Raw genomic sequence first — 57,671 nt, forward strand, 5'->3', positions numbered from 1 at the left:
CTGATCGGCGTCAAGCCAGACGCGCATGCTGTACTGGCCGATGCCGAAAACGTTCGTATCGCCGACGCCCGGGATACGGGACAACGTGTCCTTGAGGCTGATGGCTGCATAATTGCTGAGGAACAGGCTGTCGCGTGAGCCGTCGGGCGACGTCAGCGTGACGATCTGCAGGATCGCCGTGCTCTTCTTCTTGGTGACCACGCCCTGCGCCTGCACGGCCTGCGGCAGGGATGCAAGCGCGGCTGCCAGGCGATTCTGCACCTGCACCTGCGCCTGATCGAGATCCGAGCCGACCGCAAACGTGACGATCAGCGAATAGGTGCCGTCATTGGCTGACGTCGATTGCATGTAGAGCATGTTCTCGACGCCGTTCACCTGCTGCTCGATAGGCAGCGCCACCGTGTCGACGACTGTCTGCGCATTGGCGCCGGGATAACGAGCGGTGACCTGAACGGTAGGCGGCGTGATCGGTGGATATTGCGTGATAGGCAGAGCGAGAATGGCAACCGCGCCGATCAGGATCACCAAAAGCGCAATGACATTGGATAGGACCGGACGCTCGATGAAGTACTTCGCGAGCATCGGCCTCTCCGTTATGGCTCGGCAGGCGCCGCGGAGGCGACTTTGCCGGCGACCACCGTCACAGCCCGCCCGGGCGTGGCGTTCTGGAGACCGTCGATGATGACACGGTCCGAATTAGCCACTCCGGAGTTGATGGCTCGCAGCCCATTCTGCGATGGACCGAGGCTCACGCGACGCATCGCGACGTTGCTGCCCTCATCCACGACCATCACATAGGGGCCTACTTGGTCGGCACTGACGGCCGCCTCAGGCACCATTGGTGTCGGCTTGGGTGGGCCGAGCGGAATGCGCAGGCGGACGAAAAGACCGGGAATAAGCTGGTTCTTCGCGTTGTGGAACACGGCGCGCGCCTGGAGCGTCCCGGTCGTTGCGTCCATGACGGGATCGACGAAGTCGAAATGCCCCTGGATCGGCGTTCCCGTCTCGCTGGAAAGACCTGCAAAGACCGGCACGGTCTGAAGCGCCTCCCGTGTCAATCCGCGCTCGCGCATCGCCTGCTGAAGACGGGGAATATCCCGCTCGTTGATGGTGAAATAAGCATAGATCCGGTCGAGCTGCGAGATCGTCGCCAGCTTGGTGGGACCGCCGGCACCGACGAGGCTGCCCGGATCGACGAGACGGCGGCCGATGCGGCCGGAAAACGGCGCCTCGATCTTGGTGTAGCCGAGATTGATCTGAGCCGTCTTGAGGTTCGCCTGGGCCTCCGCCACCGCCGCGCGTTCCGAGTCCCGATCCGCCAGCGCCTTGTCGTAATTCGCCTGCGTCGAGACGAATTGTTTCTGCAGCGTCGTCTGACGCTCGAGCTCGGCCTCGGCGCTCTTGAGAAGAGCCTGATGCTGATCGATGGTAGCCTGGGCCAAATCGACCTGTGCCTGATATTGCTCCGGCTCGATCAGGAAGAGCACCTGCCCCTTCTGGACATCCGCTCCATCGGTAAAACTCGCTTCCTGCAGAAAACCGGAGACTCGGGCCATGAGATCGACGCTGAGAACGGCCGCGGTCTGCCCTGTGAAGATCGCCTCGTCCTGAATCTGCTCGACCAGCGGCGGCGCCACGGTCACTTTGGGTGGCGGCGGCGGTGTGAACGTTGCTTTTTGATTGCACGCCGCCAACGCGGTCAAAAGGGCAACAGCGAATATCCGCGCGACGGCAACGCCATGTGCAGACCGCTGCATTCACGCCTCCGAGGGACGGTCGCGACGGTGATGCCGGGAGCAGCGAGATTCGAGGATATGCCAAGCATTGTCAAGCTGCGCCCTAAGGGGTAAAATTGTACCAAGGGAGTGTCCGATGATCCGTTTTCTGGTTGGCGGTTCGGCCCTGTTCCTCGTCACAACCGCCATGGCTGCCGACGGACTTCCTCGCCTCTCGGCGGAAGCGTCCTGCCGCACTGTTCAGCGTCTCGAAGCACTGCCGCAGCCGGTCTTCGAAGCCTGTATCCAGGATGAGAAGAACGCCGAGAGTCAGCTCGCAGGCGGCATATGGCAACGGGCGAAGGCCTCCTCTCGGGAGACCTGCACGTCGAACCAGCAGGGCACCGCATCTCAAAGCTATGTCGAGCTTCTCACCTGCGTGCAGATGATGGAGAAAACGACATTGCAGCCAACCGCACCGAAGTAAGGAAATATGATTACACACATCCCAGAGCTGGGCGCTTTATGGGCTTTGGCGAATTCCGCGTTATCATCCCATCCATGACAGAGAAGCTGAAACGGCGGTTGACCACCGTCCTGTGTGCCGACGTCGAGGGCTATTCGCGCCTGATGGAGGTGGACGAGGCCGGCACGTTGACAACCCTGCGCCGGTACCGCGACGCGATGGCGGCCCTGGTCTCGCGCCACGATGGGCGGATCGTGAACACCTGGGGCGATGCGGTCATCGCTGAATTCCCCAGCGTAGTCGAGGCGGTGCAATGCGCGGTCGAGACCCAGCGGGAGCTTTCAGGCCAAGACCCGCATCTGCCTGAGGCGCAGCGCATGCGTTTTCGCATTGGGATCAACCTGGGCGACGTGATGGTCGACGGTGCGGACATCTATGGCGATGGCGTCAATGTCGCCGCAAGGCTCCAGGAAATGGCCGAGCCAGGCGGCATCCTGATATCAGGGCCCGTCTACGACCAGGTCCGCAACAAGCTCACCGTCGGTTTCGATTATCTCGGCGAACGGCAGGTGAAGAACGTCGCCTCTCCCGTCACGAGCTATCGGGTGACGCTCGGAAGCAGGCCAGTCGATCAGGTCGGCACCGAGAGGGACGGCGCACGCGCCCCATCCAGCATCGCTACCGTGCCATTGCGCGAAAAAGCCGATGCAAGAACATCGGCGCCAGGAATCTCCAACCTCCTGGCCGGCATGCCGCGCCCTCTTCGCGCAGCCATCCTGATCAGCGCGTTCCTGTTTCTGATCAATCTCTTCAGCGGATTCCATGAAATCTGGTTCCATTGGCCCGCTCTCTCCATCCTGTTCATCGCCCTCCTCTTGGTAGGATTGCGGCGCAAGCCGGAGGAGCGCGACCGGACTGGTCGTCGCTGAGGCCGTTCAGCCCGACAATCAGCAAAGCCGGTATGGACCCCTGTCCCATTGCCCGTTATCAGACATCACATTCCGCAGCATGCAGAAAACCCTTATGCGATCCGTTTCCGTATCGAAGATCGGCGTCTTCGCGGCCATTCCCCTGCTTCTCGTCACGAGCGCGCGTGCCGCAGAAGAGCGCGGACCGCGCCGGCTCGAGCGTGTCGTCGACGAGGTGATCGCACCGATCATGAAGGAGAACGGCGTGCCCGGAATGGCAGTCGCCGTCACGGTCCAGGGTAAGCAGTATTTCTTCAATTACGGTGTCGCGTCGAAGGAGACCAGGCTTCGGGTGACTCAAGACACGATTTTCGAGATCGGGTCGATCAGCAAGACCTTCACCGCCACGCTTGCCGCCTACGCGCAGCAACGTGGGGCTTTGTCTCTCGGCGACAGCGCGAGCAAACATCTGCCACAACTCTCCGGCAGCAGCCTCGACAGGATCAGCCTGCTCGATCTCGGGACCTACACGGCAGGCGGCCTGCCGCTGCAATTTCCCGCTGGCGTCACGCAGGATACGATGATCGCCTATTACCGGAATTGGCGCGCCACATACGATGCCGGAACCTACCGGCTCTACTCCAATCCGAGCATCGGCCTTTTCGGCCATCTCACGGCCAGGAGCCTGGGCCGGCCTTTCGACGACCTGATGGAGCAGACGCTGTTTCCGGCGTTCGGACTGACCCGCACCCATATCGATGTCCCCCCGGATCGGATGGGCAGCTATGCCTCCGGCTATTCGAAAGCCAACAAGCCCGTTCGCGTGACACCCGGCGCTCTGGCCTCGCAAGCCTATGGGGTCAAGACGACATCATCCGACCTGATCCGGTTCGTCGAGGCGAACATGAACGGCGCGGCGCTGGCAGAACCCTTTCGCCGTGCGATCGCCACGACCCATACCGGCTATTACAAGATCGGCGACATGATTCAGGGTCTGGGTTGGGAGATCTATGCCTCCCCGACCGATCTCGACAGACTGCTGGCCGGAAACTCCTCTCAGATGGCGACCAAGCCCCAAAGGGCGAGCAAGCTCGATCCGCCGCTGCCGCCACAGGAATGGGTGCTGATCAACAAAACCGGCTCGACGAACGGGTTCGGCGCCTATGCCGCCTTCATTCCTGCGAAGGACATCGGCGTCGTTATGCTGGCAAATAAGAATTATCCTGTTCCGGCACGGGTGAAGGCCGCCTACCGAATCCTGATGGCATTGGACAGCCTCTCCGGCGTAGTGGACGCCGAGTGAGAAAGTCGTCTTTTCTTAAGCCTCTCCACTTGCGCCGTCGCCGTTTCGTGTAAGCTGCTGCCATTCGCTAAAGAGGGTCCCTACCGCATGACCAACCAGCTGATCGCGGCCCGCGACCGCTTCACTGCCGCTCACCCCGAGCAGCGCATGACCGTGAGCGGCCGCGAATGGGGCTATGTCAGGGCCGGCGAGGTTGGCCCGGCCTTGCTGCTCATTCCCGGCACGCTCGGCCGCGGCGACATCTTCTGGCATCAGATCGAGGCGCTGCGGAACCGCGCGCGCATCGTCGCCCTCACCTATCCGAGGAGCGGCGGCATCGCAGAATGGGCAGCCGATCTCGCTGAGCTGTGCGGAGAGCTAGGTCTCGACCGGGTCACCGTGTTGGGCTCGTCCCTGGGCGGCTATCTGGCGCAATATTTCGCGGCAACCTATCCTGAGATCGCCGAGCGCCTGATCGCAGCCAACACCCTGCATTCCGCCAGCGACGTTGCAGCTCGCCCGCCCTATTCCTCCGATCTCGACAATGCTCCGATCGACGAGCTCCGCGCAGGCTTCGGACGCGGTCTCGGCCTGTGGCGCGAGAGCCATCCCGAACAAGCGGAACTGGTCGACCTGCTGATGGCGGAGGTCAACGGGCGGATTCCGGAGCCGGAGCTTCGGACACGGCTGAATGCATTGAAGCATGCGCCTGAGCTGCCACCGGTCGAGATGCCGCGAGAGCGGATTGCAACCATCGAAACCACCGACGATCCCCTGATCCCGGAGACGATGCGCCGGGCTGTCCGCGCTCGGCTCGAACCATCGATTGCCTATCGCTTCGAATGGGGCGGGCACTTTCCGTATGTCACGCGGCCGGGTCTCTACCTGTCGCTTCTGGAAGAACAACTCGGCCTGCCCGTCACAGGGGAAGACTGGGGCGAAGAGGAGTTGCGCACGCGATGATTGTCCTGTCCGATCGAGATGTGCTCTCGCTGCTGCCGATGACCGATGTGATCGAGGTTGTCGCCAACGCGATGGTCGCTGTTTCCGCAGGCGCGGCCAACCTGCCGCTGCGATCGGTGGTGAATGTGGGCGCACCCAATATGATGGGCGTGATGCCCGGCGCGCTCATGCCAGGCAACGGCCGGATCGATGCCTGCTTCGGCGTGAAGCTGGTGAGCCTCTTTCCCAACAATCCGGATGCCGGGTACTCGTCCCACCAGGGAGCCATCGTCCTGTTCGAGCCGCAGCATGGTTCGGCAATCGCCATAATGAATGCCGGGCTTCTGACGGCAATTCGCACGGCAGCCGCAAGTGCCGTGGCGACGCGGGCGCTCGCCCGGCCCGATTGCAGCACGTTTGCCATGGTCGGCGCTGGAGAGCAGGCCGAGCATCATCTCGAGGCCATGCTTTGCGTGCTGCCATCCCTGCGCGAACTGCGCGTGGCCGGACGCCGGCGCGAGAAGGCAGAGGCCTTCGCCTCGCACGCCGCTCAGTGTTATCCCGGCCTTGCTGTCGATGTCTTCGATGATGTGCGCCGCGCCGTCGACGGCGCGGACCTCATCTGCACGGTTACCTCATCGCCTGAACCGGTATTGATGGGTGACTGGGTGGCACCTGGCACACACCTGAATGTGGTCGGCGCCTCGATCCCTTCGAAGCGCGAGATCGACGAGGACATGGTCGCCATCTCACGTCTCTATGTCGATTATCGCCCTTCCACCTTCGCTCAGGCCGGCGAGGTTATTCGTGCCATCGAGAGCGGACGCATCGGTCGCGATCATGTGCTGGCCGAGATCGGCGAGGTGATTGCCGGAAAGGTCGCCGGTCGGACCTCGCCCGATGAGATCACACTCTACCGCTCTCTCGGCATCGCAGCCCAGGACCTCGCCTGCGCAAACCATTGCCTGCGCGAGGCAAAGGCCCGCGGCCTGGGCATCGAGGCGTCGCTCGATTGAAGGAGATGCCGCCACTCGGCGATCGCTGCACTTCCGTGGCTCCCAATCCCAGGCGCGCTGTTCTGCCCCTCCTTGTTTGACAATTTGAGACAGTAGATTGTCATTTAGAGACAGCAGAAAGCATAATTTTTCTCAAGCTTCGACGAGCATTGCATAAGTATCGATTGCTGCTCTACGGTGATCTGCTTAGCATCGCTAGCTCTCAGCCAGAACGCCAAGCGGCGCACACGGCCTGTGAGGTCGAAGGGGGTTTCATGAAGCGGATCGTGTTCATATTCACAGCAGCGGCTCTGTTGGCCGGCTGCATGTCGAGTTCGGAATCAGAAAGCCACATGCCGAACTACGTCACATCGCAAGCCTTCCAGGGCCCGGCGATCAGGAACGACACCTTTGGTGGCGCCGCAATGTCAATGCGGGGTCTTCCGCGATAATCGCGCGACCCGCTCGTGGCATTTGGCCACGAGTGGGCTGATGCATTTAGCGTCCCGCGCGCCGCCCATTTGAGGCGCTCGCGAATTCGCATCAAGGGACTTCGGCCAATGCGATGCCGTCGCGGGCGGTGATCTTTCCGCTCTTAAGCACCATTTTGCGCGGCCGACGGCTTACGACGGCTTCTGCCAGCGTCTCACCATCGAGAAGAACCAGGTCGGCCCGATCGCCCGGTTGCAGACCATAACCCTCAAGGCCCATCATCCGTGCACCGCCATAGGTGCAGGTGTCGAGCGCCAGCGCGACTTCATCGTCGCGCCGCAGGTTGTTGCGCAGGCCGACGAGGAATGCGCGCTCCAGCATGTCCGGATTATTGTACGGGCCCCAGGTATCGCGCACTCCATCGGAACCTGCCGCGACGACGATGCCGGCCTCTACGAGGCGCTTGACGGCAGGAGCAGGTCTTGACGCCGGTGCCGTCGTCAGAATGTGGATCTGCGCATCCGCCAAAGCCTCGATCAGCGCCGCCACATAATCCTGATCGCTCATGCCGAGGCAGAAGGCGTGGCTCACTGTGACCTTTCCCTGCAGGCCCAGAGCCTTCGTTCTTTCGATGATCAGCTCCATCGAAAACGCTCCCAGCTCCGCCGGTTCGTGGAGATGGATGTCGACCGGCACGCCATAGCGTTCGGCGAGGCCGAATACGACGTCGAGATGTCCCTTCGGATCGCGGTCGATGGCGGAGGGATCTAGTCCGCCGACAACCTGGGCGCCGAGTTGAAGCGCCCTTTCCATGAGTTCGACAGTGCCGGGCCGAATGAGCATGCCGCTTTGCGGAAAGGCGACGAGCTCGATATCGACGATGTCGCGATAGCGCTCCCGCGTTTCGAGAATGCCCTCGATGCCTGCGACGCCGACCTCAGTGTCCACATCCACATGGGTCCGAATATGCGTCACGCCGAGGGAGGCTGCGAGCACGGCCTGACGGGCCGATTGCCGGGCAGGCTCGATGTCGAGAATCCGCCGCTGCGCGCGCTCGTTCTCGATCTTGTCGATAAGCCTCGGACCGACTTCGTTGCGGTACCAGCCCATGCCGAGAAGCGTCTTGTCCATATGCGTATGGGCTTCGACGAGCCCGGGGATGAGGATGGCCCCACCGCCGTCCATGGTCTCCACGCGGTCCTCGATCGTTTGGCCGTATCCGGCGATCCGCCCGTCGCGGATCGTTACCGACGTTGTCTCGCCGCCCATCGGGCGGATGTTGCGGATCACCAGATTCTTCATCAGCGCCCTCGTTTTAGGGTCCATTCCGCCCAGCATTCCTGCAGGGGGTATTGCGGCGGGTGATAATTTGTATACATTTATGCATACAGAAAGCCAGCCATATCTGGCCTTCCTGAACCACGAGTTTTGTGGAACATAGTTCCTCCCTCAGGTTATTCAGCAAGCCTCGCCCTCGATGAACGCGCCCGTCAGAAAGCCCAAATCAGCCGCCGGCACCCGGAGCGACTCCGTCTATGCCGGTCTTCGCCGCGCGATCATCGAGCAGGCCCTGATGCCGGGCGACAAGCTGACCGAAGATGTCATCGGCGACCGGTTCGGCGTCAGCCGAACGATCGTCAGGACGGCTCTGGCGCGTCTTCATGCCGAGGGCCTCGTCGACATGCAGCCCAACAAGGGCGCGACCATTGCCCAGCCGAGCCTGTCGGAGGCGCAGGACGTCTTCGAGACACGGATGTGCCTTGAGCGCCAAGTCCTTGTCCGACTTGCAGAAAAGGTCACGAACGCGGATATCGAGCGCCTGCAGCAGCACGTCGATCTCGAGACGAAGGCCAATGCCCATGATGGGCCAGCCGCCATTCGCTTGGCGGGAGAGTTCCATATTCTTCTTGCATCTCTTTCAGGGAACGGCGTGCTGGCTCGATACGTGGACGAAGTCGTCTCTCGGTGCTCCCTGATCCTCGCACTCTACAGCCGTCCCCACTCCTCGGATTGCTCGATCAACGAGCACCAGCAGATCATCGATGCCCTTCGGGTCAGGAACAGCCAAGCTGCCATCGATGCCATGGATCACCACCTCAAGGCGGTGACGGACCGGGCGCTCCTGTCGTCCAATTCCGACAAGCACCGCGACATACGGTCCATCCTGGACCGCTACGCTTCCTGACAGCCGGGCGGCAGCGCCTTCCAAAACGATCTACAAAGGCGAAACGTCTCTGAGACGCATGGCGTGGCTTAGGGCTGCCGGCTTCCGTGCGCCCATTTGCCGAAAATTCCGCCAATCGCGGAATTGACGCTCGGCGCTTTGTATGCAAATTTTTCTTCCATTGTATCCAATAAAGAATCCAATCCAGAGGATCTGTGGAGGCCGATATGAGAGCCAGATTTGCTGTTAGCCTGACCGTCGCAGCCGGCGCCCTGATGGGGATGTCGGCAGAGGCCAAGACCCTGAGGTGGGCCTCGCCCACGGACATCACGACGCTCGACCCCTATGCCCATACGGAGAGCTTCACCACCAGCATGCTGCACCACGTCTTCGATCCGCTGGTCCGCCGCAGCCGCACCCTGGAGCTGGAGCCCGCCCTGGCGGTGAGCTGGAAGAATGTGAAGCCCGATACCTGGCGCTTCGAGCTGCGCCGGAACGTGAAGTTCCACAACGGCAACCCGTTCACCGCCGACGACGTGGTCGCCTCGATCACCCGCATCCTCGATCCTGGCGCCCGGGCGCGCGGCAATCTCGCAACGGTGGTCAAGGCGGAAAAGGTCGACGACTTCACGGTCGACATCGTCACGAACGGGCCCTACCCGCTTCTCCTCAACGATCTCGCCGGCATCTACATCCTCGACAAGGAATGGATGGAGGCCAATGGCGCCCTCAAGCCCGGCAACATCGCAACCGGCGTCACGACGGCGGCATCGACCACCGCCATCGGCACCGGACCGTTCAAGGTCGAATCCTACAAGCCCGATTCCGGCACGACCTTCGTGGTCAACCCCGATTGGTGGGACAAGCCGCAGCACAACCTCACCCGCATCGAGTTCAAGCCGGTGAAGTCGGACGCTACCCGCGTCGCCGCCCTGTTGTCGGGCGAGCTCGACCTGATCGCGCCGGCGCCGCTCCAGGATCTGCAGCGGATCTCCTCGTCCCAGGGCTTCAAGGTCATCGAAGAGCCCTCCTTGCGCCTGATCATGCTCTCGCTCAACTTCCGCCCCGAGCTGAAGGCGATGCCGGGACAGAAGAACCCGCTGCTCGATCTCAAGGTGCGCCAGGCCATGTGGCATGCGATCGATCTCGAGACGATCAAGAAGCGCGTGATGCGCGACAAGTCGCGCAATACCGGCACGCTCGTCGCACCGCCCGTCCCGGGCTATGCGAAGGAGAACGATGCACCGCTCGCCTATGACCAGGCCAAGGCCAAGCAGCTCCTGACCGAGGCCGGCTATCCGAACGGCTTCAAGACCAAGCTCAACTGCCCGAACGACCGCTACATCAACGACGAGCAGACCTGCGTCGCCATCGCCTCCATGTGGGCGAAGGTCGGCATCCAGGCGGAACTCCAGACGGAATCCCGCGCGACCTACTTCCCGCGGCAGGATCGCGGCGAGTTCGACGTGTCGATGGTGGGCTGGGCGACCCTGCCGCCGATGGACGGGTTCAGCGTACTCTCGTCGCTGCTCACCGAGCAGAAGGACGGCTATGGCGGCTCCAACGCCGGAGCCTACAGCAATCCCAAGGTCGAGGAACTGACCCGCAAGGCGGCCGTGGAGCTCGACGAGACCAAGCGCCGGGCCATGCTCGTGGAGACGCTCAAGGTCGCGCGGGACAATGTGGCGTACATCCCGCTCCACCAGCAGCCTCTGGCCTGGGCCGTTCGTGACGGTGTCGATGTCCCGCAGTTCCCGGACGAGTATGTCCGCCTGTGGTTCGCCAACATCAAGTAAACCCGCAGCAGGAGACGCGCGGCTCGTCTCGGTGAGACGGGCCGCCGGGAAACGCCATGCTCAAAGTCCTCCTCTCCCGGCTCGGACAAGCCGCCCTCGTCATGCTCGTCGTGTCGGCGGTGTCGTTCGTGATGTTCCGCTATGTCGGCGATCCCGTCGCGACCATGTCGCGGGAGAACGCTTCCGTCGAGGAAAAGGCGGAACTCCGGCGCTCCCTCGGCCTCGATCAGCCGCTCGTGGTCCAGTATGGCCGCTTCCTCGGCCGCACCCTGCGCGGCGATCTGGGGATCAGCTACCGCAATCAGCGGCCGGTGACCGAACTCATCGCCGAGCGGCTTCCCGCCACGCTGGAACTCGTGATCGTCGCGACGATCCTGTCGCTCGCTCTCGGCATTCCGCTCGGCGTGCTCTGCGCCCTTAAACCCAATGGCATTGCAGCCCGATTGGTGCAGGCATTGTCTCTCATCGGAATCTCGACCCCCACCTTCGTGACCGGCATCGTGCTCATCCTCGTCTTTGCGGTGTCGCTCGGCTGGCTGCCCTCCTTCGGACGCGGACAGGTCGTCGATCTCGGCTGGTGGTCGACGGGCTTTCTCACCATCAGCGGTCTGAAGTCGCTGCTCCTGCCCGGCATCACGCTCGCTCTCTACCAGCTCACCCTCATCATGCGTCTGGTTAGGGCCGAGATGATCGATGTCCTGTCGAGCGACTATATCCGCTTCGCGAAGGCACGCGGGTTGCCGACCCGCTACATCCACTTCCGGCTTGCCTTGAGAAACGCCCTCATGCCGGTCATCACGGTCACGGGTCTCCAGATCGGCTCGCTCATCGCCTTTGCCATCGTCACCGAAACCGTCTTCCAGTGGCCTGGCATGGGCCTTCTCTTCATCCAGGCCGTGAGCTTCGTCGATATTCCCGTCATGGCGGCCTACCTGCTGTTCGTCGGTCTTCTCTTCGTCCTCATCAACACCGTGGTCGACATCCTCTACGCGGTCGTCGATCCCCGCCTGCGCGCGAGGTCCGCATGAAAACGCTTGCCGCCACTCCCGGTCGGTTCATCCGCCTCGGCGCCCCGATCTCTGTGATCGTCGCCGCGATCATAGCGCTCATTCTCGTCGCCTGCGCGCTGCTGGCCTCCTGGATTGCGCCTTACGATCCGACCGATCTCGCCTCGTTCGAACTGATCAATGCCGAGCTGCCGCCCGCCTTCACGGCCGATGGCGATTCTCGCTTCCTGCTCGGCACCGACAACCAGGGCCGCGACCTGCTCTCGGCCATGCTCTACGGTGCACGCGTGTCCATCGCCATCGGCGGCGGTGCGGTCCTGCTCGCCGCCACCCTCGGCGTCACGCTCGGCCTTCTCGCAGGCTACTTCGGCGGCAGGGTCGATGCACTGATCATGCGGGTCGCCGACGTGATCCTGAGCTTTCCCACCATCCTGCTTGCCCTTCTGGTCAGCGGCATCGCACGGGCGATCTTCCCCGGAGCGGCAACGGCGGAATGGGCGCCGGTGATCCTGATCTGCGCCATCGCAATCCATGAATGGGTGCAATATGCCCGCACCGTACGGGCGGCCACCATGGTCGAGACGGCCAAGGACTATGTTCGCGCCGCGAAGGTCATCGGCCTGCCGCCGCGCCGGATCATGCTGCGGCACATCCTGCCCAATGTAATGAGCCCGGTCCTCGTCATCTCGACCATCAATCTTGCAGCGGCCGTTCTCACTGAAGCCACCTTGTCCTTCCTCGGGGTCGGCATGCCCCCAACCTATCCCTCGCTCGGCACGCTCATCCGGATCGGCAACGAGTTCGTCTTTTCCGGCATCTGGTGGATCGCCCTCTTCCCGGCCCTTGCCCTCGTGATCCTCGTGCTTGCCGTCAACATCGTCGGAGACTGGCTCCGCGATCGCTTCAATCCCAAGCTGAGGGTGAAACGATGAACGTGCAATCCACTCCCGTTCTCGCCATCGACAGCCTGCGGGTCGAATATCCCCTTGCCAACGGCAGCGTTTTCACCGCCGTCGAGAACGCATCGCTCATCATCCGCCCTGGCGAGATCCATGCCCTTGTAGGCGAATCCGGTGCCGGCAAGACGACCATCGGCAACACCGTCATGGGCCTTCTCGAAAAGCCCGGGCGCATCGCCGCCGGCAGCATCCATATCGACGGAAAGCGCTTTGACCCTGCCAGGGGCTCGGCGGAGGGCATCGTGCTCGGTCGCGATGTCGGGGCCGTGTTCCAGGATCCGATGACGAGCCTCAATCCGCTCTTCACGATCGAGAGCCAGCTGACGGAAGCGATGCGCTTTCATCTCAGGCTCGACAAGGCAGCGGCCCGAGCCCGTGCGCTCGAGCTGCTGGAATCCGTGGGGATTCCCGAGCCGAAGCGTCGCCTCAAGGCCTATCCGCACCAATTGTCCGGCGGTCAGCGCCAGCGCGTCGTGATCGCGGCTGCGCTCTCCTGCAATCCCAAGCTCGTGGTCGCCGACGAGCCCACGACGGCACTCGACGTGTCGGTTCAGGCGCAGATCCTCAAGCTCCTGCGGGACCTCGCCGACGGCCGCGGCATCGGCATCCTGCTCGTCACCCACAACATGGGCGTCGTCGCCCAGATCGCCGACCGCGTGACGATCATGCATCGCGGCAAGGTCGTCGAGACCGGAACGACGGAAGAGGTTCTGCGCCGGCCAAAGGCATCCTACGCCAAGGCGCTGATCGGTGCGGTGCCGCGCATCGACCAGCGCCTCGACCGGTTCCCCGTTCTGGGCGACGAGGGCAAAGGTCGTGCGGAACGGGCACGTGCGGAATTGCGGGCCAAGGCGGAGCGATCGAATGTCGCCGCCGAAGAAGCGCCGATCCTGTCCGTCGAGAACCTGTGCGTGGACTACACCACCAGCGGCTGGCTCCCTGGCTCGAAGGGCCATCGCTTCCGCGCGGTGGACGGCGTCTCCTTCTCCGTCCGCAGCGGCGAGGTTTTTGGCCTCGTAGGCGAGTCGGGCTGCGGCAAGACGACCATCGCCAATGTGGTGTCGGGCCTCGTGCGCCCCACAGCAGGCCGCGTGCTCTATCGCGGCCAGAGCATCGCCGGCGGTGGCGCGTCCCGCCGGGTCGGACCGCTCCGCCAAGCGATCCAGATGATCTTCCAGGATCCGTACTCCTCGCTCAACAGCCGCATGCGCATCGGCTCGATCCTGTCGGAGCCGATCCTGTTCTATCGCCTTGCCAGCACCCGCGCCGAGGCCGAGAACGATGTTGCCCGTCTCATCGAGGCCGTCGGCCTCGAAGCAGAGGCGGCCGAGCGCTTTCCGCATGCCTTTTCGGGCGGCCAGAGGCAGCGTCTCTCCATTGCGCGCGCGCTCGGAGCGCGGCCGAAGCTGATCGTCTGCGACGAGCCGACCTCCTCTCTCGACGTTTCGGTGCAGGCGCAGATCCTGAACCTGCTGAAGGACTTGCGTGATGCCACGGGCCTGACCCTTCTGCTCATCAGCCACGATCTCGCGGTGGTGCGCCAGATGTGCGACCGCGTGGCGGTGATGAGACAGGGGCAGCTCCTGGAGCAAGCCGATTCCGAGACCCTCTTCGACGCGCCTCAGCATGCCTACACGAAGGAATTGCTGTCGCTCGTTCCCACCCTCGACCGCATCCGCGGCGAAACAAAAGCCGCCTGACCGACCGGAGTGTATTGCATGGCCGATATCATCATCACCAACGGCATCGTCGTGACGATGGACCCGCAGCGCAGAGTCATCGAGAACGGTGCCGTCGCCATCGAGAAGGACCGGATCGTCGCGATCGGCACCACGGATGAAATCCTGGCGGCGCACCAGGCTCCCACGATGATCGACGCCAGCCGCAAGATCGTCATGCCCGGCCTGATCGACGGACATGCCCATGCGGGCCACGGCTTCATCAAGACCATGGGCGGCGGCAACGGCGAGGAATGGTACGAGGCCTGCCATCAGGCCTATACGGTTGCATCGACCCCGGAATTCTGGCGCGCCGAGTCGCGTCTTGCAGCGCTCGAGCGCCTGCGCTTCGGCGTGACGACGGGCGTCTCCCTCCTGGGCGGCGGCGACACGATCCTTCGCACGGACGAGCCCGTCTATGGCGACGCCCATTGCGAAGGCGTGCGCGAGGTCGGCACCCGCTCGGTCGTCGCGGTCGGTCCGACCCGCCCGCCGCATCCGCGCACCTATGCGCGCTTCGTCGACGGCAAGGCCATCGAACGCCCGGTGACCTTCGAAGAGCAGTTCGAGACCTGCAAGACCTTGATCGACACCTGGCATGCAAAGCACGGCGGACGGCTCAACATCGCGCTGATTACCCCCACCCTGCGCGCCGAGCATGTGGATGAACTCGGACAGGAAAATCTCGACAAAGCCAAGCGCCAGGCGCGCATGACGGCCGATCTGGCACGCGAGGCCGGGCTCGTCTTCACGCAGGACGGGCACACGAAGGGCAGCGTCGCCTATGCGCAGGAGCTCGGCCTTCTCGGGCCGAATGCCCTCCTCTCGCACTCGACGAACCTTACCCAGGATGAAATCCGGATCGTTGCCGATACCGGCACCAGCATCGCGCATAACCCGAGCGCGATCGCATCGATCCTCGGCCGCTGCCCGGTCCCTGAACTGCTGGAGGCCGGAGCCAATGTCTGCCTCGGCTCGGATGCCACGGCGCCGGATCGCTCCGGCGACATGTTCCGGCACATGCAGCAATGCATGCATTACCACCGAACCTACTTCAAGGATCCCACATGGCTCCCGCCGGGGCGGGTGCTGGAGATGTGCACCATCGACGGCGCAAAGGCGCTCGGGATGGAGAAGGAGATCGGCTCTCTCGAGGTCGGCAAGAAGGCGGATGTGGTGCTGCTCGACCTGCGGCGCCCGCATCTCTACCCGCTCAACATGCCGGTCTTCCGGCTCATCTATTTCGCCAACGGCAACGACGTCGACACCGTCATCGTCGATGGCCGCGTCGCTCTTCAGAATCGCAAGGCCATGTTCGTCGATGAAGACGAGATTCTCGATGACGCGCAGCGCGAAACCGAGGCGATGCTCGATCGAACCGGGTTCCGGTACATGCTGGAGACGCCCAAGATGTTCTGGCGCCATGTGAGAGCGACGGACCAGATCGGAACCTGATGCGCTGATCCGACGAAGGTAATCGAGGGAAATCACGCCGGCCACGTATCAGTGGCCGGAAGGACAGGTCATGCTCACGCGACATAATCTCGGGACGAAAGAGGTGGAGGCGCCGCGCAGCAAAGCGCGGGGCAGCTCCCTTGTCGTGTCGTTCACGCTGGCATGCATCGTCCTGGCCGCGATCAACCTCCGCCCTGCCCTCACGTCCATCGCAACGATGCTGACGGAGATTCAGCAGGGTCTCGGCCTGAACGGCGTGTGGATCGGCATCCTGACGACCATGCCTGTGCTCTGCTTCGGCATTTTCGGGCCGTTTGCGCCCCTGTTGTCGGCAAGGCTCGGCCTCGAGCGCGCCATCGCGCTGCTCTTCATGAGCCTCGCGGCCGGGCTCGCCCTTCGCCTGGTGCCGCAGAGTGCCGCGTTGTTTGCCAGCACCCTTCTGGCCGGTGCGGCCATCGGCATGGCCGGCGTGCTCCTGCCCGTCGTCATCCGTCGCCGCTTTCCCACGCGCCTCGGGCCGATGACGGGCCTCTACACGATGATCCTGAGCGTCGGCGGCGCCAGTGCCGCCGGCCTCACGCCGGTCTTCGAACGGGCCTGGCAATCCTGGACGTTGGCTCTGGCGATCTGGAGCATCCCTGCCCTCGTCGCCGCTCTGCTGTGGAGCGGCCTGGCCTCCTCCGAGACGGCAACGACCGGCACCGCGCCTTTGCCGCGCTTCTCGTTACTGCTGCGCGACCGCCTTGCCTGGTATGTCACCGCCTTCATGGGCCTCCAGGCGGGTCTCGCCTTCATCGTTCTGGGCTGGCTGCCGACCTTGCTGCGCGATCGCGGTCTCGATGTGCTGGATGCCGGTATCGTCACATCCGTGTCGATCCTGGCCCAGACGGTAACGGCCCTTCTCGTTCCCTCGCTCGCAACGCAGCGCGTGTCGCCGCGGCTTCTGATCGTGCTCGTTCTCTCCGCAACCTGCATCGGGTTTCTTGGCCTCATCTATGCGCCGCTCTCGACCCGCATTCCCTGGGCCGTCATTCTCGGATTGGGTCAGGGAGGATTGTTCGGCCTCGCGCTCCTGTTCATAACTCTGCGCGCTCCGACTGCGGAGATGACCGCCATGCTCTCGGGCATGTCGCAGAGCATCGGCTATCTCGGCGCATCCCTGTGCCCCTTTGCCGTCGGCCTGCTGAAAGCGGGTCACGATCCCTTCACCGGCCCGGCCATCATGGTCGTCGCGGTCACGGCAGCCTGTACCTGGTGCGGATTGAAGGCCGCGGCTCCGGGTTACGTGTTGCCTCATCTCCGAAGCAGCTGATGGACAAGACCAACTTCTCCTTGATGAGGTTCAAATCATCTGCATAAATTGCAGGCAGAAAAAAGATTCCGTCATGGAACCTGGGAGGAATGATTGATCGATTTCGATCTCGTCGGCATTCGATGCCTTTGCACCGGCTCGATCAATCATGGCTGACACGGTAAGGGTCGTCCGAAACGCGGCCTGGGCGGTTGCTTGGGATGAAGCTGCCTCGCAGCACGTCTATATGCGGGATGTCGACGTCGCCTTCTCGAAGGCGGGCATCCTCCATCTCGGTCCGGACTATCATGGCCGTGCCGACGAAGAGATTGCCGGCGCGGCCATCATGGTCATGCCGGGCCTTGTCAACATCCATTGCCATTCCGGTGACGAGCCCATCGCGAAGGGTCTGTTCGAGGACGTCGGAACGGCGGCTCTCTGGGGCAACGCTCTCTATGAGTACTCGGCCCTCATCGATGCGGACGACGATGCCAAGGAAGCCTGCCAGACCGTGATGCTCGGCGACCTGATGCGCAGCGGCGTGACCACGCATCTCGACATTGCATCGCCCTACCCGAAATGGCTTTCGCTTGCGGCCGACAGCGGGTTGCGGGCCTATCTCGCTCCCGGCTTCCGCGAGGCGCAATGGCGCATGGCCGGCAGCCACCGCCTCGACTTCGAATGGAACCAGGCGCAGGGACGCGAGCGCTATGCCGAGGCTCTGGCATTCGTGGAGCAGGCCCGGGCACATCCCAGCGGTCGCATCGACGGCGTCATCGCGCCATCGCAGATCGAGACGTGTTCGGAGGAACTCATCCGGGACGCTGTCGCCGAGGCCCGCAGACGCGGGATGCGTATCACCATCCATGCGGCCCAGACCATGGCCGAGCACGAGGAGTTGCTGCGACGCACCGGCGAGACCGCCCCGGCGATGCTGGAGCGCCTCGGCGTGCTTGGACCGGACCTGATCCTGGGTCATTGCATCTTTCTCGATCACCATTCCTGGACGCGGCAACGCAGCCGTGACGACCTTGTTCGGCTTGCCGAGAGCGGCACCTCGGTCGCACATTGCCCCGTCACTTTCGCACGCAGCGGCATGACCTTGGAAAGCCTCGGCGCTTACCGTCGCGCAGGCGTCAATGTCGGCATCGGCACGGACAGCTACCCGTTCAACATGCTCGAAGAGCTGCGGGAGGCGCTGATCTGCTCGCGCGTTGCCGGCCGCAATGTCTTCGATCTCGACACAGGCGGCCTGTTCTCAGCCGCGACGATCGGCGGAGCGAAGGCCCTTGGCCGCAGCGATATCGGGCGCTTGACGTCCGGCAGCAAGGCGGACCTCGCGCTGGTGGATCTGAGCCATCCTGCCATGCAGCCTGTGCACGATCCGCTGCGCAATCTGATCCACTGCGCGGCAGAGCGCGCCGTTCGCGATGTCTATGTCGACGGTCAAGCGGTCGTGAAGGATCGCCGCGTCGTCAACCTCGATTACGACGGCGCAGTCCGAGAGCTTCAGGATGCGCAGAAACGTGCCTGCCGGCGCGCCGAGCAGAGCGACCCGCAGGGCCGCTCCCTCTCCACACTCGCGCCCTATTCCCTTCCGCTCCGAGGATCCGGCTCGAACCCGTCATAAGTCGTCAGCTTGCAGTAAACCCTTCCGCACCAGCCGCCTGCCTTCATGGAGTCAGTGATGACCAGCGTTTCCGCCCGGACGACCCTCTTCCGGAATTGCGATTGGATCGTTGCCTGGGACGAGGCCGCCAAGTCCCATGTCTACCTCCGCAATGCGGATTTCGTGATCCGAGATAGAGAGGTCGTTCATGTCGGCGAAGGCTATTCCGGCCCGGTCGACGTGGAAGTCGACGCCCGGAAGATGATGATCATCCCCGGTTTCGTGGACATCCACAGCCACCCCGGCCACGAGCCCGGCTGGAAGGGCATGCTGGAGGAACTGGGCAGTCCGCGCCTCGGCCAGAGCTCGCTCTACGAGTTCATGCCGGTCTTTCAGATCGGACCTGAATATACTCGCCCGGCGCTGCGTGTCGCAACATCGGAGCTTCTCAAGAGCGGCGTCACCACCATCTGCGATCTCGGCCGGCCACGGGAAACATGGGCCGACGAATATGCGGAAACCGGCATCCGGGCCGTGCTTTGGGGAATGTTCCGGTCAGGCCCCTGGAAAACCACCAACGGCCATTCGGTGCAATATGACCTCGATCCTGCGACGGGTGACAGGCTGCTGCGCGAGGCCATCGAGATTGCCGACGCCGCCTCGAAGCATCCGAGCGGGCGTATCACCGGCTTCATCGGCCCGGCTCAAATCGACACCTGCACAGAGGGCCAGATCCGCGATGCGCTCGACGCAGCCCGTGAGCGCGGCCAGCCGATCCAGATTCATGCCGCGCAGAGCATCGTCGAATTCCAGGAGATCATGCGTCGCTATGGCTGCACGCCCATCGAGTGGCTCGACAAGATCGGCGCGCTCGGCCCGGACACGATCATTGGCCACTGCATCTTCCTGAACGATCACCCCTGGCTGCACTGGCCTCATGCCAATGATTTCGAGCGCCTGCGCGACTCTGGCGCCCAGGTGGCGCATTGCCCCGTGGTCTTCGCGCGGCGCGGTATCGCCCTGAACACCTTGAGCCGCTATGTGAAAGCCGGAATCCGGTGCGGCATCGGCACGGACAGTTTCCCCCACAACATGCTCGATGAGCTCCGCATGGCCTGCTATGCCGGTCGTATCGTCGCAGGGAGCTTCACGGCCGCCACGACACATGATGCGTTCATGGCGGCCACGGCCGTTGGCGCCGACATGATCCGCCGCCCCGATCTGGGCCGCCTTGCGCCCGGCTGCAAGGCGGATTTCTCGGTGGTCGACATGAGCAATCCCTACATGCAGCCCGACTACGAGCCGATCCGCAGCCTCGTCTATTCGGCGAACGACAGGGCCATCAAGGACGTCTATGTCGATGGCCGTCAGGTCGTGCGCGACGGAGAGGTGTTGGACTTCGACATCGGCGAGGATCTCGAGATGCTGCGCAGAGGTCAGGCGGAAGCCGTCGCGGCGGCACCCCAGCGCGACTGGGCCGGGCGGGGGCTGGAGCAGTTGAGCCCCCGGGTCTTTCCCATTCGCAGCTGATTGACATTTAACGAATTGCAAAAGGCTCCGCGTTTCCCGCGGAGCCTTTATCTTGTTCCCTATAGCCGTTGCCCGGTAGGTCGAGTCTATCGAGCCATCTCGCCGTGGCGGTCGAACACGATTTCCCCGCCGCGAATCGTGAGATCGCACCGGGTGTCATGAAGAATGTCCTCAGGGGACGCCGTCAGGAGGTCGCGCGAGAACACCGCGATATCTGCCGCAAGGCCCGGGACGAGCCGCCCCCATTCATGCTCGGCCTTGTTGACATAGGCGCCGAACTCCGTGAACGCCATGATCGCCTGCTCGATCGATACGGTCTCACGCTCGTCCATGACGGTGCCGTGAGAGGTCTTGCGGGTGAGCATCGAGAAGAAATTCGGGAAGGGGTTGATGTCGCAGACGGGAGCATCGCTGCCAGCGGCAGGCTTGAAACCCATATCGATCCAGGTTCTGAGGGGATAGGAGGGCTTTGCCCGCTTTTCACCTACGACGGAAACATAAAGATCGCCGAAATCGTAGATGAAGACCGGCTGCGGCACCGGCTGGACGCCCAGGCGCTTCATGCGGGCGTTCTGGTCGGCTCGCGCATAGCCTGCATGTTCGATCCTGTGGCGGCGATCCGGATCGGGCATGACCTCGAGCGCGCGCTCGAAGGCATTCAGGGTCTGCTCGATGGCAGCATCGCCAATGGCGTGAACGGCAAGCTGATAGCCTTTTGCGTGATAATCATGCACGAGATCGTTCATCTCGTTGTCGTGCAACAGCATGAGGCCGTTGGTCCTGGGCTCTCCGACATAGGGCTCGCTCATGGCGGCGGTGCGTCCGCCGGCGCTGCCGTCGGTGAAAATCTTTACCGGCCCGACACGGAGCATGGAATCACCCACGCCCGTCACAACTCCATCGGCATAAGCCTGCTCGACAATTCCTCCCGGCCCGCCCAGCAGGCACTGTGTCGTCCGCACCGGCAGGCGGCCAAGGCGCTGCGCCGTGCGATAGGCAGCAACCTCACGATAGCCGGCCCTCATGCCGACGCCTGCATCCATCACGCTGGTAATGCCATAGGACAGACATGCGCGGCCCGCATCATCGATGGCCTGAACCAGCTCCTGATCCGTCGGCGCCGGCAGCACAGCCCTGAGCCGATCACGCCCGGTCTCCGCCAGAAGGCCGGTCAATCGCCCATCGCGCTGCTCGATGGCGCCGCCTTGGGGAACAGGCGTCGTCTCGTCGATTCCCGCAAGTTCCAGCGCTCTCGAATTGCAGATCGTTATATGGCCGCAGGCTCTGACGATCGCAACGGGGTGATCCGGCGCCGCCGCGTCGAGTTCCTCGCGCAGGGGATGGCGCCCGACATCGAGTTCGAACTGGTCGTATCCGCGCCCTTGAATCCACTGACCGGGGGGCGTGACGGCGGCGCGCTGCCTGACCTTTTCGAGCAGGGCTGCAAGGGTCGGCGCAGACGAGGCACGCACGTCCACGTGGCCCATGATCACGCCATAGGGCAGAAGGTGCATGTGCGAGTCGCAAAGCCCCGGCGTTGCCAGACGGCCGGCCAGGTCGATGACCCGCGTCGAAGGCCCGATGAGCGGCTCCATGTCGGCGGAGGATCCTGCCGCAAGAACCCGTCCGGCCCATAGGGCGATTGCTTCGGTGACATACTCTGACATGCCGCGAAAGATGCGGCCGTTGACGAGGACGATGTCGGCTTTTGGGAGAAAAGGCATAGACCACTCGCGCAGCAAGGGCAGCTGCAGCGGAGGCTGCAGTCGAAGGCGGGCGAGTTTGCATCCCTTTTCGTCGCCCAGCAAGGTCTTACGCGCATTCCGTTACGAAAATCGATGCTTGAAACGGCAGTTGTTTCGGGTCTAGCTTGAAGCGTTAGCGACCGGATAAGGCGCATGAAAAGAGGGAGTGAGATGATACAGTCCAAATCTATGGCCCGCTGGCTCGCCATGGGCCTCATTGCCGGCGTCACCGCCATTTCGGCGGCACCGGCTTCCGCTCAATCGACGCTCGATACGGTCAAGAAGCGCGGCAAGATTCTTTGCGGCGTGTCGCCGGTAGCCCCTGGCTTCTCCTACGCCGACGACAAGGGTGTTCGGCGCGGCTTCGACGTCGACATCTGCCGCGCCGTGTCGGCTGCGGTCTTCGCCGATCCCGACAAGGTCGAGTATGTTCCGCTCAACACCAATGTCCGCTTCCAGGCGGTGCAGTCGGGCGAGGTGGATATCCTTTCCCGCCAGAATACCTGGAGCTTCACGCGCGATGCATCCCTGGGCCTCGATTTCGGGCCCGTGGTGTTCTACGACGGTCAGGGCCTGATGGCACCGGCGAAGCTCAATGTGAAGAGCGCCAGCGAACTTCAAGGCGCTGCGATCTGCCTGCTGCCCGGCACGACCACGCTTCAGAATCTCGAAGACTTCTTCCGGCCCAAGAACATCAAGTATGAATCGGTGGTGTTCGAGAACTCCGACGAGTGGCGCAACGCCTTCTTCACGGGACGCTGCGATGCCATCACGACGGACCGTTCGGATCTGGCCTCCGTCCGCGCGATCGCCAACGACCCGTCGCAATATGTGGTCCTGCCGGAGACGATCTCGAAGGAGCCGCTTGCTCCGACGATCCGCCAGAACGATCCCAACTGGCGCGATATTCTGAACTGGTCGGTTTACACCCTCATCGGCGCAGAGGAGAAGGGCATCACCCAGGCCAACGTAGACGAGTTCCTCAAGAGCGAGGATCCCGAGGTTCAGCGCATGCTCGGCGTGAACGGCGACTTCGGCAAGATGCTCGGCCTCGACAACAAGTGGGCCTATAACATCGTTAAATCCCTCGGAAACTATGCCGAAGTCTTCGACCGCAACCTAGGCCCGAAGACCCGGCTTGGCTTGACGCGCGGTCCGAACGAACTCTGGACCAAGGGCGGCCTGCTTTACGCGCCGCCCTTCCGGTAATCTGAGATCGACGGGCGGCCCTGGGGCCGCCCGTTTCATCCTCGGCATTCTCCGAAAAAGGACCATCATGCGCGTCGATGCGTTGGGCGGGACGAGGCTCCTCTACAATCTTCGCTTTCGGGCCATCCTGTATCAGGTGCTCGCCGTTGGCGGCATTGTCCTTTTGGGACTTTACCTGTTCTCGAACGTATCGCAGAAGCTGGCCGAACAGAACATTGCGACCGGCTTCGGCTATTTGAGCCGGGAAGCAGGCTTCGTCATCAGCCAGACACTGATCGACTACAAGCCCACCGACACCTATGGCCGCGCCATTCTTGCCGGGATAGTCAACACGGTCTGGGTCTCCGCCTGGAGCGTCGTGCTCGCGACGATCATCGGACTTTTCGTCGGCATCGCCCGTCTTTCCCGCAATCCGCTGCTCGCCTTTCTGGCCTTCCTTTATGTGGAAGCCCTGCGCAATGTGCCGCTCCTGCTTTATCTTTTCCTCTGGTACGCGCTGATCGTCACAAGCCTGCCGACCGTGCGTGAAGCATGGGAAATCCTGCCCCATGTCTTTCTGAGCAACAGCGGCCTGACGGTGCCCTCCCTGATGTGGACGAGCGCCCATTCGATGATTCTCGCCGCACTGATCCTCGGGGGTGTGCTCGGCGTATTCATCCATCGCCGCGCAACGGCTCAGCGCATCACGTCGGGCAAGTCGCGAAGGACCTGGCCCCTGGTCGCCATGGCGCTGCTGATTCCGCCCGCCCTCGCGCTTCTGATCGTGCAGCCGGATTTCACGATCAGCCTTCCGGAGAAAGGCCGCTTCAGGCTTGCGGGCGGCTCTCAGCTCACACCGGAATTCACGGCCCTCCTCCTCGGCCTTTCGCTCTCCGCCTCGGCGGGCATCGCCGAGATCGTGCGAAGCGGCATTCTGTCCGTGCGCAAGGGGCAATGGGAAGCGGCGCGGGCCCTGGGCTTGAAGGATGGCCTGACCATGCGCCTCGTCGTGCTTCCGCAAGCGCTTCGGGTCATCATCCCGCCGCTCACCAGCAGCTACCTGAGCCTTTTCAAGAACTCGTCGCTCGCCATCGCCATCGGCTATCCTGATCTCGTCATGGTGTCGAACACGACCATGAACCAGACCGGGCAGGCGATCGAGGGCATCGCCATCTTCATGCTGGTCTATCTCGGTCTGTCGATCGCGATTTCCCTGTTCATGAACTGGTACAACAGCCGCGTCGCGCTGAAGGAGCGGTAGGCCATGACGACTGCGACCGACATCGCCGAAGCGCAACTGAAGATGCCCCTCCGGCGCGATCCGGATGTCGGGCGGCGCCTTATGCATCGCACGCTCAAGCCGCTCATCGGCACGCCGGTCAATGCGGTCATCACGCTCGTCTGCCTGTGGATCCTATGGCTTGGAGCGAAGGGCGCCTACGGCTGGCACGTGACCCGCGCCGTCACCGAAGGAGGCGCCCAGGCCTGCAAGGTGGGACACGGCGCCTGCTGGCCGTTCTACGAGGCGAAGATCCGTTTCATGATCTTCGGGGTCTATCCCTACGACGAGCATTGGCGCGTGCTGCTCGCCATGATCATCTTCCTGGGCGCCATCGGCATCACGATGATCCCGCGTTTCTGGAACAGAAGCCTCCTGGTTCTGTGGGGCGTGACGATCGTGGCGACGGCCATTCTGATCAGCGGCGGCATCTTCGGTCTCACCTACGTGCCGACGACGCAATGGAGCGGATTGCCCCTCTCCTTCCTGCTCTCCGCCATCGGCCTTGCCTTCGGCTTTCCTCTCGGCGTCGTGCTCGCCCTGGCCCGCTCCTCGAAGCTCCCCGCCATCCGCGTCATCGCCATCATCTTCATCGAAGTGATCCGGGGCGTTCCCCTCATCAGCATCCTCTTCATGGCCTCCGTCATGCTGCCGCTCTTCATGCCGAGCGGGATCACCGTGGACAAGCTGCTGCGGGCGCAGATCGCCATCATCATCTTCGCCGCCGCCTATATTGCAGAGGCAGTCCGTGGCGGCCTGCAGGCAATTCCCCGCGGCCAGCACGAAGCCGCCAGCGCCATGGGCCTGCATTACTGGCAGTCCATGCGGCTGATCGTTCTGCCGCAGGCCCTGAAGATCGCCATTCCGCCCCTGGTGAACATCTCCATCGGCTTCTTCCAGGACACGACCCTCGTCACGATCATCGGCCTTCTGGATTTCCTGTCCACCGTTCGCACGGCGATGACGGACCCGAACTGGGTCGGCATCGCCGTCCTGGAAGGCTACGTCTTCGCAGCCTTCGTGTTCCTCGTGTTCTCGTATGGCATGGGCGCCTATAGCCGCTTCCTGGAGCGTCGCATGCGCCTCGGGCACGACTGACGCATCGGCGGAAAAGCGACTTAGGTCGCACGGGCGGCGCGACGTTCCTTGGCAAGATCCATGGCCTGATAGGTCCAATAGGTGAGCTGCGCCGCGGCGACTCCGAACGGGCCGCCATTCCATACGAGGCCGAAGGGTTCGTACAGGCGGTAGCGGTCGCTCGTGCCGAGGATGCCCTCCGCAATCACGCGCCCTCCGATGGCCGTGGTGTTCATGCCGCGACCGCCGAAGCCGTACACGTACCAGACACCTTCCTGAAGCTGCCCGATGAGCGGCATCAGATGGCGAGCATAAGCCATGAGACCGGCCCAGGCCGTCTCCACACGCACGCCTTCCAGCTGGGGATAGGTCGAGACCATCGTCCTCTGCATCATCTGCGCAAGGCGTCTTGGCTCGGTCTTGCGCGTCGTGATCCTGCCCCCCCAGAGCAGCCGCGTTCCATCATCGACAAGGCGGTAATAATCGCCCGCACGGCGATTGTCGCTGATCGCCGCCGGCGTGCGCACGGCATCTCCGATCCTTTCCGGCGCCGCTTCCGTCAGCAGCACATAAGTGGCAATCGGGAGGATGCTGCGGCGCAGCCGGGGCACCAGCTCGTCCGTATAACCGCCGCCCGCCAGAACCACGTCACGTGCCCTGACCTCACCATGCGCGGTCCTTACGATCTTGTCCGCGCCCTCGAAATCGCATCCGACGACCCGCGATCCCTCGAAGATCCGTCCGTTCAGCGCCTCGATCTCCGTTGCCAGAGCCCGGGCATAGTTGAGCGGATGGAAATGAAAGCAGGCGGGATCGTAGAGCGCCTGATAATACTTCTGCGAACGCAGAACATTGCGGACGGCATCTGTCGGCATCACTTCCAGATGGTAGTCGAATTCCCGCTTCATCATCTCGCACTGGCGTGCGAGCCCATCGGGATCGTGGTACCGAAGCACGCTCATCTTGCCGTAGACGCGCTTGTTGTCGCTCATGGCAAGCTTGTCGATATTCTCCTCGACGATGCGCACCCCTTCGATCGAGAGGCGGTGCAGAGCCTGTGCTTTCTCCGCTCCGACCATGCGAGTGATATTGGCATGGCTCGTCGCATATCCCGGGCCGACGAAGCCTCCGTTGCGGCCGGACGCTCCCCAGCCAACCCGCTCCGCATCCAGAACGACCACCGAACGGCACGCCCGCGCCAGATCGAGAGCTGCCGTGAGACCGGCAAGCCCTCCGCCGATAATAGCGACATCCGCGTGCACCGATCCGTCAAGAGAAGAGCGTTGCGACATGTCCGTCAGCGTGCGGGCATAATAGGTATCGCCATAGCCGGCCATCGAAGCCCCCCCGATCTCAAATGATTTCCCAAACCCTAGCGCATCGTGCGGAAAAGTGGACTGGTTTTCGTGCATGCTGATTACGTACCGGGCATATTCCACCGAGTTCACCGGAGAACCTTTCGATGGGCCCCTTCTCGGAGGAACACAGCCGAGGTTGTCGCCGTTATTCAGGGTCAATCCCCTTGCGGAGCCCCGGATGGCCCTGACCGCCTTAGCCTTGAACTGCACTCTGAAGCGCGGCAGCGCCGCCTCGTCGACGGACAAGCTGCTTCAGGAGGTTTTGGAGGAACTGAAGCCACACGGGGTGACAGGTCAAATCGTCAGGGTTGTCGATCTCGATATCAAAGCGGGCGTGTCGTCCGACGAAGGCGAAGGCGACGACTGGCCGGAACTGCGACGGAAGATCGACGCAGCACATATCCTCATCCTGGGAACTCCGATCTGGCTCGGTCAACCCTCCAGTGTCGCCAAACGCGTTCTCGAGCGCATGGATGCTTTCCTGGAAGAGACGGACGACAGAGGGCGCATGCCTGCCTTCGGAAAGGTCGCCGTCGCGGCTGTGGTCGGCAATGAAGACGGAGCCCATCATTGTCATGCCGAACTGTATCAAGCGCTCAACGATGTCGGATTCACGATTCCCGCGGGCGCCGGCACCTACTGGGTCGGCGAAGCGATGGGCTCGGTCGATTACAGGGATCTCAAGCAGCCCTACGAAAAGACCGTGCAGACGACCAAGATGCTGGCAATCAACGCCGCGCACCTGGCGATGCTCCTGAACGCGAACCCATATCCAGGGATGGACAAGGCTTGAGATCGAATGCGTTAGACCATGGTGAGGCCGACGAGGATCGGCGGCAGCTCAGGTCTGGATCTTCGCCCTGGCAGACGCTTTCTCGTTCGCTGCCGCGAACTCCGCTCCTCACCGATCTGCGTTGCGACGTGGCCATCGTCGGCGCTGGCATCACCGGCTCGTTCGCCGCGGAGGCGCTCACACGGCAGGGACTTTCCGTCGCCGTCGTCGACCGGCTCATGCCGGGCCGCGGCAGCACGGCTGCGAGCACGGCGATGCTGCAATGGGAAATCGATCGGTCGCTATCCGAACTGACCGATCTGTACGGCCCCGACAAAGCGGCACGCATCTATCGCCGCTCCTATGCCGCGACATCCGATCTCTGCGATTATATCGAGGCGCTCGGCATCTCCTGCCTCTTTACGCGTCGTTCCAGTCTTTACCTGGGCGGCGGTGATACGGGCCTGGCGGACCTTGCAAGCGAGCATCGCTTGCGGAGCCAGGTCGACCTGCCCGGAGACCTACTCGATGAACGCGCTCTCGTCGAGCGTTTCATGATGGACCGTCCAGGCGCACTCTTCTCGCCAGGATCGGCGGAGGCCGATCCGCTCTGCCTGTCGCTCGGCCTGCTCGAGATGGCCCTGGCGCAGGGAGCGGTGCTGGTCGAGGACGAAGTCGTGGCTTACGACTGGAACAGCCGCAGCGCATCGATCGGGCTCGCCGGAGGCAGAACGATCGATGCCCGGCACCTCGTGCTGGCGACGGGCTACGAAATGCCGGACTTCGTCAACAGCGACCTTCATCGCAGGTCTTCGAGCTGGTGTCTTGCGACGATCCCACAGCAGCCGGGCGCCCTCTGGCCGGAGCGTGCCCTCATCTGGGAGAGTTCGCATCCTTATCTCTACGCGAGGACCACCGGCGACGGGCGCATCGTGGTTGGCGGCGAGGATCAGCCGACGAGCACTCCTCAGGAACGAGAGAGGCTGATGCCGGACAAAATCGCGGAGATTTCCGCGAAGATGAAGAAACTCTGGCCCTACGCATCATACGAGATCGCACATGCCTGGGCGGCGGAATTCGGTGAGACCGATGACGGCTTGCCTCTCATCGGCCCCGTTCGAGGTGCCGAGAGCATCCTAGCCGCCTACGGCTACGGCGGAAACGGCATCACCTTCAGCTACATGGCCTCCCGCATTCTGGCTGCGCGGATCGCCGGCGTCAGAAGGCCGTGGTTCGACGATTTTTCTCTCGATCGCGAGCCGCCTCGCTCTTCAGGCTAGTCGCAACCAATGCCGCGATGACCGTCGTGGCGGCAAGCCGCTCCAGGCCATCCATGAGCTAGGGCCCAGAGCAGCTAGTATGGCCAATGCTTACTCTTCCCTGAAGGCGCGCGCCAGGTTGTCGGCAAGCGGCTTCGTCAGATATGAGAACACGGTGCGGTAGCCCGTCTGGATGAAGCCCTCCACCGGCATTCCCGGCATCAGCTTCGCATTGCCGAGGCGCTCGCGTTCCCCTTCCGAAATCGCAATTCTCACCGGATAGTAAGACTGGCCGCTGCGTTCCTCCGTCACGAGATCGGCGGCGATGCGCGTGACGTGCCCCAAGATCTCCGGCGTCGTACGCTGGTTAAAGGCGGAAAGCCGCAGCATCGTATCGAGTCCCTGCCGGAGCTGATCGATATCCTGAGGCGCGACTTTCACCTCGATCGAGAGTTCGTCACCCTCCGGCATCACGAGCATCAGAGAATCACCGGGTCCGATGACGCCGCCAATCGTGTGCACGGTCGACTGATGCACGATGCCGTCCTGGGGTGCGCGAATGTCGATGCGCTTCAGCTGGTCCTCGGCCGCGACCTTGCGCTCCACGAGCTCGGCGAGCTTCGCCTGGACCTCGCGCAGCTCCGTGGAAACCTCACTGCGAAGGTCCTGGTCGATCTGCATGATCTGAAGCTCGGTCTCGCTGATCTTTCCCTTGGCTTGGGCGACGGTTGAAATCAGCTGTCCGCGCTCGCCCCGCAGCCGCGTCTCCTCGCGTCTCAGCGAGGTCACGCGGGTAATCGGAACCAGGTTCTTCTTCCACAATTCCTGGACGCCGGTCAGCTCCGAAATGATCAGGTCGATTTCATCGGCCTTGGCGGAGGCCTGCAGCTTGGTGCCGTCGATCTGCTCCGCCAGCTGAGCCACCCGTTCCCGCAACTGCGATTTCTGGCCTGCGCGCGCCTCCCGCCTGTTGTCGAACAGGCGTCGCTCACCGCTCATCAGTTCGGCCACCTCGGATTCATCCGCGCGACCAACAAGATCCGTCGGAAAGCGGATCGTATCGGCTCCATCCCGCTCGGCCTCGAGCCGCGCCCTGCGCGTGCTCATTTCGTCGATGCTCTTGGCGACCATGGCCAGATTGGCCCGCGCGACCGTCTCGTCGAGGCGGATCACGATGTCGCCGGCTCGGACGCGGTCGCCGTCGCGGGCAAGGATTTCGCCGACGACGCCGCCGGTGGGGTGCTGGACCTTCTTCACGTGGCTGTCCACGACGACCGTGCCCGGCGCGACGACGGCTCCCGACAGCTCGGTCGTCCAGGCCCAGCCCCCGAGGCCGAAGACGAGAAGGGCAACGCCTCCGAGCGCAATGCGGGTATGGCGATTGATGGACTGGCGTGCTTTTGACTTGACGTTGTCGTTCATGACGCTGCTCCCCCGAGCTTAAGCGGATTTGGCCGTGTTGACTTGATTGGCGTTGCTGGCCGGAACCGGCCGGAGGACGCTGCTGAGCACCTCCTCCTTGAGGCCGAACTTGCGGACCGTGCCCTCGTCGAGAACGAGGATATGGTCGACTCCGGCGAGAGCGCTCGGGCGGTGGGCGATGACGATCGCAATGCCGCCGCGCTCACGCACTCCCTGAATCGCCCGTGTCAGCGCGTGCTCACCCTCGTTGTCGAGGTTCGAGTTAGGCTCGTCGAGCACGACGAGGAACGGGTTGCCATAGAGAGCCCGAGCGAGGCCGATGCGCTGGCGCTGGCCGCCGGACAGTCCGGCGCCGCCCTCCCCGACCTGCGTCTCGTAGCCCTGAGGCAAGCGCAGGATCATCTCATGCACGTCGGCGGCCACGGCAGCGCGGACCACATCCTCCGCCTTCGGGTTGGGATGAAAGCGGGCGATGTTCTGCGCCACGGACCCAGCGAACAGCTCGACATCCTGCGGCAGGTAGCCGATATGCGCCCCGAGTTCCTCGGGTAGCCACTGATCGAGTGCGGCACCGTCGAGGCGAACCTTGCCACGCCACGCAGGCCATACGCCGACGAGCATGCGGGCGAGCGACGATTTGCCGGAGGCGCTGGGACCGATGATCCCCAGGCCCATGCCCGCCTGCAGTTCGAACGAGACGTCCTGCACGGCGAAACGCTGGCTTTTGGGCGCGCCGGATCCGGCACTCTCGACCGAGAGCGAGGCTTTCGGTGCCGGGAGCTGAAGCGGACGCATCTCGGAGCCGTCGTCCTCCAACGAAGAGCGAAGACGCGACCATCCCTGCCGGGCGGCGACGAAGCCCTTCCAGTTGGCGATCGCCAGTTCGACCGGAGCGAGTGCCCGGGAGACCAGGATCGACGACGCGATCATGATGCCGCCTGTCGCCTCGCCATGGATGACGAGGTAGGCGCCGATGCCGAGCACGCCGGATTGCAGCGTCATGCGCATCACCTTCGAGAACGCGCCGAGACCGCCCGACACATCCGATGCCTGCTGCTGGTGACCGAGATACTGCGCGTTGGCTTGAGCCCACATCTGACCGATGCGGCCGGCCATGCCCATGGCATGCACGACCTCGGCGTTGCGGCGAGCGCCCTCACCGATTCCGTTGCGCTGGGACGCCGCCTGGACCGCGGCCTTGGAGGCCTTGCGCGTCAAGACGTCTGTGATGACCGTGAAGGAGATGAGAACCGCAGCGCCGCCGACCGTGACCCACCCGAGCAGCGGGTGGAACGCAAAGCAGATGAAAAGATAAAGCGGGATCCAGGGGAGGTCGAACAGTGCCGAGGGACCGCCGCCGGCGAGGAAGGCGCGGATCTGGTCGAGATCGCGCAGCGGCTGCTGGCCGTCGCCTTCGGCATTCCCGCGCAGTGGTGCTGCGACCTGGTAGCGGAAAACGCGCTGGCTCAGGTCTTCATCGACCGCCGCACCGACACGGGCGAAGATGCGGCCGCGCAGCATGTCGAACAGGCCCTGGAACATGAACAGGGCTAGGATGATGGCCGAGAGACCGAGGAGTGTGGGAATGCTGCGGCTCGGCAGCACCCGGTCATACACCTCCATCATGTAGAGGGAGCCGGAGAGATAGAGGATGTTGATCAGGCCGCTGAGCAGGGCGACGCCCAGGAGGGCACCGCGGCAGGAGGCCATGAGGCTGACGCGGCTCTTGGCGGAAGTTTGGGACATGACCGTTCCTCGGAAGTCGTAAGGGAGGAAACCGGATGCCGTGGGGGGAACGGCATCCGGCTCTAGGTTCCCCGCCGGAAGCAAGTTTGGGGGTTTTTATGCTCCCGGCGGGGTCATCGCGATCTCAGGCCAACCGCATCAGAAGATGAAGTCGCTGTTGTCGAGATCGGATACGTTGACGCCCTTGAGGACAAGGATGTCGGTGCCGTGCTCGATGACGGCGTCGTGGTTGACCTGCATGACGCGAAGGTCGGACATGCCGTCCACGCCCGAGAGATGGCTGGCGTCGATACGATCCTGACCGTGACGGAAATCCGTCACCACGTCGCGGCCGCCGCCCTTCTGGAAGACGAAGGTGTCGTCACCCGCGCCGCCCGAGAGAGTGTCGTTGCCGGCACCACCCTTGAGCACGTCGTTACCCGACCCGCCGGAGAGACGATCGTTGCCGGAACCACCCGACAATCTGTCATTGCCGGCGCCTCCGTAGAGACGATCGTTGCCGCTGCCGCCCTCGAGCTGGTCGTTGCCGCGACCGCCGTCGAGGTGGTCGTTGCCCGACCCGCCGTTGAGCCTGTCGTCGCCCGACCCGCCGTAGAGCTTGTCGTGACCACGTCCGCCCTCGAGCTTGTCGTTGCCGATGCCGCCGTCGAGACGGTCGTTGCCGTCACCGCCGTTGAGCTTGTCGTTGCCCGACCCGCCGTAGAGCTTGTCGTTGCCGCGACCGCCGTCGACCCGGTCGTCGCCTTCACCGCCGCGGAGCGTCTCGCTGCGCGAGTTGCCCTTGAGGACGAGGTTGGCGGGTGCCTCCGGCTGGGCCGGAGCGGCCGGGATCGGATCGCTCGGGGTTGCCGGGGTCGTGGGAGTGACCGGGGTAACCGGGTCCACGGGCTGCTGAGGCTGCTCGTGATCGACGGGCTGCTCAGGCTGCGTCGGGGTCTCGGGGTCCACCGGATCCGTCGGCTGCTCGGGATCGACCGGAACTTCCGGATCGGTCGGAAGCGGAACCTCGCAGAGGTTCGGCCTGCGCCCGCCCTCGGACCGGAAGGTCACGCGATGGACACCGCAGTTGATGCTGGTGGTGCCGTCCTCGTTCTCCTCCCATTCGTACTCGTCCGCCTTGCGGCCAGGCTCGAGTTCGATCACGTCCTGCTCCCGCAGCGTGCCGATGATGGTGTCGTTGCCGCCGTTGGAGCGGAATACGATCCGGTGCGCCGAGGTGAGCTGCGAGATGTCGACCGTGTCGTCGCCCGCATTGCCATCGATGGTGATGGTGTTGAGGGCAAGGCTTGTGGTGGAGAAGTCGCCGAAGATCTGGACGACGTCACCCCCGCCGGCGGAACCATTGACCGGATCGCCCGTCTGGGTGCCAATGCGGATCTCCTCGATGTTGTCGAGTTCCCCAATCACGGAAGTATTCGTTCCGCCCAGAAGAGTGCTCGTCGTACGGGTGATGACGATCTCCGTATTTTCCCGGATGTCCGTGATACCCGCCGTGATCGCGGCTTCGCGAGTGTAGACCCTGAACGTCTCCGCCAGTGCATTACCGTTGACGTCGAAGGTATCTACTCCGGCGCCGCCATCGACATAGTCACGGCCGTCCTGCGAGGTCTCGAACGTAACGCCGAAGATGGTGGAAGAGGTCGCGTTCCAGACGATGGTGTCGTTGCCGCCACCTGCCAGGATCGTGTCGTTGCCGGTTCCGCCGTCGAAGGTGCTGGCGGAGTCGTCACCGATCAGGATGTTGTTTCCTGTCGTCCCTTCGACCGGATTGGTGTCGCGAGTGACCGTGACATTGGCCGTGTCGGTGCGGGGCGGATTGCCACCGTCGTTGACGGTGTAGGTGAAGGAGCCACCCGGGGTGCCCGTATCCGTGAAGGTCACGGAGCCGGGATTGGTCGCCAGCGACAGGTTGCCGAGTCCGTTGGCGTTGCTGACCGCGGTGATGTCCAGTGCCGGACCATCGGGATCGGTGTCGTTCGACAGGAGCACCCATTCCGGAACCACGATCGGGCCATTCACGATGTTCGTGATGATCGAGTCGTTGTTCGCGTTGACCGGATCGTTGACAGCGTTCACCTGGACCGTGGTCGTGGCGACATTGCTGTTCATGAACCCGTCGTTCACCGTCACCTGGATCACGCGACTGCCGGCAACCGGGTTGTCCGAGTTGTTGTCGAAGGTCACCGCCTGGATGGCCCTCTGGTAATCCGCCAGGGATGCCGCGCCCGTCAGGGTCACGACGATCTGACCGTTTGCGACGGTCCTGCTCGCGGTGATCCCCGCCGGCAGGGTGCCGACGTTGAGCTCGTCCGCAGCCTGGGCGTTCGTCAGCACGATCCGGGCAGACACCATCTGCGCCGCATCGTCGGTGATGCCGGGGTTGCTCGCGATCGCCACAGCCGCGCCGCCTTCGGTGAAGGTCGTTGCGTAGTTGACGGTCGGCGTGGCTGCCGGGACCATGACGCTGACCGACAGGTTGTCGATGTTCACGATGTCGTTGGTGCTGTTGACGTTCGAGACATCGAAGCGGATCTTCGCGCCCGCCGCAAACGGGCCGGTGAGATCGAAGGCACGGTTGGCATTGCCCGTGTTGCCGTTGATGGTCTCGAGCAGGGTCCAGTTGGAGCCGTCCCTGGAGAACCAGACCTGAACGGTCTCGTTGTCCTGGATGTCGAAGCCCTGCTCGCTCACCGAGTATGTCAGGCGGGCCGCAGCGACACCCGTCAGATTGAGACCACGCTCGATCGAGGCACCATTGCCGTTGTCGAAGCGAAGGGCGCTGCCGGTAATCTGGATCTGCCCAGCGTTCGTCGAGTTCGGCGAGTTGTCGTCGCCCGTCTCGACCCAGTTGGATGCCCACTGACGGCTGCCGTCGTTCCGGCTGTAGGACGCCGTGGTGAAGTTGTCGCCGAAGTTTCCGCCGGCGTCGAATGCGTGGAGCGACAACTTGGGCGGCGTCAGGCTCACCTCACCATCGGCGAAGCGCAGCTTCTCGATGTTGAACAGGCGGTCGGTTCCATCCGAGATGCGGTTGTTACCGGTGGTCGGGTCGGTCTCGACCGTCACCGTCACGTGCTGGACGGTGACGCTGCCATCGTCATTGCTGGTGACGGTGTAGTTGGCCATCAGGTCGCCGTAGACGGCAACGTCGACAGCAGTGTTGTCCAGATCGCCGTCGACGATCTCACGGACGATGCTGAGCTGACCCGGGTTGAGGGTTGCGCTGAGCATCAGGGCATCGAGGGTCTTGCCGCCGAACTGGGCCACGGCACCTGCCTTGGGAGCGCCGTAGGCATAGTCGCTCTCCAGATAGACCTTCTCGGTCATCCCGTCGGCGGTGTAGGTGACGCCGTCCTTGACGATCTTGATGCGGACGTTGAGCCACTTGTCGCCGTCGATGATGTCGTCACCGGCGAAGCCCTTGATGGTGTCGCTGCCGCCGCCGCCGAGGATGATGTCGGCAGCCTGAGAGGTGTCGAGCACGATCAGCTCGGGATTGCCGTTCTTGTCGAGGACCGGGTTACCCAGGGCATCGACGACCGGGACGCGGACACGGTGCGCCACGAGCTGGTCGAGGCCGTTGATGAGCGAGACGTTCTTCTGCAACAGGTCGTTGGAGAAGGAGTCAAGCGGCGAGTTCGGGCCGGGGATGGCCGCCGTTCCGGTCAGCTCTCCCCGGGTGTTCACGGCAGCGACGCGTCCCGTGAGGATGTCGTTGTGCTTCCAGCCGGAAAGGCCTTCGACGAGATCGAAGCGATCACGCAGGATGAACGCCTCCTGGTTGTCGAAGAGCGGAATGCCGAGGTCGGAATTCGCAGCGACCGTATCGCCCTTATGGATCGCCCAATCGAAGCCGGCCATGCCGTTATTGCGCTGGATGCCCTCTGCCTGGAACATGATGTCGTCGCCGGACTCGGCGTCGTAGTCGCCGTCGCCGGTCCCGGCATTGAGAACGTCGTGCCCGACGACGCTGGAATTGAAGAACAGCTCCGAGTTGTCGCCAGCCAGCGTATCGAAGCGTGCGCCGCCCTCGATCCAGTCGTCTCCCTCGTTGCCGAGCAGGAAGTCGCCGCCGTCGCCGCCGAGGATGAAGTCATTGTCGGTGCCGCCGAAGACCGACTTGCCGTCCGGACCGGCGATCAGGAAGTCCTGACCCTGGTTGCCGAAGAGGAGAGCCAGGCCCGAGCCGCCCTGGATGACGTCGTTGCCTTCCTCGCCGTGCAGCTTGTCGGTCATGCCGATGTCGGTGCCGGCATTGGTGATGATGTCGTCGCCAGCTCCGCCATGGATGATGTCGACGCCGTAGCCGGCCTCGATGGTGTCGTTGCCTTCATAGCCCCAGACAGTGTCGTCGCCCTCGCCGGCCACGATCAGGTCGGCCTCGGCGGTGCCGCCCATGACCACGTGATCGGTGCCGTTGTAGATCAGCACGTCGAGGTCGCCGTCGCCGTCGAGATCCTTGCGCACCACGAGCGGCGAGAGAGCCTGGAGGACGGGGTTGTCCCAGGTGGGATCGGCCCCGACCTGCTTCGAGATGATCATCTCGAGCGTATGGGCGGGAGTTGCGAAGATGTCGCCTGGGAGTGCGCTCCGGCCTTCGTCGCCGAGGTCGGTGTTGCGCATGATGATGTCGGTCATCGAGTTGTTCTCGAGCTCGTTCAGGAGGTTGAGACCCTGAACACGCGAGAGGTAGTAGAACCGGTCGGCATCCTGGAGGGCTTCCATCTGCGCCTCGAAGACGAAGGAGAAGGTGGAGCCGAGCATGCCGCCGAAGTCCATCTTCTTCTCGGCGAGGCCGCCCATCCAGAGGTCGATGTCGTTGAGACCCGACTCCGTGGTGGCCCAGGTGCCTTCCGAGTTGAGGAAGTCGAGGCGGTCGGCCGGAGCGCCTGTGCCGCCGAACACCAGCAGGGACGCAGCAGCCCGCTTGGCCTCCATGGTCGTCGCATTGACGATCGAGTCGTGCTTGCCGTAGGCGGCGATGAAGTTGATGATCGACAGCGGGTTCTGGAGGTTGAGCGCGAAGTCGGTCCAGCTCACGTAGGGCTTCACCTGCGAGTCCTGGCCGGACATCTGGTAGAACTGCGCGCGGGCCTCGTTGAGGGACGGCAGACCCAGGTCACGGCCGCGGGCGATGTTGAGCGCCGCGAGGTCGAGCGGGATGCCGACGAGCTGGTTGCGCAGCACGTGGGTCACGAACTCGTCGATCTCGTTGCCGTGCTGGCGGGACATGCCGCGGATGACCGCGCCGGCTGCCGTGTCGTGGTCGATGGTATCGGACCCGAAGCCGACCGGATTCAGGAAGCCGTCGAACAGCTTCATCGAGACGACCTGGCCGTTGACGGTGATCGTGTCGATGGTCTCGTTCAGCATCGAGTGGCCGAAGCGGTACACGGCCTGGGCGAACTCCGCGAAGATCGCCGGGTTGATGTCGACCGACGGCTCGAACACGAAGGCGTCGACGTCGGGCTGCATCTTGCGGGCGAATTCCTCGAAGACGAGGTGCTGGTACTCCATCTCGTTGGTGAAGCGGGCAGCCTGGAACAGGCGCTCGCCATCCCACACGAGGGCAGCCTTGGCTTCGGGGGTGGTCGGGACGGCCGTGACGTCGACGAGCAGCCACTCGTTCAGGAAGGCAAGGTCGCCCGAGGTCAGGGCCAATTCCTTCACCTGCTCGACGAGGTGGTTGTGCTCGGAGTGGAAGATGTGGTGGATCGAAGTCAGGCCGATGTTCTCGTTGCCGCGTCCGTCACCCGTGATGTAGTGCGCATCGAGCAGCTCGTTGTCATAGGCCGTGTTCGAACCACGCGAGTTGACGAGACCGGTCGTCGAACCGTCGGCATTCGCGTAGCCAAGGGCGGCGTCGCCGTCCTTCTGGAGGACGCCACCGACGAGGACCGGAACTGCCGCGTGGGCAATGTCGTCGAGGAAGGCGTGGCCGGTGAGGACCGCGTTCGTCAGGCTCACCGGGCTGGAGGGGGTGCCCGAGATCACGATGTCGTCGGATGTGTTCGGCACGCCGTCGGCGCCAAGGCCGACGATGACCTGCGCATAGCCGGTCTGCGGATGCGGGATGAAGTTGCCGTAGGGGTCGGTGCGCAGCAGCGGAACGTTGGTGACGTTGGCGTCCGTCAGGTCGATGCCGAGCATCGCCTTGGCCTGGGCCTTCACATCAGACCACGTGGCCAAGCCACGCGCGCCCTCGAGCAGGTCACCGGTGGCGATCGTCTTGCCGTCGGGGCCGGTCATGTATTCGCGCAGGAAGACCTGGTGCGAGGCATGGGAGGTGTAGGTCTGGTTCTGGTCGACCCACGGCGTGGTCGTGTTGATGGTATCGCCGTCGCCATCGCGGGAGGCGCGCGTCATCACCATGAAGTTGGAGTGGCTGCCCGGCACGTAGAGCGGGTCGTCCGGCTGGAGCGGGATGTAGACCGTGCCGCTGCCGCCCTTCGAGATCAGGTCGAGGCCGTGGTCGAAGAACTGGCCGAACAGGGTGAACAGCGAGTTGTAGGGAGCCGAGTCGCCGATGTCGGGCGCGACGTTCGGGATCAGGACGGTTTCGCCGTCCATCTGGATGCCGAGCTGGCTCAGGAGGGTGCTCAGGGCCGCCTCGGCCGTCGTGACGGCAGCAGACGCCGACTGGGCCTGGGTCTGGGCCTGCGCGAGAGCTTGCGTGGCGGTTGCCAGCGCGGCTGCTGCGTCAGCCGCATGCGTCGCGGCCGTCTGTGCGGCGGTCGCTGCGTTCTGTGCCGGCGCTACGAGCGCATCGGCGGTGGCCGTCTTGGCGTTCAGGGTTTCCTGAGCCGAAACGAAAGCATCGAGCGCTGCGTCGTATTCCGCCTGCTGTTGGTCGGTGGGAATGCCGTCGAGGAGCAGGGCGTTGAAGGCAGCGAAGGTCTCGTTGACCTCGACCTGGGCCGCGGCCTTCTCCTCGTTTGCCGTCGCGAGCGACGCCTGCGCGGCGTCCGCCGCCGCCTGGGCATTTGCGGCTTCATTGCTGGCTGTGGTGGCGGCGGTCTGCGCCGAGGCCTGGGCCGTCACGAGCGCAGGAATGCTGCCGGACGTGGTATTTGAGGTCTGAACGGCCTGCGCAATCGCCGCGCGGGCGGCCTGGATCTGCGAGATCGCGGTCATCTGGGCGGCGCCCTCGATGCCGGCATAGGTCAGCGCCGCGCTGATCGCGGCGGGATTGTTCAGGGTCTGGTCGGCGATGAGGTTCGAGATCGTGCGCGGGTCGGCATCGACGACGGTGCCGGGCGTCAGCATCGGCGAACCCGTGGCAGTGCCGGGGGTGTAGTTGTTGTTGTTCAGCCAGACCGGGTTAGTGGGCGTGCCGAACATCATCGTGTCGTCGCCCTCGTTCACGTACTGGGGGGCGCTCATCTCAGGGAAAGGCTGGTCGGCTGCACCCCAGGTCTCACGGCCCTCGATGAGGTTATTGTAGGTGCCGTCGACCGTGCGTAGGCCGTAAGGAAGCAGAAACGCCTGGGTCGGGGTGGTAGCGGCGTTGGGATCGAGCCCGCCCGCCTCTGCGACGAGCTTGCGCAGATCCTCACCGGCAGCATGCCGCTCTGCAATCTCAATCTGCTTCAGGATGAACTCGAGGTCGTGTTTGACGAGATTGACCATGATGCTTCTCCACCAAGTGGGCCGGGCCCGCTGTTGTTCACATTGAGACCGGGGCCGTTTGGCGCGCTGGTCCGCAATTTCATCAAACAGTCTTCACCAGGGCCGGGAGGTTCGCATCGGATGAAGGTGTAACGATTTTTTAGTCGATGGTCCGACGTCCGCAGGGACTGACGTCTGCAGGCGGGAGGCTTAGGGCCAGACATCCGACTGGTCTAAGGTCCGACCTCCAACCTCGCCGTATCCTTACGCGCTATACTTATGGATAGAACGCTGGATCCTTAGGATGGCAGTCCTGCCGAGATCGAAAACTCCGGTTATTCTGCCGAACTCATGAACCAGAAAGAAAAAGAGTCATGCAAGGGGACGATCTTTTCCCGATCAAACGTTTCAGCCAGCGGGTGCAGGAAAGCATATTGGAGGAATTCGGAGGGCGATGCCCCTCTGCCTCCGAGGTGGCGCAGGTTCCGGACCCCCGTTTGCTCAAACTACCGGGCTTCGGGCCGAAAACCCTTCGAAAAATCAGGTCCGTTACCGAATGCGGGAATCGAATCGCCGGCGAAGCGATTGTGCAATCCAGTACACGTCTCCAATCGGAGCTGGAGCAACTGGGAAGGGAAATCGGCGTCCTTCAGGATGAATTCCACCGCCGGCAGCGGGAGCTCGTCAGCAGGCTGGAGCTGATTTCGTCGGAGCTGGTCTTACGTTGGTCCGAATGCCAGCGAAAGGCATAGGCGATGGCCTCCGGTCCCGGTCGAATTGTCGCGAAACCCGCGAGTTGGAAGAAACGTAACGATTAGAATAAATGGAAAAGAGATCGGCGATTGCCGATCTCTCTTTCTCTCACGCTGAGACACTCAGCACTCTCTGGATTTACCCGCGCTACAAGTCACCCCATTCCCGCTTCGCAAGCAGCGCCGCCTCGACCCGGTTCTTGACGTTGAGCTTTTTCAGAATGTTTCCGACGTGGAACTTGACTGTCTTCTCCGTCACTTCCAGTCGCTCGGCGATCTCGCGGTTGGTGAGGCCCGCCAGAATCAAGCGCAATGTGCGCTCCTCACTTTCGGATAGAGAGGATATCGGATCTACCCCTGCCTGCGCTTTGCTTGAGAGCAGTCGGAGAGCCAGGTTGGGAGAAATGAAAGAGCCGTCGGCTCTCACGCTCTTTACGGCAGCGATCAACTCCGGAGCCTTGATCCCTTTAAGGAGATAGCCGACGGCTCCAGCATCCAATGCGCGCGTCACGTCATCATCATCTTCAGAGACCGTCAGCATTACGACCTGTGGAGGCGATGGCAGGCTGCAGATCGCGCGCGCTGCTTCTATTCCATCGCCCGGCATCGAGATGTCGAGCAGGATGAGATCGAGTTCATGCGCTTTCACGAGCTCGATGGCATCCGTCGCCGAAGCTCCCTCCCCTACAACTTCGATCATATCATCTAGCGTGAGTGCCCGGATCACTCCGGCTCGCAACAGCGAGTGATCATCCACGACCGCGACGCGGGTTCTTTCAGCCATCCTGCTCCTCATCGGCAATGACAACACTCATTTCGACAGTGGTTCCACCATCCGTGAGATGAGTAACACGGAAGATGCCGCCGAGGCTCTCGACACGATCCCTCAGGCCGACAAGCCCCAAACCTGAGTCCGGGTTGGCCAGCTCGATAGGGCCGTCGCCTCCCTCATCCTGCACCACGACGCTCAAGACGGAATCTTCCAGCTTGCAGGTCACCCGCTGACCGTTGCCGCCCGCGTGGCGGAACGCATTGTTCAGCCCCTCCTGGAGGACCCGGTAAACGCAGATCTTGATCGCATGCGTAAGCGGATGGGAGATCTCGTCGCAATGGACGGTCACTTTGGTCCCCGTGCGCCGTTCGTGATTGGTGACCACCTGCTTTACGACAGCTGCAAGCGGCAGGTCCTCGATTTCCGGCAGCATCAGACCCTTCGAGGTCGTTCGGATATCGCGAAGAGCGTCCGAAAGAGCAGCTTCAAGGGAAGCCAGCTCCTCCTCACGCTGAGCGTTCGTGCGCGCTCGCCGCACATGTTCTACACTGAGCGCGGCAAAGCCGATGAGTTGCGCCGGGCCATCATGCAGATCGGCACCGATCCTGCGCAGATAGTTTTCCGTCAGCTCCGCTACGCGGCCCGACGCGCGCTGGGATCGTTCCTTGAGAAGCCGGTTATGCTGGGAGGCCTGCTCGATCTCGATCAGCCGTCCGCGAAGCTGATGCTGCTGCGAAAGAATGAGCTGGTTGCCTCGATAAACGATGCCGAACAGGCCGATCATGATGATCGACGTCGCACCGGCGACGGCAAGCCATGTCTTGAACCGCAGCCACCAAAGTTCATGTTCGAGCTGCTGGGTGCTTTCATGAATCTCGGCAACCGCGATCACGCGGCCGGAATAGTGCTCTCGAACGGGAACGTAGATCTCAAGGTATTTGGTGTCGATGCCCCGATCCAGATGCTCCCTGGCATCGAGGTTGGCATACTGAGCCGATATCTCGCCTCTCAAGGCCACGATCAGGCCGTCGGGCGGCGTAAATCTTCGCCCGATCAAATTTTCCGTCGTCGAATAGGCGACAAGCCCGCCCTCTTTCCAGATTTCAAGATAGGGAAATCGCTGCTTGAAATGGTCAGCGTTGAGAAGTTCGTTGAGTTCATCCCGCTCCTCAGGAGGCAGGATATCTTCTGTCGCCAGAGCATGGGCCAGCGGAGAGACGAAGCTGTCCATGAGGAGGGCGGTCGAGGAAGCCGTATTCTCGATCGTCGTTCTCGACGCGATCTCCGCGATGAACAGTCCGGCCGCCAACATCGCGACGAGCATGATCACACCGCCTGTCAGCACGAACTGGCGGGTCAGGCTCATGGTCGCCCAGATCGTGGTCTTGCGCCCTACCCTTGCTGGTGGCGCCAACTCGGACATTCGTTCCTCGGAATTCGATTTGAGAGCTAAAGATTAATCAGCCGGGAATGTCTCCACAATTGACGTTGGTCCGATACGCATACGGACCTTAGTCCAGGGAAATGGCGTGTTCAGATGCGCTCAGTGACAGAAATTCGCCACTAGTTCAATGGTTTAATGGGTCGCATGCAACGGAGCAAAATTCTCAAATGAAATGTTGTTATGATTAAAGACAGTACTCGATCTTACCTCCGATGGATTAACTCTTCCTGAGCCTGCGATAGCCATCCTGTGCCAAGGACGGCAGCACAACTTCTAGATACTGTCCCAAAATGCGCACTTCGGCAAAGCTTGGCTTGCCCTCGAGGTGTGCGGGGGGACATTTGATGAAATTGATTTCGCTTGCCCTGATCGACGATCAGCCGATCGTCGTTGAGGGGCTGAGGCATGCTCTTGGATCGCAGGATGCTTTCGAGATTGTAGCGACAGGCGCAACATCACGAGAGCTCCGCGACGTTGCGGAGCAATTTCGTCCCGATCTGATTATCATAGGTTTATCGCCATCGGATGGCGCATTGCAGACGATCTCCGAGACCAAGGCCAAATTCCCGAGCATCAAGATCGTGGTGTTCACGGCAGATCCCGACGTGGAGCACGCCGTGAGCGCTCTCGAAGCGGGAGCACAGGGTTATGTGTCGAAGTCCTGCCAGTTGGATGAACTTCTTCACGCGGTTTCGGCGGCGATCGCCGGAGAAACCTACATATCCCGGAATTTCGCAAGCAGGGTTCTGACCGCGCTGCGCAGCGCTTCCCTGCGCAAGGTTACCGTCGAAGCGCTCAAGCTGAGCGCGCGCGAGAACCAGATCGTTCGGCTCCTGCTCGACGGAAAGACCAACCGGGAGATGTCGTTCGATCTCGGCATCACGGAGAGAACCGTCAAACACTACATGACGATCCTGATGCAGAAGCTGAATGCTCGAAACCGAGTGGAAGCCGTGATCGCAGCACAAAATCTCGGGCGCCCTGCGGCATCAGGCACCAAGAGAAGCGGCTTCGGCCGCCTTGATCAGCCATACGCGACTTCCGACCGCTCCTATCATTCATGATGCGGGTCGGCGCAAATCCGGCGCCGACCGTCTTTTGACGCGACCATGACCAGCGGTCATTTCAAGCCACATGCGCCATGGCGGAAGGTCTCAACCTTTCCTTTCCCGATACTGCTTCAGTCATCGATGAAGAGGCCATGAAAAGCGTCACTGGCTTTCACGTTCTTCGTCACGACATAGGTAAAATACCGCTCGATCCCCAGATTGAGTTGCAGAAGCCGGTCGATCAACCTTTGATAGTCATCAATATCGGCTGAAACAACCTTAAGCATATAGTCTATCCCCCCGCCGGTCGCGTCACAGGAAATCACGGCCGGCTCCTTGAGGATTGCCGCCTCGAATCGCTGAAAATCGGCCTGGTGGTGGCTTTTGAGGGTGATCTCCACCAGGACCGTCGTGCGTCGCAAGAACTTGTCGGAATTGATCCGGGCCGTGTAGCCGGCAATGACCCCGTTCTTCTCCAACCGGCTGAGACGCTCCCAGCAGGCCGTCGGCGATAGATTGACGGCCTCGGCCAGCCGAAGCTTGGTCATCCGGCCGTCACCCTGAAGCACGGACAGAATTTTAAGGTCGATCTTGTCGAGTTTCATGACTTTCCCAAGCTCTTGGCGCATTGTAATGATTACCTATGCTATCCTCCTGAGACAATGCCATGCGCGAGCCCCCTCGCCCTTTGATCGACCACCGCCCTTCCGACGCCCCACACGACGCTGCCGCCGAGGACTGGCGCCCCGTATTGGTGAAGCGCAAGGGGGCGACGAAGCACAAGCTTCTGACGGAACGGATCATTGCGGATATCGATACCGACGTTCTGCGCCCTCATACACGCATGCCGACCCATCGCGACCTCGCGCGCCGGCTCGGGGTATCGGTGCAGACCGTGAGCCTCAGCTACAAGGAGGCTGAGCAGCGGGGCTACCTGCGGGGCGAGGTCGGCCGTGGCACCTTCGTCCGCAGCCGTGTAACGGAAAAGGCCGACCGCTTCATGCTCGACCGCGACCCCGGGGAGATCGTCGACCTCTCGATCATCCGGGCCGTCTATACGGAAGCGCATGAGCGCGCGTCGCGCGGGGCCATGGGGCAGCTTGCCGAGGGCGACAACAGCGCCTTCATGCGCCCGTGCCGGCCCATCGCGGGATTGGATCGGCACCGGATGGCGGCTCAGGTCTGGTTGAAAGGCCTCGGAGTCGCTCCAAGCAAGGATCGTATCCTCATCACGAACGGCGCCGCCCATGGCCTGTTCCTGGCCATCGCAGCCATCGTTCGGCCGGGCGAGATCGTCCTCACCGAGCACCTCACCGACCACGGCATCATCGGGCTGTCGAACGTTCTCGGATTCACCCTAAGGGGCCTCCCGACGGATCAGGAAGGCGTTCTGGTGGAGGCCTTCGAGGAGGCCTGCCGGGCCGGCGGGGTGAAGGCCCTGGTGCTCGTCCCCTCCCTCGGCAATCCGACCAGCCACGTCATGGGAGCCGAGCGCCGGCTGGCCATTGCCGAGGTCGCGCGCCGTTACGGCGTCTTCGTGGTCGAGGACGAAGTCTACAAGCCGATGCTGGAGACGCCACTTCCTTCGATCACCGAGCTGTTGCCGGATCTCGGCTTCTTCGTCACGAGCTTCACCAAGACGGTCATGACCGGGTTGCGCGTCGGCTATCTCGTGGTTCCGCCCCAATACAGCATCCGGGTTGCCAGCATCCTGCGCGTGACGAGCTGGAGCGCCACGAATCTGCCTGCCGAGATCGCGACCCGATGGATCGAAGACGGCACGGCCCAGGCCCTGATCGACATTCAGCGTCAGGAGGCGCGCGCGCGTCAGGCCCTCGTTGCGGAGTTCCTCGGCGAGCATGTGGCGCAGACCCACCCGCTGTCCCTGTGCGCCTGGCTGAAAGTCCCGACGCGATGGGCTGAGGAAAGTCTCGTGCGGGCCCTCGCCCAGAAGAACATTGCAGTCACGCCGTCAGACCCTTTCATCGCCGGCGGGCATCAATCGGCAGGGATTCGCATCTGTCTCGGCGGTCGGCTGTCACACGCCGCTCTCGGCCGATCGCTGCAGGCGATTGCTCACACGTTCGAGCAACTGCCGCCGGTCTTCGACGTCGGGATAATCGTGTAGCGGAAAAAGCGGCAATTGTTTCATGACAATATAAATATTGACATGATTTAGAGTGCATCGCACCCTCACTTTGTCCTGACAAAGAGATGGCAGGTGCATCGATGATCACAGCACGACTTCTCCGCGAAACGGACAAAACCGGTCTCGCGATCGCTTGTGCGGATTGCTGCGCATGACGATAGGCCTGAACGAAATCGTGCAGGCCCAAGAGCGTATCGCCGATCATCTTCGGCGCACACCCCTGATTTCCTCCGCCGCTCTGACCACCCTTTGCGGTGCCCCGATCCATCTCAAGCTCGAGAGCCGTCAAGCGACAGGCAGCTTCAAGCTCCGCGGTGCGACCAATGCGGTTCTTTCCTTGAGCGATGAGGCGCGGCAGCGCGGGCTCGTGACGGCTTCGACGGGCAATCATGGACGCGCCCTTGCTCATGCCGCCTCAGCTCAAGGCGCGAGAGCCGTCGTCTGCATGTCTGCCTTGGTGCCTGGCAACAAGGTCGATGCAGTGCGGGCACTGGGAGCCGATGTCCGCATCGTCGGACACTCGCAGGACGATGCGCAGCAGGAAGTCGAGAGGCTGGTGACCGAGGCAGGCCTGACGGAAATTCCGCCGTTCGATCATGCCGCCGTCATTGCCGGCCAGGGCACCATCGGATTGGAAATCTTTGAGGATTGTCCAGGTGTCGACCTTGTTCTCGTTCCTCTCTCCGGCGGAGGGCTGGCGTCCGGCGTGGCCGCGGCGATCAAGGGGAGGCTCCCGCGAGCCCGCGTCATCGGCGTTTCGATGGCTCGCGGCGCGGCCATGCACGAAAGCCTGCGAGCGGGAAAGCCCGTTGCAGTCGAGGAATTGGAAACCCTGGCCGATTCCCTCGGCGGCGGCGTCGGCCTGAACAACCAATACACCTTTGCCATGTGCCGAGACCTTCTCGACGATGTCGTTCTTCTCACCGAGGACGAAATCGCGGAGGGCATCCGCCATGCCTTCGTCGCCGAGGGCGAAATGGTGGAGGGAGCCGGCGCAGTCGGTATCGCCGCTTTATTGGCAAGCAAGGTCGAAGTGAGAGGCCCGACCGTGGTTCTCGTCTCCGGCCGCAACATCGATGAGGCGAGACACCGGCAGCTCGTCAGCCACCGGGAAGATGCAGCTGGAGGGCGCAGCTGATGGCAAGGATGCTCGTTCTCACCGAACCCGATCTCCGCAAGGTCGTCCGGCTCGATGCCAGCGCAGTCGCATGCGTGGAAGATGCCTTCGCGGCTCTCGCCACCAAGCCCGTCGTCATGCCCCCGATCCTGCGGCTCGATATCGCCGAGTATCGCGGCGAGGTCGACGTGAAGACCGCCTATGTGCCGGGCGTCGACGGCTTCGCGATCAAGGTAAGCCCGGGCTTCTTCGATAACCCGAAGCTTGGGCTGCCGAGCCTCAACGGCCTCATGGTCCTGCTGAGCTCGAGAACCGGCCTCGTCGAAGCTTTGCTCCTCGACAATGGTTACCTGACCGACGTGCGTACGGCCGCGGCCGGTGCAGTCGCGGCAAAGCATCTCTCACGTCCAGACGCTCAGGTTGCAGCGATCTTCGGAGCGGGTATCCAGGCGCGGCTGCAGCTCGAGGCGCTCACCCTGGTGCGACCGATCACGCAAGCGCGGATCTGGGCCCGCGACCCCGCCAAGGCGGAGGCAGCTGCGAGAGAACTGACCGCCTCGCTTCGCATTCCGGTTAAGGCCGTCTCGGCGCCGAAAGATGCCTGTGACGGGGCGGACATCATTGTCACCACGACACCGTCCGAGCATCCGATCCTGAAGGCGGAGTGGCTCCGACCCGGCCAGCATCTGACGGCGATGGGCTCCGATTCCGAGCACAAGAACGAGATCGAGTCCGCTGCATTAACCCAAGTGACCTATATCGCCGACAGCGTCGCTCAGACACGGCGTCTTGGCGAATTGCATCACGCCATCCAGGCGGGCCTGATTGCGCCGGATCAAACCTTTGGCGAGCTGGGTCAGGTGATTGCCGGACAGATCCCGGGCCGTGAAAGCCCTGACGCCATCACCCTCTGCGACCTAACCGGCACCGGCGTGCAGGACACCGCCATCGCTACCCTCGCCCGCCGGCGCGCCATGGATGCTGGCGCCGGATGGGCCATCGACACGCAAGAACCAACCGGAGGCACGTCTTGAGCGCACCCAATCTCAACTTCAGCCGAGCGGAATATGCCGAGCGCCTCGCGAAGACGCGCAAAGCCATGGAAAAGGCCGGAATAGACCTGCTGATCGTCACGGATCCATCCAACATGCATTGGCTGACCGGCTACGACGGCTGGTCGTTCTACGTGCATCAATGCGTGCTGGTGCCGCCCGAGGGCGAGCCGGTCTGGTATGGCCGCGGTCAGGACGCCAACGGCGCTAAGCGCACGGCCTACCTCGCCCACGACAACATCATCGGCTATGCGGATCATTACGTTCAATCCACGGAACGCCATCCGATGGACTACCTATCCGCGATCATCGGCGAGCGCGGCTGGGACAAGGGCACCATCGCCGTCGAGATGGACAATTACTATTTCTCGGCAGCGGCCTACCAGTCGCTCGTCAAGCACCTGCCGAATGCGAAGTTCAAGGATTCCCTGTCGCTCGTGAACTGGCAGCGTGCTGTCAAGAGCTCACAGGAGATCGAATACATGAAGGTCGCGGGCCGGATCGTGGAGGCGATGCATGCGCGCATCCTCGACAGGGTCGAGCCGGGCATCCGCAAGAACGATCTCGTTGCCGAGATCTACGACGCGGGTTTGCGCGGTGTCGAAGGTTTCGGCGGCGACTATGCGGCCATCGTGCCGCTTCTTCCGTCCGGCGAGGAGGCCTCTGCCCCCCACCTGACCTGGGACGATAAGCCCATGCGGAGCGGCGAAGGGACGTTCTTCGAGATCGCCGGCTGCTACAAGCGCTATCATTGCCCCCTGTCCCGCACCGTCTTTCTCGGCAAGCCGACCCAAGCCTTCCTCGACGCGGAGAAGGCCGTATTGGAGGGGATGGAGGAAGGCCTCGCGGCGGCAAAGCCCGGCAATGCATGCGAGGACATCGCCAACGCTTTCTTCGCCGTGCTCAAGCGCTACGGCATCGTCAAGGACAACCGCACAGGCTACCCGATCGGGCTGAGCTATCCGCCGGATTGGGGCGAGCGCACCATGAGCCTGCGCCCCGGCGACAGGACGGAACTCCGCCCGGGCATGACCTTCCATTTCATGACCGGCCTGTGGCTCGAGAATATGGGCCTGGAGATCACGGAGAGCATCGTCATCACCGACAAGGGCGTCGAATGCCTCTCCAACGTGCCGCGCAAGCTTTTCGTGAAGTCATGAGCGTCATGCCGCCGATCGAGCGCCCCTCGCCTATTGCAGCCAGCGTCGACTTCGACGCCGACGGGGTGCAGCACGGGTTTTTGCGCCTGCCCTACAGCCGGGACGACTCGGCGTGGGGTTCGGTGATGATCCCGATCACCGTGGTGAAGCGCGGCGAAGGGCCGACGGCCCTGCTCACCGGCGGCAACCACGGCGATGAATATGAAGGCCCAATCGCTCTCTTCGATCTTGCCCGCACTCTCACGGCCGATCGGGTTCAGGGCCGCGTCATCATCGTACCGGCGATGAACTATCCGGCTTTCCGGGCCGGGACCCGGACGTCGCCGATAGACCGCGGCAATCTCAACCGCAGCTTTCCCGGCCGTCCCGACGGCACGGTGACGGAAAAGATCGCGGATTACTTCCAGCGCACCCTGCTGCCGCTGGCCGATCTCGTGCTGGATTTTCACTCAGGCGGCCGCACCCTCGACTTCCTGCCCTATGCGGCCGCGCATGAACTGCCGGACAAGGCGCAGGAGAAGCGCTGCTTCGACGCCGTGGCCGCGTTCGCCGCTCCCTATTCCATGCGGATGATCGAGATCGACGCGGTCGGCATGTACGACACCGCGGCCGAAGACATGGGCAAGGTCTTCGTCACAACCGAGCTGTCGGGTGGCGGCACCGCATCGGCAAGGACGGTGCGGATTGCCAAGCGGGGCACCATGAACGTGCTCAAGCATGCCGGGATCGTCGCCGGAGAGCCGGAGATGGATCCGACGCGCTGGCTCGACATGCCGTCGGCCGAGTGCTTTCGCTTCGCCGAGGATGACGGCCTCGTGGAACCCTGCATCGATCTCGGCGATCCGGTTCGGAAGGGCGACGTCATCGCCCGCATCCATCCTGTCGGCCGCACCGGACAGGTGCCGATGGAATACCGCGCGGCCCTCGATGGCGTTCTCGCGGGACGGCACTTCCCGGGCCTCGTCAAGACAGGCGACTGCCTCGCAGTCGTCGCCACGGTGGAGGACTGATCTTTCGAATTCAAAGACCGCCAGCGCTTCCGCTGCAAGCCGGACCAACCGGCACGCGGGCCCGATAACACCAGAGGAGAAGACCACATGCACAACACTATCCGCTGCGGCATTGCCGCTCTCGCTCTCACGGCAGCCGTTGGAGGTGCTCAGGCGCTTACTCTCGACGAGGTCAAGAGCGCCGGCTACGTTCAGGGCGCGACCGCCAACGAAGTGCCCTACGGCTATATGAAGGAAGACGGTTCCGCCGCCGGAATCGGCCCTGATGTCGCGATCGCCGTGTTCAAGAAGCTGGGCATCAACGAGGTTAACTGGACCGTGACGCCGTTCGGCACGCTGATCCCCGGCCTGAAAGCCCGTCGCTTCGCCCTCGCGGCTGCCGAGCAGAACATCTCGCCGGAGCGCTGCAAGCAGGTCTCCTTCACGGAGCCGAACTCCAGCTACGGCGAGGGCCTGCTGGTGAAGAAGGGCAATCCGAAGAAGCTGACCACCTATGCCGATATCGCGAAGGATCCGTCGCTCAAGGTGGCCGTGGTCTCGGGCGCCAACAACATCGACTTCCTGCGCGCCGTCGGCGTGAAGGACAATCAGATCGTCATCATCCAGGCCAATGCGGATGCGCTCTCCACGGTCCAGACTCGGGCCGATGCCTATGCAGCGACCGAATTGACCGTGTCCAAGCTTGCGGAAGGCGGAAAGGACGTGGAGCAGGTCAAGCCCTTCACGGATCCCATCGTGGATGGCAAGCCCGTCCGCAACTATGGCGGCTTCGCTTTCCGTCCTGAGGACAAGGAACTCCGCGATGCCTACAACACCGCGCTGGTCGAGTTCCGCAAGACCGACGATTACAAGAAGATCCTGACTTCCTACGGCCTCAGCGAGGAAAGCATCAAGGCCGCCATGGCCAAGAACGTCGCCGACCTCTGCGCCGGCAAGTAACTCGCCGGACCTGTTGGACTGCCCGGCCCGAAACTTGCATCTCGGGCCGGGCAGAGCATCGCTAAGGAGTCGCGGATGACCTGGACGCAGTATCTGGCTCCCCTGATGAAGGGCGCGCAGATCACGGTGATGATTTCGCTGACCTCGATCGCATTCGGCACCGTGTTGGCCTTTTTGGCAGGCATTGCCCGCACGTCGAGCAACCCGATCATCTCAGGGATCGCCTTCGTCTATGTCCTGCTGTTTCGGGGCACGCCGCTGCTCGTCCAGCTCTTCTGGTTCTATTATGCTCTCCCCTTGATCGGCGTCTCCTTCGATCCGATCACCACCGGCATCATGGTCCTGTCGCTTCTTACCGGAGCCTTCGGGGCGGAAGTCGTGCGCGGCGCCCTTATGGCGGTGCCGCAAGCGCAGCACGAGGCAGCTCGCGCGCTGAATTTCAGCAAGTTCCACACGCTTTGGCACATCTCCATGCCGCAGGCGATCATCGAGATGATGCCGGCCTTCGGCAATCTGGCGGTCCAGAATCTCAAGGACACGGCGCTCGTGTCGCTCATCTCCATTGCCGATCTGACCTTCCAGGCTCAGTCCTTGCGCAATATCACCCTGGACAGCGCCACGATCTATACCATGACCCTCGCCGGCTACTTCATCATCGCGCTGGGCCTGATGCTCATCATACGCTTCATCGAAGCGAAGCTGCGGCGCGGCGCGGCCTTTCCCCGGAGCGCCCACTCATGATGTACGGCTATGAATGGGACACCTCATCGGCTCTCGCCTTCGCGCTTTCGATTCTGCCGATCCTCGGGATCGGTCTTCTCGTGACCCTGCAGGCGGCGGCGGTCGGCTATGCCATCGCGCTGGTTCTCGGCCTGGTTCTCGCGCTCCTGAGGCGCAGCCGCTACAAGGCGATCTCCTGGACCGTCGCCTGCTTCACCGAGTTCGTGCGCGATACCCCGCTCCTGGTTCAGCTCTTCTTCCTTTACTACGTGCTGCCCGACTTCGGAATCGTCCTGCCAGCCTTCATGACGGGAGCGCTGGCGCTCGGCCTGCAATATTCGGCATATACTTCGGAGGTCTATCGCGGCGGCATCAATGCCATCCAGCGCGGCCAGTGGGAGGCCGCGACGGCCCTGAACCTGACGCGCCTCCAGACCTATCGCGATATCGTGGTGCCGCAGATGATCCCGCGTATCGTTCCGGCGCTGGGCAATTATCTCGTCTCGATGCTGAAGGAGACACCGGTCCTGTCGGTCGTCACCGTGCTCGACATGCTGGCTCTCGCCAACATGATCGGAGAGCGCACGTTCGACTACCTCGTGCCGCTCTCGATGGTCGGTCTGATTTTTCTTCCCATGGTCCTTATCTGCTCGGCTCTCATCCATCTGGTGGAAAGGGCTCTGCCCAAAAGCGGGATTCCCTTGCGATGACATCCATCATTCGCTTTCAGAACGTCACCAAGCGCTTCGGCGCGCTGACGGTCCTGGACAATTTCAACTTCGATGTCCGCCAAGGCGAGAAGGTGACGCTGATCGGTCCGTCCGGCTCCGGCAAATCCACCGTGCTGCGCATCCTGATGACCCTCGAGCCGTTCCAGGAAGGACAGCTAGAACTCGCCGGCATCGGCTACCACGAGAGTCATGGACGGGGTGATTTCAAGGCCAGCGATCGGCACCTGCACAAGATCCGCTCTAATGTCGGCATGGTGTTCCAGAGCTTCAACCTGTTTCCGCACATGACGGTGCTCCGCAACATCGTCGAGGCGCCGGTCGCCGTCCTCAAGATGAAGCGAGAGGAAGCGGAAAGCCGCGCCGTCGAGCTTCTGCGGATGGTCGGTCTGCTCGACAAGAAGGACCAGTACCCGAGCCAGCTTTCCGGCGGGCAGCAGCAGCGTGTCGCGATTGCGAGAGCGCTCGCCATGCGTCCGCGCGTCCTCCTGTTCGATGAGCCCACCTCGGCCCTCGACCCTCAACTCGTGGGAGAGGTGCTGGGCGTGATCCGCAATCTCGCGCAGGAGCATGACCTGACCATGCTGCTTGTCACCCACGAGATGCGCTTTGCGCGCGAGGTGTCCGACCGGGTGTGTTTCTTCGACAAGGGTCGCATCGTGGAGCAAGGTGAGCCGGATCGCTTCTTCACGAACCCGGAACAGCCGCGAACCCGGGAGTTCCTGAGCTCGGTCCTGAATGGCTGAGGCATGACCAGAGAATGTCTCGGCGGCTGCCCTTCAGAACCGAGACTCTCTCGGTCTCAAGGGCGAAGAACCGAAACTCTCTCCCTCGTGAAGCACTAGCCTGCATCGCATCGGTTTTCAGGAGATCACCGCATGAATGCGATGACGCAGACCACGGCCGCTGCCATTCCCTCCAAGGCAGAGATCCATCCGGCCTTGAGCCGCCTGCAGGATGCCCGCCTGCTGCGTGAGATGGCCTATATCGGTGGGCGCTGGACAGGAGCCGCCTCCGACCTCCGCTTCGAGGTTCGCGACCCGGCCTCCGAGCTGGTCGTCGCCAGAGTCGCCCGCCTCGGTGCGAATGAGGCGACGCAGGCCGTCGACGCGGCAGCTCTTGCCCTGCCCGCCTGGAAGGCCCTGATGCCGCAGGAGCGCGCCGCCCGCTTGCGGGCCTGGCATGATCTCATTCTCGATGCCCGTGAGGATCTCGCCCTTCTCATGACCCTTGAACAGGGCAAGCCTCTCTCCGAATCCCTTGGGGAGATCTCCTATGCCGCTTCCTTCGTGGAATGGTACGCGGAAGAGGCGAAGCGCCTCAATGTCGAAAGCGTGACGAGCCATCTGCCGGGCGCGGAGATGCTTGTGCGCCGCGAGCCGCTGGGCGTCGCCGCGTTGCTGACGCCCTGGAACTTCCCCTCCGCCATGCTGACGCGCAAGGCTGCGGCCGCGCTCGCCGCCGGCTGCACGGTGGTGGCTCACCCTTCCTCCTATACGCCTCTTTCCGCCCTCGCCCTGGCGGAACTGGCCGAGCGCGCCGGTCTGCCGGCAGGCGTTTTCAACATCGTCACCGGCGATGCGGAGCCCATCGCCAACCGGTTCTGCGACGATGAACGGGTACGCGTCGTCAGCTTCACCGGTTCGACGGAAATCGGTCGCAAGATCGCCGCCCGCTGCGCCCCGACCATGAAGCGTCTCGTGATGGAGCTCGGCGGCCACGCGCCCCTGATCGTCTTCGACGATGCCGACCTGGACAAAGCCGTGGAGATTGCCATGGCAGCGAAGTTCGCGACATCCGGCCAGGATTGCCTCGCTGCCAACCGCATTTACGTCCAGCGTCCGGTCTACGACGCTTTCTGCGAAGCTTTCGGCAAACGCATCGCCGGGCTGAAGGTCGGCGCGGGCCTGGAGGCGGATACGGAAATCGGCCCGCTGATGCACGCCAATGCGGTCTCCAAGGCACAGGCGCAGATCGACGACGCGGTGAGGCAGGGCGCACGGCGGGTCACGGGAGATGGCGCGACTGTGGGACCTCTCTTCGTCGCGCCGACCCTGCTCACCGATGTGCCGGACGGCGCGCTCATCATGAGCGAGGAGACCTTCGCCCCTATCGCCGCGGTCACTCCGTTCGAGACCGAGGACGAGGTCGTGAGGCGCGCGAACGTGACCGAATACGGCCTCGTCGCCTATGTGGTCACCGAGAACGGCGCCCGGGCGCTGCGGCTCGCCCGCTCGCTGGAATACGGCATGGTCGCCGTCAATCGCGTCAAGATCACGGGAGCGCCGATTCCCTTCGGCGGAATGAAGCAGTCGGGCCTCGGGCGCGAGGGATCCCGCCACGGTCTCGAAGCCTTCACCGACCTGAAATACGTCTGCCTCGACATCAATTGATCCGGAGCCATTCCATGCTGCATGACAACAACAACCTCGACAACGAACTCCACGCCTGGGACAGGGACCATTTCTTCCATCCCTCGACGCATATGGCCCAGCATGCGCGTGGCGAAACGCCGAACCGCATCATCGCTGGCGGCGAAGGCGTTTATATCGTCGATCGTGAGGGCAAGCGCAGCCTCGACGCCTTCGCGGGCCTCTACTGCGTCAATGTCGGATACGGCCGTACCAAGATCACGGACGCCATCGCGGCCCAGGCGGCAACTCTTCCCTATTACCATGCCTATGTCGGGCACGGCTCCGAGCCTTCGATCCGCCTTGCCAAGATGATCATCGACCGCGCTCCGAAGGGCATGAGCCGCGTGTTCTTCGGCTTGTCGGGTTCCGATGCCAACGAGACCAACATCAAGCTTGTCTGGTACATGAACAACGTGCTCGGACGGCCGGAGAAGAAAAAGATCATCTCCCGCTGGCGGGGCTATCACGGCTCGGGCCTGATGAGCGGAAGCCTCACGGGCCTTGCGGCCTTCCACAACCTGTTCGACCTGCCGCGTCCGCCGATTCTGCACACGGAAGCGCCCTATTATTTCCGCCGCCCCGACCGCAACATGTCCGAGGAGGAATTCTCGCAATACTGCGCGGACAAACTGGATGAGATGATCCAGGCCGAAGGTCCGGACACGATTGCCGCCTTCATCGGCGAGCCGGTGCTCGGCACCGGCGGCATCGTCCCGCCGCCGAAGGGCTACTGGGACAAGATCCAGGCGGTTCTCGGCAAATACGACATCCTTCTCATAGCGGACGAGGTGATCACGGGCTTCGGCCGCCTCGGCACCATGTTCGGGTCGGACCATTACGGCATGAAGCCCGACCTGATCACCATCGCAAAGGGTTTGACATCGGCCTACGCGCCGCTCTCCGGCGTCATCGTGTCCGACAAGGTCTGGCGCGTGCTGGAGCAGGGTTCGGACACATACGGCGCGATCGGCCATGGCTGGACCTATTCGTCGCATCCACTCTGTGCAGCGGCGGGCGTTGCGAACCTGGAAGTGGTCGACGAACTCGACCTCGTCGCCAATGCCGGAGAAGTGGGCGCCTATTTCAAGCAGGCGCTCACCGATGCGGTAGGCTCCAACCGCTTCGTCGGTGAGGTGCGTGGCGAAGGCCTGCTGGCCGCCGTCGAGTTCGTGCGCGACCGCGACGATCGAGAGTTCTTCGACGTGTCGGAAAAGGTAGGACCGCGCATCACGGCGGCCCTGCTCGAGCGGGGCGTCATCGGGCGCGCCATGCCGCAGGGAGACATCCTCGGCTTTGCTCCCCCGCTCTGCCTGACGAGGGATGAGGCCGACACGATCGTGGCCGCCACGAAGGGCGCCGTGGAAGCCGTGACCAGGACGCTCTAAAGCGCTTTGTGAGAATGGGCAGGCGAGCGAGCCTGCCCGTTCGACATGCCCTTAGGGAGCGTGTCGCCGGACACGAAACGGGGCTGCGCCAGCGAAAATTGATCCACTTTTCCGCGCGATGCGCTAGCATCGGCTCGGCAACAGAACAACCCACAACGACGCAAGGTCGGAATTTCCGGGAGACGCTCACATGCTGGTCGGGGTGCCGTCTGAGATCAAGGACAACGAAGCCCGCGTTGGGCTCATCCCCTCTTCCGTTCAGGAACTGGTGCATCATGGCCACCGCGTCATGGTCCAGGCCGGCGCGGGACTCGGGTCGGGCTTTACCGACGAGGATTACAGGCTCGCCGGCGCCGAGATCGTCGACGGTCCGGAGAAGATCTTTGCGGATGCCGAGATGGTGGTGAAGGTGAAGGAACCCCAGGCTCAGGAGCGCGAGCGCCTGCGGCCCGGCCAGATCCTGTTCACCTACCTCCACCTTGCGCCGGATCCGGAGCAGACCCGGGACCTCATCGCGTCGAAGGCCGTTTGCATCGCATACGAGACCGTCACCTCGCCCTCCGGCGCCCTGCCCCTCCTGACCCCCATGTCGGAAGTCGCGGGGCGGCTCGCGCCGCAGGTGGGTGCCCATGCCCTCGAAAAGGCGCAGGGCGGGCGCGGGATCCTGCTCGGCGGCGTCCCCGGCGTTCGGGCCGCTTCGGTCGTGATCCTGGGCGGAGGCGTATCCGGCACCCACGCGGCCACGATTGCCGTCGGCATGGGCGCACAGGTAACGGTGGTCGATAGGTCGCCGGATGCTCTGAAGCGCCTTTCGAGCCAGTTCGGCAATGCGATCTCAACGGTCTATTCCACACGCGCCGCCATCGAGAAGCTGGCCCAGGAGGCTGATCTGCTGATCGGCGCGGTGCTTATCCCAGGTGCTGCCGCACCGAAGCTGGTGAGCCGCGAGATCATACGCACGATGAAGAAGGGCTCCGTCGTCGTGGACATCGCCATCGATCAAGGCGGCTGCTTCGAGACCTCGCATCCGACCACGCATTCCGATCCGACCTATGTGGTGGACGGTGTCGTCCATTACTGCGTCGCCAACATGCCGGGCGCGGTCGCCAGGACATCGACGCTCGCCCTGAACAACGCGACGCTGCCGTTCGTTTTGGCTCTCGCGGACAAGGGCTGGCGCATGGCGCTCTCGCAGGATCCGCACCTGCTTGCCGGCCTGAACGTGTGCGACGGCGAGGTGACCTGCCAGCCTGTTGC

The 57,671-nt window shown here is 63.1% G+C and carries 45 protein-coding genes (2 of these 45 cut by a window edge); 34 read left to right on the plus strand and 11 right to left on the minus strand.

Annotated features, from left to right (window positions below):
• Together JKL46_RS13525 and JKL46_RS13530 are read right to left on the minus strand one after the other, a co-directional pair.
• Window positions 1–582: the beginning of an efflux RND transporter permease subunit gene (locus JKL46_RS13525; protein ID WP_201833557.1), read on the minus strand. The gene continues 2,574 nt to the left of window position 1, outside the view; the window shows 582 of its 3,156 coding nt (coding positions 1–582); it begins with the start codon at window positions 580–582; its stop codon lies off the left edge, out of view.
• Window positions 583–593: 11 nt separating this feature from the next.
• The gene (locus JKL46_RS13530; RefSeq protein ID WP_201833559.1) at window positions 594–1,757 is read right to left on the minus strand and encodes an efflux RND transporter periplasmic adaptor subunit; all 1,164 of its coding nucleotides are present in this window, start codon (window positions 1,755–1,757) and stop codon (window positions 594–596) included.
• A gap of 115 nt (window positions 1,758–1,872) precedes the next feature.
• Between JKL46_RS13530 and JKL46_RS13535 the strand changes: the two genes are divergently transcribed.
• The 6 genes from JKL46_RS13535 to JKL46_RS36855 all read left to right on the plus strand — a co-directional run bounded on the left by JKL46_RS13535 (window position 1,873) and on the right by JKL46_RS36855 (window position 6,760).
• Window positions 1,873–2,202, plus strand: coding sequence for a hypothetical protein (locus tag JKL46_RS13535; protein ID WP_201833561.1), 330 nt, complete (start codon window positions 1,873–1,875; stop codon window positions 2,200–2,202).
• 74 nt (window positions 2,203–2,276) lie between these two features.
• Entirely contained in the window at window positions 2,277–3,110 is an 834-nt protein-coding gene (locus tag JKL46_RS13540) for an adenylate/guanylate cyclase domain-containing protein (protein ID WP_201833563.1), read from the plus strand.
• Between the two features lie 94 nt (window positions 3,111–3,204).
• Window positions 3,205–4,392, plus strand: coding sequence for a class C beta-lactamase (ampC, locus tag JKL46_RS13545; protein ID WP_201833565.1), 1,188 nt, complete (start codon window positions 3,205–3,207; stop codon window positions 4,390–4,392).
• An 87-nt stretch (window positions 4,393–4,479) separates the two neighbouring features.
• The gene (locus JKL46_RS13550) at window positions 4,480–5,334 is read left to right on the plus strand and encodes an alpha/beta fold hydrolase (protein ID WP_201833568.1); all 855 of its coding nucleotides are present in this window, start codon (window positions 4,480–4,482) and stop codon (window positions 5,332–5,334) included.
• A complete protein-coding gene (locus JKL46_RS13555) occupies window positions 5,331–6,329 on the plus strand; it encodes an ornithine cyclodeaminase family protein (protein WP_201833570.1) in 999 nt (332 codons plus the stop codon). The genes JKL46_RS13550 and JKL46_RS13555 overlap by 4 nt, the downstream gene beginning before the upstream one ends.
• A 254-nt stretch (window positions 6,330–6,583) precedes the next feature.
• Window positions 6,584–6,760 (plus strand): lipoprotein, encoded by a 177-nt coding sequence (locus tag JKL46_RS36855; protein WP_201833572.1) that lies wholly within the window; start codon window positions 6,584–6,586, stop codon window positions 6,758–6,760.
• A gap of 91 nt (window positions 6,761–6,851) precedes the next feature.
• Here the strand turns inward: JKL46_RS36855 and JKL46_RS13565 are convergent, their stop codons facing one another.
• On the minus strand, window positions 6,852–8,042 hold the full coding sequence (locus JKL46_RS13565; protein ID WP_201833574.1) for an amidohydrolase family protein: 1,191 nt from the start codon (window positions 8,040–8,042) through the stop codon (window positions 6,852–6,854).
• Window positions 8,043–8,217: 175 nt separating this feature from the next.
• Between JKL46_RS13565 and JKL46_RS13570 the strand changes: the two genes are divergently transcribed.
• From JKL46_RS13570 to JKL46_RS13610, 9 genes are all read left to right on the plus strand, one after another.
• Complete coding sequence (locus JKL46_RS13570) at window positions 8,218–8,925, plus strand: GntR family transcriptional regulator (RefSeq protein ID WP_201833576.1); 708 nt, start codon at window positions 8,218–8,220, stop codon at window positions 8,923–8,925.
• Window positions 8,926–9,131: 206 nt separating this feature from the next.
• The gene (locus JKL46_RS13575) at window positions 9,132–10,700 is read left to right on the plus strand and encodes an ABC transporter substrate-binding protein (protein ID WP_201833578.1); all 1,569 of its coding nucleotides are present in this window, start codon (window positions 9,132–9,134) and stop codon (window positions 10,698–10,700) included.
• A 56-nt stretch (window positions 10,701–10,756) separates the two neighbouring features.
• The gene (locus JKL46_RS13580) at window positions 10,757–11,728 is read left to right on the plus strand and encodes an ABC transporter permease (RefSeq protein WP_201833580.1); all 972 of its coding nucleotides are present in this window, start codon (window positions 10,757–10,759) and stop codon (window positions 11,726–11,728) included.
• Window positions 11,725–12,639, plus strand: a complete 915-nt coding sequence (locus JKL46_RS13585; RefSeq protein WP_201833582.1) for an ABC transporter permease — start codon at window positions 11,725–11,727, stop codon at window positions 12,637–12,639. Before JKL46_RS13580 ends, JKL46_RS13585 begins: the two co-directional genes overlap by 4 nt.
• Window positions 12,636–14,366, plus strand: coding sequence for a dipeptide ABC transporter ATP-binding protein (locus JKL46_RS13590; protein WP_201833583.1), 1,731 nt, complete (start codon window positions 12,636–12,638; stop codon window positions 14,364–14,366). The genes JKL46_RS13585 and JKL46_RS13590 overlap by 4 nt, the downstream gene beginning before the upstream one ends.
• A gap of 18 nt (window positions 14,367–14,384) precedes the next feature.
• Window positions 14,385–15,839 (plus strand): amidohydrolase family protein, encoded by a 1,455-nt coding sequence (locus JKL46_RS13595; protein ID WP_201833589.1) that lies wholly within the window; start codon window positions 14,385–14,387, stop codon window positions 15,837–15,839.
• A gap of 70 nt (window positions 15,840–15,909) precedes the next feature.
• The gene (locus JKL46_RS13600) at window positions 15,910–17,151 is read left to right on the plus strand and encodes an MFS transporter (RefSeq protein WP_201833591.1); all 1,242 of its coding nucleotides are present in this window, start codon (window positions 15,910–15,912) and stop codon (window positions 17,149–17,151) included.
• A 148-nt stretch (window positions 17,152–17,299) separates the two neighbouring features.
• Window positions 17,300–18,760: an amidohydrolase family protein gene (locus JKL46_RS13605; protein ID WP_201833599.1), complete on the plus strand. Its 1,461-nt coding sequence runs from the start codon at window positions 17,300–17,302 to the stop codon at window positions 18,758–18,760.
• Between the two features lie 57 nt (window positions 18,761–18,817).
• The gene (locus tag JKL46_RS13610; RefSeq protein WP_201833601.1) at window positions 18,818–20,269 is read left to right on the plus strand and encodes an amidohydrolase family protein; all 1,452 of its coding nucleotides are present in this window, start codon (window positions 18,818–18,820) and stop codon (window positions 20,267–20,269) included.
• A gap of 86 nt (window positions 20,270–20,355) precedes the next feature.
• Here JKL46_RS13610 and JKL46_RS13615 read toward each other — a convergent pair whose 3' ends face one another.
• Window positions 20,356–21,993: an amidohydrolase gene (locus JKL46_RS13615; protein ID WP_201833603.1), complete on the minus strand. Its 1,638-nt coding sequence runs from the start codon at window positions 21,991–21,993 to the stop codon at window positions 20,356–20,358.
• 192 nt (window positions 21,994–22,185) lie between these two features.
• Here JKL46_RS13615 and JKL46_RS13620 point away from each other — a divergent pair, with 192 nt between their 5' ends.
• From JKL46_RS13620 to JKL46_RS13630, 3 genes are all read left to right on the plus strand, one after another.
• On the plus strand, window positions 22,186–23,223 hold the full coding sequence (locus JKL46_RS13620) for an amino acid ABC transporter substrate-binding protein (protein ID WP_425493265.1): 1,038 nt from the start codon (window positions 22,186–22,188) through the stop codon (window positions 23,221–23,223).
• Between the two features lie 67 nt (window positions 23,224–23,290).
• Window positions 23,291–24,463, plus strand: a complete 1,173-nt coding sequence (locus tag JKL46_RS13625) for an amino acid ABC transporter permease (protein ID WP_201833605.1) — start codon at window positions 23,291–23,293, stop codon at window positions 24,461–24,463.
• A gap of 3 nt (window positions 24,464–24,466) precedes the next feature.
• Entirely contained in the window at window positions 24,467–25,579 is a 1,113-nt protein-coding gene (locus tag JKL46_RS13630; RefSeq protein ID WP_201833607.1) for an amino acid ABC transporter permease, read from the plus strand.
• Between the two features lie 20 nt (window positions 25,580–25,599).
• Here JKL46_RS13630 and JKL46_RS13635 read toward each other — a convergent pair whose 3' ends face one another.
• Window positions 25,600–26,895, minus strand: coding sequence for an NAD(P)/FAD-dependent oxidoreductase (locus tag JKL46_RS13635; protein WP_201833608.1), 1,296 nt, complete (start codon window positions 26,893–26,895; stop codon window positions 25,600–25,602).
• 199 nt (window positions 26,896–27,094) lie between these two features.
• Between JKL46_RS13635 and JKL46_RS13640 the strand changes: the two genes are divergently transcribed.
• A complete protein-coding gene (locus JKL46_RS13640) occupies window positions 27,095–27,709 on the plus strand; it encodes a flavodoxin family protein (protein ID WP_201833611.1) in 615 nt (204 codons plus the stop codon).
• Entirely contained in the window at window positions 27,706–28,968 is a 1,263-nt protein-coding gene (locus JKL46_RS13645) for an NAD(P)/FAD-dependent oxidoreductase (RefSeq protein WP_201833613.1), read from the plus strand. Before JKL46_RS13640 ends, JKL46_RS13645 begins: the two co-directional genes overlap by 4 nt.
• Window positions 28,969–29,058: 90 nt before the next feature.
• On the opposite strand, the gene JKL46_RS13650 is transcribed toward JKL46_RS13645, so the two are convergent.
• The 3 genes from JKL46_RS13650 to JKL46_RS36300 all read right to left on the minus strand — a co-directional run bounded on the left by JKL46_RS13650 (window position 29,059) and on the right by JKL46_RS36300 (window position 39,744).
• The gene (locus JKL46_RS13650; RefSeq protein ID WP_201833615.1) at window positions 29,059–30,369 is read right to left on the minus strand and encodes an HlyD family type I secretion periplasmic adaptor subunit; all 1,311 of its coding nucleotides are present in this window, start codon (window positions 30,367–30,369) and stop codon (window positions 29,059–29,061) included.
• Window positions 30,370–30,387: 18 nt separating this feature from the next.
• Complete coding sequence (locus tag JKL46_RS13655) at window positions 30,388–32,115, minus strand: type I secretion system permease/ATPase (RefSeq protein WP_201833617.1); 1,728 nt, start codon at window positions 32,113–32,115, stop codon at window positions 30,388–30,390.
• 138 nt (window positions 32,116–32,253) lie between these two features.
• A complete protein-coding gene (locus JKL46_RS36300) occupies window positions 32,254–39,744 on the minus strand; it encodes a peroxidase family protein (RefSeq protein WP_201833619.1) in 7,491 nt (2,496 codons plus the stop codon).
• A gap of 353 nt (window positions 39,745–40,097) precedes the next feature.
• On the opposite strand from JKL46_RS36300, the gene JKL46_RS13665 reads away from it, so the two are divergent.
• Complete coding sequence (locus tag JKL46_RS13665; protein ID WP_201833621.1) at window positions 40,098–40,475, plus strand: hypothetical protein; 378 nt, start codon at window positions 40,098–40,100, stop codon at window positions 40,473–40,475.
• A gap of 148 nt (window positions 40,476–40,623) precedes the next feature.
• Here JKL46_RS13665 and JKL46_RS13670 read toward each other — a convergent pair whose 3' ends face one another.
• Window positions 40,624–41,259 (minus strand): response regulator, encoded by a 636-nt coding sequence (locus JKL46_RS13670; RefSeq protein WP_201833623.1) that lies wholly within the window; start codon window positions 41,257–41,259, stop codon window positions 40,624–40,626.
• The gene (locus JKL46_RS13675; protein WP_201833624.1) at window positions 41,252–42,670 is read right to left on the minus strand and encodes a sensor histidine kinase; all 1,419 of its coding nucleotides are present in this window, start codon (window positions 42,668–42,670) and stop codon (window positions 41,252–41,254) included. Before JKL46_RS13675 ends, JKL46_RS13670 begins: the two co-directional genes overlap by 8 nt.
• 365 nt (window positions 42,671–43,035) lie before the next feature.
• On the opposite strand from JKL46_RS13675, the gene JKL46_RS13680 reads away from it, so the two are divergent.
• Window positions 43,036–43,755 (plus strand): LuxR C-terminal-related transcriptional regulator, encoded by a 720-nt coding sequence (locus JKL46_RS13680; protein WP_201833625.1) that lies wholly within the window; start codon window positions 43,036–43,038, stop codon window positions 43,753–43,755.
• Between the two features lie 116 nt (window positions 43,756–43,871).
• Here JKL46_RS13680 and JKL46_RS13685 read toward each other — a convergent pair whose 3' ends face one another.
• A complete protein-coding gene (locus JKL46_RS13685) occupies window positions 43,872–44,345 on the minus strand; it encodes an Lrp/AsnC family transcriptional regulator (protein ID WP_201833626.1) in 474 nt (157 codons plus the stop codon).
• 62 nt (window positions 44,346–44,407) lie between these two features.
• Between JKL46_RS13685 and ehuR the strand changes: the two genes are divergently transcribed.
• The 12 genes from ehuR to ald all read left to right on the plus strand — a co-directional run.
• Window positions 44,408–45,868 (plus strand): MocR-like ectoine utilization transcription factor EhuR, encoded by a 1,461-nt coding sequence (ehuR, locus tag JKL46_RS13690; protein ID WP_201833627.1) that lies wholly within the window; start codon window positions 44,408–44,410, stop codon window positions 45,866–45,868.
• Between the two features lie 172 nt (window positions 45,869–46,040).
• Window positions 46,041–47,027, plus strand: a complete 987-nt coding sequence (eutB, locus tag JKL46_RS13695) for a hydroxyectoine utilization dehydratase EutB (RefSeq protein WP_201833628.1) — start codon at window positions 46,041–46,043, stop codon at window positions 47,025–47,027.
• Entirely contained in the window at window positions 47,027–48,040 is a 1,014-nt protein-coding gene (gene eutC / locus JKL46_RS13700) for an ectoine utilization protein EutC (protein ID WP_201833629.1), read from the plus strand. The genes eutB and eutC overlap by 1 nt, the downstream gene beginning before the upstream one ends.
• Complete coding sequence (gene doeA, locus JKL46_RS13705; RefSeq protein ID WP_425493266.1) at window positions 48,037–49,218, plus strand: ectoine hydrolase DoeA; 1,182 nt, start codon at window positions 48,037–48,039, stop codon at window positions 49,216–49,218. The genes eutC and doeA overlap by 4 nt, the downstream gene beginning before the upstream one ends.
• 5 nt (window positions 49,219–49,223) lie before the next feature.
• A complete protein-coding gene (gene doeB / locus JKL46_RS13710) occupies window positions 49,224–50,228 on the plus strand; it encodes a N(2)-acetyl-L-2,4-diaminobutanoate deacetylase DoeB (protein WP_425493267.1) in 1,005 nt (334 codons plus the stop codon).
• Window positions 50,229–50,315: 87 nt separating this feature from the next.
• The gene (ehuB, locus tag JKL46_RS13715; RefSeq protein WP_201833635.1) at window positions 50,316–51,167 is read left to right on the plus strand and encodes an ectoine/hydroxyectoine ABC transporter substrate-binding protein EhuB; all 852 of its coding nucleotides are present in this window, start codon (window positions 50,316–50,318) and stop codon (window positions 51,165–51,167) included.
• Window positions 51,168–51,242: 75 nt separating this feature from the next.
• Complete coding sequence (ehuC, locus tag JKL46_RS13720) at window positions 51,243–51,908, plus strand: ectoine/hydroxyectoine ABC transporter permease subunit EhuC (protein ID WP_201833637.1); 666 nt, start codon at window positions 51,243–51,245, stop codon at window positions 51,906–51,908.
• Window positions 51,905–52,597, plus strand: coding sequence for an ectoine/hydroxyectoine ABC transporter permease subunit EhuD (ehuD, locus tag JKL46_RS13725; protein WP_201833639.1), 693 nt, complete (start codon window positions 51,905–51,907; stop codon window positions 52,595–52,597). Before ehuC ends, ehuD begins: the two co-directional genes overlap by 4 nt.
• The gene (gene ehuA / locus JKL46_RS13730; RefSeq protein ID WP_201833641.1) at window positions 52,594–53,361 is read left to right on the plus strand and encodes an ectoine/hydroxyectoine ABC transporter ATP-binding protein EhuA; all 768 of its coding nucleotides are present in this window, start codon (window positions 52,594–52,596) and stop codon (window positions 53,359–53,361) included. Before ehuD ends, ehuA begins: the two co-directional genes overlap by 4 nt.
• A gap of 132 nt (window positions 53,362–53,493) precedes the next feature.
• Window positions 53,494–55,008, plus strand: a complete 1,515-nt coding sequence (locus JKL46_RS13735; RefSeq protein ID WP_201833643.1) for an NAD-dependent succinate-semialdehyde dehydrogenase — start codon at window positions 53,494–53,496, stop codon at window positions 55,006–55,008.
• Window positions 55,009–55,022: 14 nt separating this feature from the next.
• Complete coding sequence (locus tag JKL46_RS13740; RefSeq protein ID WP_201833645.1) at window positions 55,023–56,414, plus strand: aspartate aminotransferase family protein; 1,392 nt, start codon at window positions 55,023–55,025, stop codon at window positions 56,412–56,414.
• A gap of 190 nt (window positions 56,415–56,604) precedes the next feature.
• Window positions 56,605–57,671, plus strand: the 5' portion of a protein-coding gene (ald, locus tag JKL46_RS13745; protein ID WP_201833647.1) for an alanine dehydrogenase. It continues 58 nt past the right edge of the window; 1,067 of the gene's 1,125 nt are visible here — the first part of the coding sequence; it begins with the start codon at window positions 56,605–56,607; the stop codon falls past the right edge of the window.

Origin of the sequence: Microvirga zambiensis WSM3693 (genome assembly GCF_016735695.1) — a bacterium.
GTDB classification, from domain to species: Bacteria; Pseudomonadota; Alphaproteobacteria; order Rhizobiales; family Beijerinckiaceae; genus Microvirga; species Microvirga zambiensis.

Coding starts and splice junctions, on each gene's coding strand:
- JKL46_RS13540 (WP_201833563.1), top strand. CDS start 2,277: ATGACAGAGAAGCTGAAACGGCGGTTGACCACCGTCCTGTGTGCCGAC.
- JKL46_RS13530 (WP_201833559.1), bottom strand. CDS start 1,757: ATGCAGCGGTCTGCACATGGCGTTGCCGTCGCGCGGATATTCGCTGTT.
- eutB (WP_201833628.1), top strand. CDS start 46,041: ATGACGATAGGCCTGAACGAAATCGTGCAGGCCCAAGAGCGTATCGCC.
- JKL46_RS13650 (WP_201833615.1), bottom strand. CDS start 30,369: ATGAACGACAACGTCAAGTCAAAAGCACGCCAGTCCATCAATCGCCAT.
- JKL46_RS13565 (WP_201833574.1), bottom strand. CDS start 8,042: ATGAAGAATCTGGTGATCCGCAACATCCGCCCGATGGGCGGCGAGACA.
- JKL46_RS13735 (WP_201833643.1), top strand. CDS start 53,494: ATGAATGCGATGACGCAGACCACGGCCGCTGCCATTCCCTCCAAGGCA.
- JKL46_RS13575 (WP_201833578.1), top strand. CDS start 9,132: ATGAGAGCCAGATTTGCTGTTAGCCTGACCGTCGCAGCCGGCGCCCTG.
- JKL46_RS13640 (WP_201833611.1), top strand. CDS start 27,095: ATGGCCCTGACCGCCTTAGCCTTGAACTGCACTCTGAAGCGCGGCAGC.
- JKL46_RS13555 (WP_201833570.1), top strand. CDS start 5,331: ATGATTGTCCTGTCCGATCGAGATGTGCTCTCGCTGCTGCCGATGACC.
- JKL46_RS13610 (WP_201833601.1), top strand. CDS start 18,818: ATGACCAGCGTTTCCGCCCGGACGACCCTCTTCCGGAATTGCGATTGG.
- JKL46_RS13535 (WP_201833561.1), top strand. CDS start 1,873: ATGATCCGTTTTCTGGTTGGCGGTTCGGCCCTGTTCCTCGTCACAACC.
- JKL46_RS13605 (WP_201833599.1), top strand. CDS start 17,300: ATGGCTGACACGGTAAGGGTCGTCCGAAACGCGGCCTGGGCGGTTGCT.
- ampC (WP_201833565.1), top strand. CDS start 3,205: ATGCGATCCGTTTCCGTATCGAAGATCGGCGTCTTCGCGGCCATTCCC.
- ehuA (WP_201833641.1), top strand. CDS start 52,594: ATGACATCCATCATTCGCTTTCAGAACGTCACCAAGCGCTTCGGCGCG.
- doeB (WP_425493267.1), top strand. CDS start 49,224: ATGCCGCCGATCGAGCGCCCCTCGCCTATTGCAGCCAGCGTCGACTTC.
- JKL46_RS13590 (WP_201833583.1), top strand. CDS start 12,636: ATGAACGTGCAATCCACTCCCGTTCTCGCCATCGACAGCCTGCGGGTC.
- JKL46_RS13550 (WP_201833568.1), top strand. CDS start 4,480: ATGACCAACCAGCTGATCGCGGCCCGCGACCGCTTCACTGCCGCTCAC.
- JKL46_RS13655 (WP_201833617.1), bottom strand. CDS start 32,115: ATGTCCCAAACTTCCGCCAAGAGCCGCGTCAGCCTCATGGCCTCCTGC.
- JKL46_RS36300 (WP_201833619.1), bottom strand. CDS start 39,744: ATGGTCAATCTCGTCAAACACGACCTCGAGTTCATCCTGAAGCAGATT.
- JKL46_RS13620 (WP_425493265.1), top strand. CDS start 22,186: ATGATACAGTCCAAATCTATGGCCCGCTGGCTCGCCATGGGCCTCATT.
- JKL46_RS13665 (WP_201833621.1), top strand. CDS start 40,098: ATGCAAGGGGACGATCTTTTCCCGATCAAACGTTTCAGCCAGCGGGTG.
- JKL46_RS13675 (WP_201833624.1), bottom strand. CDS start 42,670: ATGTCCGAGTTGGCGCCACCAGCAAGGGTAGGGCGCAAGACCACGATC.
- JKL46_RS13670 (WP_201833623.1), bottom strand. CDS start 41,259: ATGGCTGAAAGAACCCGCGTCGCGGTCGTGGATGATCACTCGCTGTTG.
- JKL46_RS13680 (WP_201833625.1), top strand. CDS start 43,036: ATGAAATTGATTTCGCTTGCCCTGATCGACGATCAGCCGATCGTCGTT.
- JKL46_RS13685 (WP_201833626.1), bottom strand. CDS start 44,345: ATGAAACTCGACAAGATCGACCTTAAAATTCTGTCCGTGCTTCAGGGT.
- ehuC (WP_201833637.1), top strand. CDS start 51,243: ATGACCTGGACGCAGTATCTGGCTCCCCTGATGAAGGGCGCGCAGATC.
- ehuR (WP_201833627.1), top strand. CDS start 44,408: ATGCGCGAGCCCCCTCGCCCTTTGATCGACCACCGCCCTTCCGACGCC.
- JKL46_RS13615 (WP_201833603.1), bottom strand. CDS start 21,993: ATGCCTTTTCTCCCAAAAGCCGACATCGTCCTCGTCAACGGCCGCATC.
- JKL46_RS13625 (WP_201833605.1), top strand. CDS start 23,291: ATGCGCGTCGATGCGTTGGGCGGGACGAGGCTCCTCTACAATCTTCGC.
- JKL46_RS13630 (WP_201833607.1), top strand. CDS start 24,467: ATGACGACTGCGACCGACATCGCCGAAGCGCAACTGAAGATGCCCCTC.
- JKL46_RS13595 (WP_201833589.1), top strand. CDS start 14,385: ATGGCCGATATCATCATCACCAACGGCATCGTCGTGACGATGGACCCG.
- eutC (WP_201833629.1), top strand. CDS start 47,027: ATGGCAAGGATGCTCGTTCTCACCGAACCCGATCTCCGCAAGGTCGTC.
- ehuD (WP_201833639.1), top strand. CDS start 51,905: ATGATGTACGGCTATGAATGGGACACCTCATCGGCTCTCGCCTTCGCG.
- JKL46_RS13635 (WP_201833608.1), bottom strand. CDS start 26,895: ATGGCCGGCTATGGCGATACCTATTATGCCCGCACGCTGACGGACATG.
- JKL46_RS13585 (WP_201833582.1), top strand. CDS start 11,725: ATGAAAACGCTTGCCGCCACTCCCGGTCGGTTCATCCGCCTCGGCGCC.
- JKL46_RS13580 (WP_201833580.1), top strand. CDS start 10,757: ATGCTCAAAGTCCTCCTCTCCCGGCTCGGACAAGCCGCCCTCGTCATG.
- JKL46_RS36855 (WP_201833572.1), top strand. CDS start 6,584: ATGAAGCGGATCGTGTTCATATTCACAGCAGCGGCTCTGTTGGCCGGC.
- JKL46_RS13740 (WP_201833645.1), top strand. CDS start 55,023: ATGCTGCATGACAACAACAACCTCGACAACGAACTCCACGCCTGGGAC.
- ehuB (WP_201833635.1), top strand. CDS start 50,316: ATGCACAACACTATCCGCTGCGGCATTGCCGCTCTCGCTCTCACGGCA.
- JKL46_RS13600 (WP_201833591.1), top strand. CDS start 15,910: ATGCTCACGCGACATAATCTCGGGACGAAAGAGGTGGAGGCGCCGCGC.
- JKL46_RS13570 (WP_201833576.1), top strand. CDS start 8,218: ATGAACGCGCCCGTCAGAAAGCCCAAATCAGCCGCCGGCACCCGGAGC.